The sequence below is a fragment of the Bifidobacterium simiiventris genome (genome assembly GCF_019331715.1).
GTDB lineage: Bacteria > Actinomycetota > Actinomycetes > Actinomycetales > Bifidobacteriaceae > Bifidobacterium > Bifidobacterium simiiventris.
The window spans coordinates 346,030-403,700 of record NZ_JAHBBG010000002.1; the positions used below are offsets into that span (position 1 = coordinate 346,030).

Sequence of the window (57,671 nt, forward strand, 5' to 3'; positions counted from 1 at the left end):
TCAACGAATTCAACGCGACCCGCCGAGCCCGCGAGGCTGAACTGACCAAGACCTATACGGAGCGCGCGGACCGGTAGCCGTAGGCGTTCCGCAGTCTTCCATCCAGCACAGCCCTATCGGACGGCAACGCAAACATCCGGGCGGCTCGCATCGAGGTCCCGTCCAAAAACAAGGAGTTCAAACCACCAATGCGCACTTCAGAAATCGCGAAGCGCTATCTTGACTATTTCGGCAAGCACGACCATCTCATCGTGCCCTCGGCATCCCTGATCTCGCCGAACCCGACGACGCTGTTCACCATCGCCGGCATGGTGCCGTTCATCCCGTACCTCATGGGCGAGCAGACCCCGCCGAAGCACCGTATGGCCTCCAACCAGAAGTGCGTGCGCACGCTCGACATCGACGAGGTCGGCAAGACCACCCGTCACGGCACCTTCTTCCAGATGCTCGGCAACTTCTCCTTCGGCGACTACTTCAAGGAGGAGGCCATCCACTACGCGTGGGAGCTGCTGACCACCCCGCGCGAACAGGGCGGCTACGGCTTCGACCCGGAGAAGCTGTGGATGACCACGTTCACCGACGACGAGGAAGCCCGCTCGATGTGGAAGAACGAGGGCGTCGACCCCGAGCACATCCAGATCATGGGCATGGAAGACAACTTCTGGACCACCGGCGGCCCCGGCCCCGGTGGCCCGTGCTCCGAGATCTACGTCGACCGTGGCCCCGAATACGGCGTCGAGGGCGGCCCGATCGCCGACGAGAACCGCTATATCGAGATCTGGGATCTCGTGTTCGAGAACTACGAGGTCGACAACGTCAAGTCCAAGACCGACCTGCACATCGTCGGCGAGCTCGAGAACAAGAACATCGATACCGGTGCCGGCCTTGAGCGCCTCGCTTACCTGATGCAGGGCAAGCAGAACATCTACGAGACCGATGAGGTCTTCCCGGTCATCGAGGCCGCCGAACGCCTGTCGGGTCGCAAGTATGGCGAGGACGAGAAGGCCGACGTGAAGTTCCGCGTCGTGGCCGACCACGTGCGTTCCGCCCTGATGATCATGTCCGACGGCGTGCGTCCGTCCAACGTCGGTCGCGGCTATGTGCTGCGCCGTCTGCTGCGCCGCACCATCCAGGCCATGCGCGTGCTCGGCGTGACTGATCCGGTCATCCCCGAGCTGCTGCCCGTGTCCAAGGACGCGATGGTCGCCAGCTACCCGGAGCTCAACGACACGTTCCACGACGTGTCCGAAGCCGCCTACGGCGAGGAGGACGCGTTCCGCCGCACGCTCGACAACGGCATCCAGATTCTCGACGTGGCCGTCAAGAAGGCCAAGGAATCCGGCGTCGACGCCACCGTCTCCGGCGCCGACGCGTTCACGCTGCACGACACCTACGGCTTCCCGATCGAGCTGACCCTCGAAATGGCCGCCGACCAGGGCGTCAAGGTCGACGAGGCCAAGTTCCGCGAGCTCATGGCTGAACAGAAGTCCCGCGCCCGCGCCGACGCGCTCAAGAAGCGCCACAACGTGGACCTGTCCGTCTACGACGACTTCAAGAAGACGCTCGTCAAGCCGATCGACTTCCTCGGCTACACCGAATACTCCGCCCGCGGCACCGTGCTCGGCATCATGCAGGAAGGCAAGGGTTCCGTGCCGGTCGTCATGGCCCCGGCGAACGTCGAGGTCATCCTCGACCGCACCCCGTTCTATGCGGAGGCCGGCGGCCAGCTCGCCGACCAGGGCGAGATCCTGACCGACGACGGCGCCGTGCTCGAAGTGGACGACGTGCAGAAGCCGATCAAGGGCCTGACCGTCCACCAGTGCCGCCTGACCGAAGGCACGCTGCGCGTCGGCGCGCCGGTCAGCGCCAGCATCGACCTCGATCGCCGCGGCGCCATCGCCCGCTCGCACACCGCCACGCACATGGTGCACAAGGCGCTGCGCGAGGAGCTCGGCCCGCAGGCCACCCAGCGTGGTTCCGAGGACGCCCCGAACCGTCTGCGCTTCGACTTCCAGTGGTCCAAGGCCCCGTCGAAGTCCGTGATGAATGCCGTCGAGGCCCGCGTCAACGAGAAGTTGCGCGACAACCTCGCCGTCACCACGCGCGAGATGAAGTTTGACGACGCGATCGCGCTCGGCGCGATGCACCTGTTCGGCGAGAAGTACGGTGACATCGTGCGCGTCGTCTCCATCGGCGAGGACGGTTGGAGCCGTGAGCTGTGCGGCGGCACCCACGTCGACCACGTCGGCAAGATCGGCATGGTCAACATCATGTCCGAAGCGTCCATCGGCTCCGGCGTGCGTCGTGTCGACGCGCTCGTGGGCGCTGGAGCGTACGACTTCAACGCTCGCGAGCACGCGCTCGTCTCCCAGCTGAGCGACAAGCTCAACGCCCGTCCCGACGAGCTGGCCGAACGCGTGAACACGCTGCTCGCCAAGCTCAAGGAATCCGATCGCCGTCTCGCGGCCATGTACGAAAGCCAGCTGGCCGCGGCCATGCCGGCGCTCGTCGCCGAAACCCGCGCCTCCGCGGCCCCGATCAAGGTCGCTGCAAAGAACGTCGGCCACTTCGGCTCGTTCGATGCACTGCGCAAGACCGTGCTCGACGTGCGTGCCCAGCTCGGCGACGAGGCCCCGGTCGTGGTGGCCCTCGCCGGCGTGTCCGAAGACGACAAGCCGATGGTCGCCGTGGCCACCAACGAAGCCGCCCGCAAGGCCGGCATCAAGGCCGGTGACCTCGTGCGCGGCGCATCCAAGATCCTCGGCGGCGGTGGCGGCGGCAAGCCGGACTTCGCCCAGGGCGGCGGCGCCGACGCCTCGAAGATCGACGAGGCAGTCGCCGCGCTGAAGAACGAGGCACAGAAGGGCTGAACCGCCTAGTGGTATGGCTCGGTGTTGATCTGGGTGACGCCCGGGTCGGACTTGCATTGTCCGACCCGGAGCTCACCCTCGCGCACCCCGCGGGCAACGTGCGGGTGTATGGAGACTCTTTTCAGGCCCTTGACGAGGTCATCGACGTCATCGAAGACGAATCGGTGGAACACGTCGTGGTAGGGCTGCCGCTGATGCTGGACGGCACGGAAGGCAAAAGCGCGAAAAAGGCCCGACGGTGGGCGGCGAATCTCGCCACCCGCATCCAACGGCTGATTGACGACGGGGAATGTGACATCGAGTCGGTTCCCGAGATAGACCTGCTCGACGAGCGGCTGACCACGGTCAGCGCGCACCGGCAGCTGCAGCAGGCGCAATTGAAAACGAAGAAGCATCGGCCGTTCGTGGACCAGCAGTCGGCCGTGGTGATATTGCAGACGGCGCTGGACAGACGCGCCCAAGCATAGCGAAGACGGTACGGAACACAGGCGGGAGCAGTCCAATGGCTGAGGATTTCGAGAATTTCTTCTCCGATAACACCCAGTGGGTCGACGACAAAGGGGCGTCCATGAGCGCCGCGGCTCCGCCGAAGCCGCCGAAGTCGCGTAAGGAGATGCGCCGTCGCCGCGCGCAGCGTCAGCAGAAGATGGTTGTCGCGGTGATCGCCGCGATCGTCGTCGTGGTCTTGGCGATCAGCGGCTTCGCATTGTGCTATGGCAAGCTCAAGACTTGGAGCGCCACGCGCGATACGACCACGATCATCGAAGACTACAGCGGTCCGGGCACCGGGTCGGTTGCGTTCACGGTCGAACAGGGACAAGGACCCGCCGAGATCGGTGAGAACCTGCTCAGCCAGGACATCGTCAAATCGTCCGCCGCGTTCACTTCCGCAGTGGCGTCGGCCAATGCCACGCTGTATCCGGGAACCTACCAACTCAAGCATCAGATGAAGGCGTCCGACGTAGTGGCCGTGCTGTCCGACCAAAGCAAGGCGGGTGGATTCCTCGAGGTCAAGCCGGGCGAGCGCGTGAGCACCGTGCTGGCCAACGTGGCCGCGATCGACGGGGTCGACGCCGACGATTTCACGTCGGTGCTCACCGGAGACGGTTCCGGCATCCTGCCCGCCGAAGCCGAAGGCAGTTTCGAAGGATGGCTGGAGCCTGGCACCTATACCGTGACGAACCGCAGCGCGTCCGAAGTTGTCAAGGACATGGTCGACGCGCGCATCGCCAAGCTGGATTCGCTCGGTGTCGCGGCAGCCGACCGGCATCGCGTGCTGACGATCGCCTCGATCGCCGAGGCGGAGGTCAACAAGGACGAATACTACGGTAAGGTCACGCGGGTGATCGAGAACCGGCTCGAGCAGGACATGACGCTCGGCATGGATTCGACGGTCGCCTACGGCAACGACGTCGAACCCTCGATGATCACGCAGGACATGCTCGACGACGCCAGCAACCCATACAATACGCGGCAGAACAAAGGACTGCCGCCCACGCCGATCAGCAATCCGGCGGACAAGGCCATCCAGGCCGCGCTGAATCCGGAAGAAGGCGACTGGCTGTACTTCGTCACCGTCAACCTCAAAACCGGCGAAACGAAGTTCACGACAGGCTCGCTGGACGAGCAGAGCAGCCAGTTCGAGCAGTACGTGAACGAGTACAAGACCAATAACGAGAACGCGAACTAGATCAGCGACGCCGCACACGCCGCGAGAAGACCCGCGATCACGATCACCGGAGCGAACGGCACCTTGCCGGCATACGGCGTATCGGATTGCGGGTCGAATCGTATCCATATCGTCATCCATGCCAGTCCGACCAGTCCCATCGCCAGCCACCAGATGACCATCGCGGTCAGCCCGAGCAGTCCCACGCCCAGGCCGACCGCCAGCGTGCAGGTCACGTCGCCGAATCCCAGCGCGCCCGGCTTCGCCAATGCGAGCAAACATTGCAGCACGGCCGCGACAGCCGCGAACAGCAGCGCCTGCACGGCGACGAACAGACTGTTGATCGCCAAAGCATAGACAACGTTTGCCGCCAATTGCGTCAGAACGCCGACCGCGATCCACGCACGCGGCACGCGGCGGTGGCGCACGTCTTCGACACTGACCGCCAGTCCACAGATCAGACTCGGCAACAACGCAAGGTAAGGCATACCGCTACAATAGCCCGCAGTTGACGACGACAAGCAAAAAGGAGAACGGCATGTTGCGCTGGCAGACGGCGGGCGAATCACACGGCGAGGCGCTGGTCGCCATGATCGAAGGACTACCGGCTGGCGTGGAGGTGACCAGCGGCGACGTCGTGGACGCGCTGGCACGCCGCCGCCTCGGATACGGACGTGGCGCGCGCATGAAGTTCGAACAGGACAAGGTGCGTCTGCTCACCGGCGTGCGCCACGGGCTCACGCTCGGCTCGCCGGTCGCGATCGAGATCGCGAACACCGAATGGCCCAAGTGGACCGAGGTGATGAGCTCCGACCCGCTCGATCATGACATTCCGCGCGAAGGTCGCAACGCGCCGCTGAGCCGTCCGCGCCCGGGCCACGCCGATTTGACCGGCATGCGCAAGTACGGATTCGACGACGCGCGTCCGGTGCTCGAGCGTTCCAGCGCCCGCGAGACCGCCTCGCGCGTTGCGCTTGGCGCGGTGGCCGCGAAGTTCCTTGAACAGACGGTCGGCATCCGCACCGTCGCCCATGTGCTGTCCATTGGCGGGGCCGGCGTGGACGAGACGGCCGGCGACCGCGTGCTGCCGACGCCGGACGACGTCGCCGCATTGGACGCGTCGCCCGTGCGCACGCTCGACAAGGATGCCGAGGCCCGCATGATCGCGCGCATCGACGAGATCAAGGCGAACGCCGACACCGTCGGCGGAGTGATCGAGGTGATCGCCTACGGCGTGCCGGCCGGACTCGGCACGTACGTCGAATCCGACCGCCGACTGGACGCGGCGCTGGCCGGTGCGGTCATGGGCATTCAGGCCATCAAGGGTGTGGAGATCGGCGATGGCTTTCTCGAAGCCGTGCGTGCCGGCTCCCAGGCGCACGACGAGATGGTGCCGGGCGAAGACGGCCATATCACGAGGCTCACGAACCGTGCGGGCGGTATCGAAGGCGGTATGTCGAACGGCGAACCGATCCGCGTGCGCGCCGCGATGAAGCCGATCCCGTCCATTCCGCGGGCCCTGCGCACCGTCGACGTCGCATCCGGCGACGCGGCCGCCGCCATCAACCAGCGTTCCGATTCGACCGCCGTGCCGGCCGCGTCCGTCGTGGCCGAAGCGATGGTGCGACTCACGCTGGCGAAGTTCGTGCTTGAGAAGTTCGGTGGCGACAGCGTCGAAGAGATCCGCCGCAACGCGGCCGGCTACCTCGCCTCCTGGCCGGAGCACATGCGATGAGCGATTCCGGTACGCGACATCCCGTCGCCGTCATCATCGGCATGATGGGCGCAGGCAAGACCCGTGTCGGCCGAGAGGTCTCGCAGATGCTCGGTCTGCCGTTCCGCGACGCCGATCTCGAGATCGAACGCGAAGTCGGCATGTCGATCCCCGACTATTTCGCGCAATACGGCGAACCGGCATTCCGAGAGGTCGAAAGCGACTTGATACGCCGCACGCTGACCAATTTTGACGGTCTGTTCGCGCTCGGCGGCGGCGCCCCGATGACCCCGGCCACGCAGGACGCGCTGGCCGGCTACATCGCCGATGGCGGCCGTGTGATCTATCTGCAGGCCGATCCGAAGGAAGCGATGGAACGGGCCAACCGCGGCGGCGGGCGTCCCATGCTCAACGGCGGCGACGCCAACGAACGCTGGATGCGGCTGTATCAGCAGCGCGACCCGGTGTTCACCCGCATCGCCAACATCCACGTACGCACCCACGGATCCACGCCGCAGATGGCAGCGAGAAAGGTGATGAACATGATCGAGGAACGCGTCGTCCACGTCGATGTCGTCGCCGCGGACGACTACAACGTGCGCATCGGCGAAGGGGCGCTCAACCATCTCGCCGGCGTGCTCGGCGACAAGCCGGCACGCATCGCGCTCATCCACACGCAGCCCGTGCAGCGGCACTCCGATCGCGCCCGCGCCCTGCTGCGCCAGGCCGGCTACGAGGTCTCTGACATCGTCATCCCCGACGCCGAGGCCGGCAAGACCATCACCGTGGCGAACGGCATCTGGGAACGTCTCGGCAACGAGGGCTTCACCCGATCCGACGCCGTGGTCGGCGTGGGCGGAGGAGCGGCCACCGATCTGGCCGGCTTCGTCGCCGCCACATGGATGCGCGGCATCCGTTATGTGAACTGCCCGACCTCGCTGCTTGCCATGGTCGATGCGTCCACCGGCGGCAAGACCGGCATCAACACGAAGGTCGGCAAGAACCTCGTCGGCTCGTTCTACACGCCGGCCGGCGTGCTCGCCGATACGACCACGCTCGCCTCCCTGCCGAACGACATCTTCATCGAAGGCCTCGGCGAGGTCGCCAAATCCGGATTCATCTCGGATCCGGAGATCCTGCGCATCCTCGAGGACCACGCGGACGAACTGCGCGCGTTCGACGGCGCGACGCTCATCGGCTCGCCGCTTGAGGACGTGGTCGCCGAACTCATCGAACGCACCGTGAAGGTCAAGGCGCGGCACGTCTCCGCCGACCTCAAGGAGGCGGGCCTGCGCGAGTTCCTCAACTACGGGCACACGCTCGGCCACGCGATCGAGAAGCTTGAGCACTTCCGCTGGCGGCACGGCAACGCGGTCGCCGTCGGTATGGTGTACGCGGCCGAACTGGCCTCGCTGCTCGGCTACATCGACCGTGATCTGGTCGATTACCATCGTTCGTTGCTCGCCTCGCTCGGTCTGCCGACCTCATGGAACGGCGGTTCGTTCGAGGACGTGCTCGCGCTCATGCATCGCGACAAGAAGGCACGCGGCAACAAGCTGCGCTTCGTCGTGCTCGACGGTATCGGACACCCCGTGCATCTCGACGACCCGCCGGCGGACGCGGTCGAAGAGGCGTTCCGCCGCATTCAGCACTAAGCCAAGCCGCCAGCACATCAGCAAAAAGGAGCCATCATGACCACAGTCATCGTCGTCAACGGACCGAACCTCGGCCGTCTCGGTGTCCGTCAGCCCGACGTCTACGGGCGTCAGGATCTTGAGGAGCTGCGCCGCCTGTGCACCGCATGGGGCGCCGAACTCGGTCTCGACGTCGAAGTACGACAGACCGACGACGAGTCCGAAATGGTGCACTGGATGCACCAGGCCGCCGACGAGAAGACGCCAGTCGTCATGAACCCGGCCGCGTTCACACACTACTCGTATGCGCTCTCCGACGCGGCGCACATGGTCGGCGACGCCGGCTTGCCGCTCATGGAGGTGCACATCTCCAACCCGTCCGCCCGCGACGAATTCCGCAAGCGCTCCGTCATCAGCCCGGTGGCCACCGGCACCATCACCGGGCTCGGTTTCTACGGCTACAAGCTCGCCCTCGAAGCCATCGCGCACCTCGTCAACGAGTAGGCGGACCGCGGCCACGCGCACCAGCGTGTCCTGCATGATTCCATTACCGGGCCCGTCCAGGCATGATCCCACGCGAACCGTGGATGCTTGGGCGGGCCTGTTTGCGGTAACACGCCGGGTCATATGTGGATGATAGAGTGAAATTCCATGGTTAGAAGACAACATGGTAATTCCCAAGAACACGTCACCAAGCATATCTTCGTCACCGGCGGCGTGGTTTCCTCCCTCGGCAAGGGCCTGACCGCATCTTCACTTGGCCGCCTGCTGCGCAGTCGCGGCATCCACGTTCTCCAGCAGAAGCTCGATCCGTACATCAACGTGGACCCGGGCACGATGAACCCGTTCCAGCACGGCGAGGTCTACGTGACCGAGGACGGCGCCGAAACCGATCTCGACATCGGCCACTACGAGCGCTTCCTCGACGTCTTCCTGAGCCAGAAGGCCAACGTCACCACCGGCCAGATCTACCAGGAGGTGCTGCGCAAGGAGCGTGCCGGCGAATACCTCGGCCAGTGCGTGCAGGTCATCCCGCACATCACCAACGAGATCAAGTCCCGCATGCGCGCCCAGGCGTCCGACGACGTCGACGTGATCATCACCGAGATCGGCGGCACCGTCGGCGACATCGAATCCCAGCCGTTCCTCGAGGCCGCCCGCGAGGTGCGCCGCGACCTCGGCGCGGAGAACTGCATGTTCGTGCACGTCTCCCTCGTGCCGTACATCTCCGCCGCCCACGAGCTCAAGACCAAGCCGACCCAGCACTCCGTCATGATGCTGCGTCAGCTCGGCATCACCCCGGACGCGCTCGTGCTGCGTTCCGACCGCCCGCTCAACAAGTCCATCAAGGACAAGATCTCCCTGATGTGCGACGTGGACGAGGAGGGCGTGGTCAACTGCGTGGACGCGCCGAGCATCTACGACGTGCCGAAGATCCTGTTCAACGAGGGTCTCGACGCGTACGTCGTGCGCGAGCTCGGTCTGCCGTTCCACGACGTCGACTGGGACGAGTGGGCTGACCTGCTCGAACGCGTGCACCACCCGAAGCACGAGGTCAACATCGCGATCGTCGGCAAGTACATCGACCTGCCGGACGCGTACCTGTCCGTCACCGAGGCCATCAAGGCCGGCGGCTTCGCCAACTGGGCCAAGGTCAACGTCAAGTGGGTCGCGGCCGACAAGTGCGAGACCGAGGAGGGCGCGGCCGCCGCGCTCGACCAGGTCGACGGCATCGTGATCCCCGGCGGCTTCGGCATCCGCGGCATCGACGGCAAGATCGGCGCGCTCAAGTACGCGCGTGAGAACAAGCTGCCGGCGCTCGGCCTGTGCCTCGGCCTGCAGTCGATGGTCATCGAATACGCGCGCCACGTGCTCGGCATCGAGGACGCGAACTCCACCGAATTCGAGCCGGAGTGCGCGAACCCGGTCATCGCCACGATGGAGGAGCAGAAGGACATCGTCGCCGGCCACGGCGACATGGGCCACACCATGCGCCTCGGCTCCTACCCGGCCGTCCTCGAGGAAGGTTCGCTCGTGGCTGAACTGTACGGCACCACGCATGTGACCGAGCGTCACCGTCACCGCTACGAGGTCAACGTGGCGTACAAGGACCGTCTGCGCGAGGCCGGCCTGTGCATCTCCGGCCAGAGCCCGGACGGCGAACTTACCGAGTTCGTCGAGTTGCCGCAGGACGTGCACCCGTTCTACGTGGCCACTCAGGCGCACCCGGAGTTCAAGTCCCGCCCGACCAAGCCGCATCCGCTGTTCGCGGGCATGGTCAAGGCCGCGCTCGACCATCAGGAGGCCGGTCGCCACTGATGTGATGCGCCGTACTGTGAAATGATTCACAGCCTGTGACGATCATGGCCATGAGCTCGTATGAGTTCATGGCCATGATGCATAATGAGGGGCAGTGCACGATATGCCGGTACCATCCGGCAACTGAAGGAAACGAACCGCGATATGAACGAGAACAATATGAGCAAGGCCGGTGCCTCTGCTGACGGCGAGTCCACCGCCGTCTTCGCTCCGCTTGATCTGAGCGCTTTCGCCGCGTCCGCACCGTCGGACGAGGCCCGGTCCTCGATCCGCCCTCGCAAGCGCCATGTGATATGGCCGTGGATCGTACTGGCCGTCCTCGCGGTTCTCGGAGCCGTTGCGGGAGGCGGCATCTGGTTCTTCCAATCCCATGCGCTCCCCGGGGTCACCCTGTGGGGCACGCCGGTCACCGGTCGTTCGTACGAGCAGATCGTCTCCCAGATCGACGATGCCGTGAACGGCACGGCCGTCAACGCCTCCTACAACGGCACCACCGCGAAGGTCACGCTCAAGGATCTCGGCCTGAGCGTCGACTCCGACGCGATCGCGACGCAGGTCATGGACGCCAAGCGCGACGATGCATGGTGGCAGCGCTACGCCTTCTGGAACACCGCGGACGTCAGCACGGAGCCGGCCAATGCGGATGCCGCGGTGCCGGATACGCTGAACGCCAAGCTGTCCATCGAGGAAGTCAAGCCGGTCGATGCCGCAGTGCAACTCAACGCCGACGCCAGTGGATTCGACGTCGTCCCCGGCCAGCAGGGCCAAGGTGCCGACCCGGTTCCCGTGGCGCAGGCGGCGGTGAAGGCCGTTGAGACGCTCGGCGGCGCATCGACCCAGACCGTCGAGGTGAAGCTCGACGCGACCTCGCCGGCGGTGAGCGACGATATCGCCAACCAAGCGAAAGCAACCCTCGACAATCTGGTGCAAAACCCCGTCTCGATCACCATCGACGACCATCAGATCGCCACGATCGATGCCGCGGCACTGGCTGCATCGACGCGCATCGACGCCAATGAGAACGGCAAGCTCGCCGACAGCGAGACGCGCAGCGGATACGTCGTCTTCGACGCGAACAAACTGCAGCAGTACTACGACGACTCCATCAAGACGACACTGCAAACAAACCGCGAGGATCGAGACGTCATCGTCAACAACAACGGCGACGAGATCGACGTGCTCAAGGAAGGCCATGACGGCGTGACCATCGCCGCCGACGGCGACACGAACGTCGGCCACGACGCGGTCGCGGCCCTCGCCAACGGCGGCGGATCCGTCACCGTCGAAGGCACCGTCGACCCGATGCAGACCAAGAAAACCAAGCGCCACGTCATCGTCGACCTGTCCGACAACAAGGTATACGCCTACGAGAACGACAAGCTCATCCGAATGATGAACATGTCCGCCGGCCAGGGCAACGACCGCAAGACCGGCGAATGCACGGGCGGCGACCTGTGCACGCCGACCGGCGACTTCACCATCTGGCTCAAGTACGAGTCGCAGGACATGAGCGGCAACCTCACCCTGTCCGACGGTTCCAAGGAATCATGGGACGTCAAGGGCGTCGGCTACGTCAATTACTTCTCGCACTCCGGCTGCGCGATCCACCGCATCGCCACGCAGACCGCCATGAACGACTCGCAGGTCGCCGCGCTCGGCAACACCTCCCACGGCTGCGTCGGCATCGGCTGGGACCAGGCCGAATGGTTCTACGGCTGGGCCGTCATGGGCACCTCCGTGCACGTTCAGGTCTGACCTTTCCCGGTGAGCCGATACGAACCCCGCCCCAGGGCGGGGTTCGTCCGTTTCGGGCCGTGCCGCGCCGGCGGCGTGCTGTTACGCTCATCACGTTTGCGCTGAGCCAATATTCGACGCGGACGCTTAAGTCGGACCCCGGTATCTGTTAGGTTTACGTAGGAACGTTGTGAAGTCGATTGGAGGGAAGCGTACGGTGAGCGAAAACCAAGCGCCAAACGCCGCGGCTGACGTGGAGATGAGCCAGTATGTGGCCGATCGTGCCCGCGTCAACGAGGAGAAAATCAAACAGGATGACGAGATCATCCAGCAGTTCGGCGACTACAGCTACGGCTGGCATGATTCCGATGCGGCCGGCGAGGCCGCGAAGCGAGGCATTGACGAGAACGTCGTACGAGCCATCAGTGCTGACAAGGGTGAGCCGCAATGGATGCTCGACATGCGTCTGCGTGGCTTCAAGGCATTCCTTGACAAGCCGATGCCTGACTGGGGCGTCGACCTGTCCGGCTTCAACGCCGACGACTTCAAGTACTACGTCAAGCCGATCGACAAGCAGGCCAAGACGTGGGAAGAACTGCCGGACGACATCCGCTCCACGTACGACCGTCTCGGCATTCCGGAGGCCGAGAAGAAGCGTCTCGTCTCCGGCGTCGCCGCGCAGTACGAATCCGAGGTCATCTACAACTCCATTCAGGAGGACCTCAAGAAGCAGGGCGTGATCTTCGTCGACACCGACACCGCCGTGCGCGAATACCCTGATCTCGTGCGCAAGTACTTCGGCACCGTCGTCTCCCCGGAAGACAACAAGTTCGGCGCGCTCAACACCGCCGCATGGTCCGGCGGCTCGTTCGTCTACGTCCCCAAGGGCGTGCACGTCGACATCCCGCTGCAGGCCTATTTCCGCATCAACACGCCGGCCATGGGACAGTTCGAACGCACGCTCATCATCGCCGACGAGGGCTCCTACGTGCACTACGTCGAAGGCTGCACCGCCCCGATCTGGTCCGAGGATTCGCTGCACGCCGCCATCGTCGAGATCATCGTCGAGAAGCATGCCCGCGTGCGCTACACCACCGTGCAGAACTGGTCGAACAACGTGTACAATCTCGTCACCCAGCGTGCCTACGTGCGCGAGGGCGGCACGATGGAATGGGTCGACGGCAACATCGGATCCAAGGCCACTATGAAGTACCCGGCCTGCATCCTCGCCGAACCGTACGCCACCGCGTCCACGATGTCGCTCGGCTTCGCCGGCAAGGGCCAGTACCAGGATACCGGCGCGAAGATGATCCACCTTGCCCCGCACACCAAGTCCACGATCGTTGCCAAGTCGATCTCGCGCGGCGGCGGACGTTCCGCCTACCGCGGCCTCGTCAAGATCGTCGACGGCGCGTATGGTTCCTCGAACTCGACCGTCTGCGACGCGCTGCTCGTCGACGACTTCAGCCGTTCCGACACATACCCGCATGTGGACGTGCGCGAGGATGACGTGACGATGGCGCATGAGGCGACCGTCTCCAAGGTCTCCGAAGACCAGCTGTTCTACCTGATGAGCCGCGGCCTCGAGGAGAAGGAAGCCATGGGCATGATCGTGCGCGGCTTCGTGGAGCCGATCAGCCGCGAGCTGCCGATGGAATACGCGCTCGAACTGAACCGTTTGGTCGAACTGCAGATGGAAGGATCGGTGGGCTGATTCCCATGGCATCGAACACAACTGAACTCAACATTCCCGTCGCTGACCCGAACGACCCGTACGCGATCCCGGCGGCCATGCCGTCGAGCGCCGACAAGGAACCGCGCTCGTTCGACGTGGCCGACTTCCCGCAGCCGACCCGCAAGCAGGAGGACTGGCGCTACACACCGCTCGAACGCATCGAGGAATTCTTCGACGTGTTCAAGCCGAGCGGCGAGACCACGCTGGTCATCTCCAACGTCGACGGCACGCCTGTCGACCCGGATCATGTGACCGTCAGCCAGACCAAGCTCGGCGAAGGCGGCTCCGGCACCGTATCCAAGCCGAACGACCGCGCGTCCGTCGTCGAATGGAACTCCGGTCACACCGCCACCGTCGTCGAGCTGAAGGGCGAGCTCGCCCAGCCCGTGCTCATTCGCGTGATCGGCGGCGGCGAGGATCTCGACGCGCTGCATCTGGTCATCGCCGCGGCCGATGGCACGCACGGCGACGTCGTCGTCGAGCACAACGGCACCGCGCGCCTCGCCGAAGGCATCGAAATCACCACCGGCAAGGACTCCCACGTCTCCGCCACGTTCATCCAGGAATGGGACAAGGGCTCCAAGCACGTCGGCAACCACCGCATCCACGTCGGCGAAAACGCCTCGCTGCGCCACTCCGTCGTCACACTCGGCGGCGACGTCGTGCGCATCCGCATGGACCAGGACTTCGGCGGGCCGCAAGGCGACCTCAACATGCTCGGCATCTACTTCGTCGACCCGGGCGAGCACATCGAACACCGCACGATGGTGGTGCACAACCATCCCGAATGCAAGTCCCGCGTGGTCTACAAGGGCGCGCTCGACGGCAAGGACGCGCACTCCACGTGGGTCGGCAACGCCCTGATCGCGCCCACCGCGCCCGGCACCGACTCCTACGAGCTCAACCGCAACCTCGTGCTCACCCCCGGAGCGATCGCCGACTCCGAGCCGAACCTCGAAATCGAAAACGGCAACATCATCGGCGCCGGCCACGCCAGCTCCATCGGCCGCTTCGACGACGAGGAACTGTTCTACCTGCAGTCGCGCGGCATCCCCGAAACCGAGGCCCGCAAGCTCGTCGTGCGCGGCTTCTTCGGCGAACTCGTCGAGGAGATCGGCGTGCCCTCCGTCGCCCAGCATCTCATGGACGTGATCGACCGCCGCCTCGCCCGCGGCGAGGACGCGGCCATGCAGGCAGTGCTCGAAGACAAGTAACCCAAGACTTTCATTCGTCAATCACAGGAGAATCCAATGTCCACTCTGGAAATCAAGGACCTGTACGCCTCCGTCGAAACCAAGGAAGGCCGCAAGCAGATCCTCAAGGGCGTGAACCTGACCGTCAACTCCGGCGAGACGCACGCCATCATGGGCCCCAACGGCTCCGGCAAGTCCACACTCGCCTACACGCTGGCCGGCCACCCCAAGTACGAGGTCGATTCGGGTGAGGTGCTGCTCGACGGCGTCGACATCTTGAAGCAGACCCCGGACGAGCGTGCCAAGGAAGGCCTGTTCCTCGCCATGCAGTATCCGGTCGAAGTGCCGGGCGTGTCGATGACCAACTTCCTGCGCACCGCCAAGACCGAGGTCGACGGCAAGGCGCCGGCCATCCGCACCTGGACCAAAGAACTGTCCGAAGCCATGAAGCGTCTGCGCATGGATCCGAAGTTCGCCACGCGCTCCGTCAACGAAGGCTTCTCCGGCGGCGAGAAGAAGCGCGCCGAAGTGCTCCAGCTCGAACTGCTCAAGCCCAAGTTCGCGATCCTCGACGAAACCGACTCCGGTCTTGACGTCGACGCGCTGCGCATCGTGTCCGAAGGCGTGAACCGCGCCAAGGAGGCCAACAACTTCGGCATCCTCATGGTCACGCACTACACTCGCATCCTCAAGTACATCAAGCCGGACATCGTGCACGTCTTCGCCGACGGCCACTTCGTCAAGACCGGCGGCCCGGAGCTGGCCGACGAACTCGAAGAGCACGGCTACGACGCGTACCTGCCCGAGGGCGCCGACTCCGAATCCGCGCTGGCGTAAGTCGCTTTCGTTCAGCTAGTTCGCTCAGTTCCAGCGTTGCCGTGTGGAGCGGGGATATGCATATCGTGACACGCTCCGGGCCGCTCGGCCGAGTCTTACGGTCTCGATACGCATATCCCCGCCCCACACTCTCTTGCACTCAGCTGTTACGTTCTGACAACTTGAGTTTGTATTACGTAAGTTGATCAACGACGGAGCGGTAGGGTGGGGGATGTTCTGTTCGCGACCGTAAGACTTGGGCGAGCGCCCCGGAGCGTGTCGAGAATAGAACATCCCAGCCTACCGCGGCCACTGCTGGAACTACAGTGAAGGGCTGTGCCGGACGTATAAATAAGGGGAATATATGGTTGATTTTGCAGCGATTCGGGGGCAGTTCCCGATTTTGGATCAGGAGGTGCATGGGCATCCGCTCGTGTATCTCGATTCGGCGGCGACCTCGCAGAAACCGCAGTGCGTGATCGACGCGGAGGCTGACTTTTACCGTACGATCAACGCCGGTGTGCATCGTGGTGCGCACGAGCTGGCGGCCCGTTCGACCGTCGCGTTTGAGGAGGCGCGTGCCAAGGTCGCGCGTCTGGTCGGCGCGAACGCCGAGGAAGGACAGGAGGAGGTCGTCGTCACCGGTGGCGCGACAGCCGGCCTGAACCTGCTGGCAACGGCATTCGGCAACGCAAGCCTCGGGCGCGGGGGAGCGGCCGCCAAGCGGTTCGCCTTGAAGCCCGGTGACGAGATCGTCGTGTCCAAGGCCGAGCACCATTCGGTGCTGCTGCCGTTCCAGGAACTGGCCTACCGCACTGGCGCGACGCTCAAATGGTTCGACCTGACCGAAGACGGCCGCATCCGCTCCGATATGGCCGACGAGGTCATCACCGAGCGCACCAAGGTCGTGGCGATCACGCACGTGGGCAACACCACCGGCGCGATCACCGACATAGCTCCCATCGTGCGCCGTGCCCATGAGGTCGGTGCCGTGTTCATTCTTGACGCATGCCAGTCGGTGCCGCATCTCAAGGTCGATTTCCATGCGATGGACGTCGACTTCGCCGCGTGGAGCGCGCACAAGATGTACGGTCCGACCGGCGTCGGCTTTCTGTACGGCAAGCGCGAGCTGCTCGAGGCGCTGCCGCCGGCGAACTTCGGCGGGTCGATGGTCGAACTCGCGTGGATGGACAAGCCCGCGCAGTACATGGAACCGCCGGCACGCTTCGAGGCCGGTACGCAGCCGGTCGCGCAGGTCGTGGCCGCCGGTGTGGCCGCCGAATGGATGATGACCATCGGGTTGGAGAACATCGAGGCGCATGAGAAGACCATCGCCGCGGAACTCCTGAAGCTCGGAGACATCGACGGCGTGCGCATCTTGGGACCGCGCGAGAACGTGGATCGCATCGGCACTGTCGCGTTCGACGTGGCCGGCGTGCACCCGCACGATGTCGGCCAGTTCATCGACGCGCAGGGCATCGCCATCCGCGTCGGCCACCACTGCGCCCAGCCGGTGCACCGTCACTTCGGCCTGTACGCGTCCAACCGTGCGTCGAGCGGCGTGTACAACAGCGTCGACGACGCGGCTGCGCTGGTCGAGGCAGTGGCGAAAGTCCGTCCGTTCTTTAAGGTGTGATACATGAACGATTTTGGTATGAGCGGCGATGATCTCGAACAGATGTATCAGGAGGTCATCCTTGAAGCCGCGCGTGATCCGCACGGCAAGGAATCCTTCGCGCCCGATCTCGCGTCGGAAGACAGCGCGTCGGCCGGCGACAGCACGATCCGAGCCAGCCATGAATACTGCACGCCGGGAGAATCCCACCAGTTCAACCCGACCTGCGGCGACGAGGCGACCGTGCACGTCGAAGTCTCCGACGCCGAACCGCATCGCATCGAACGTCTCGTATGGGACGGCCATGGTTGCTCCATCTCGCAGGCGAGCCTGTCGGTGATGGTCGATCTGTGCGCGGGCAAGACCGTGGACGAAGCGATGGACCTGTTCCGCGACTTCCACGAGCTGATGGAATCGCGCGGTGCCGGACTGAACGACGACGCCAAGGAGGAGAAGCTCGAGGACGCGGTCGTGTTCCAAGGCGTGTCCAAATATCCGATGCGCATCAAATGCGCCCTGCTCGGCTGGGAAGGCATGCGCGATTCGGTGGCCAAGGCGCTGGCAGCGAAATGATGGTTCCGGCTCTCCTCGGGAGAGGGGAGCCGGAGTATATTGAATACCAACTGTTTCCCACAATGTCTGGAGTGATATGAGCGACAATCTGGTGCCGGAACCCGAGCCGTCGGTGTTCGATGCGGTGAACAAGGTGCTGGGCGACGAGGAGGCCGCTCGTCGCGTGATGGCCAATCCGAATCTGGCTGCGGGCTTCCCGAACGGACGTCCCGCGCCGGCCAGCTCGGCAGCGAACGGCGACGTCGAAATGTGCGCGTGCGGTCGTCATCCGAAAAGCGAATGCGGCCATGAGGGTGAGCACAGCAGCGAGGATGACATTCCGCTCAAGGCCGTGGACGACATCGGCCGCGCCACCGCTGAGGATGTCAAGGAGGCCCTGCATCAGGTCATCGACCCGGAGCTTGGTATCGACGTGATCGACCTCGGCTTGGTCTACGGTATCGAAATCGACGAACTCGGCCGCGCGATCATCACGATGACACTCACCACCCCTGCCTGCCCGCTCACCGATCTCATCGAGGACGAGTGCGCGAGCACGTTGGCCGGTCTGGTTGAGGAATTCCGCATCGACTGGACGTGGCAGCCGCGTTGGACGATGGACAAGATCACCCCGGAAGGCCGTGATCAGTTGGCCGCGCTCGGATTCAACTTCGACAATCTGCCGAAGTACTAACCGACCAAAATCATCGGTATTCGGTGGCATGACAGGCATACGCTTGTTGCGCCACCGTTTTCTTCGGTACAGCAACGACAAAGCCCCGGCCATATGGTCGGGGCTTTAGGCTATCTGATGAGTTTTGCCGATCAGTCGTCGACGATCGTGCCCTTCGGCACCACCGTGATGCCTTCCGGGGTCACAGTGAAGCCGCGTTCGAGATCATGCTCGGTGTCGATGCCGACGGTCGAGTTCTCGGTGAGCACGACGTTCTTGTCGAGGATCGCCTTGTACACGCGCGCACGACGGTTGATGATGACGCCGTCGAACAGCACGGAATCGACGACCTGCGCCCACGAGTGGATACGCACGTTCGGCGAAAGCACGGAGTGGTGCACTTCGCCGCCGGAGACGATCACACCGGGGGAGACGATCGAATCGGTCGCGTGGCCCAGACGGTCGCGGCCGGCATGCACGAACTTGGCCGGCGGCAGCGTACCGGAATCGGTGTAGATCGGCCACGCCTGGTTGTACAGGTTGAACTCCGGCACATAGGCGATCAGATCCATGTGCGCATCGTAGAACTGCTTGATGGTACCCACGTCGCGCCAGTAGGCGTGATCGGTCTCCGTCGCGCCCGGGATGACGTTCGTGTTGAAGTCGTACACGCCGGCTTCGCCGCGTGCCGCGAAGTACGGGGCGATGTCGCCGCCCATGTCGTGCTTCGTATCCTCGGCCTTCTCGTCCTTGGCAAGCGCGTCGAACAGGGCGTCCGTGTTGGCCACATAGTTGCCCATCGAGGCGAGGAATGAATTCGGATCGTCCGGCAGACCTTCGGTCGTGGCCGGCTTCTCCTGGAACTCGCGGATCTGGTTCGGGTGGTTCGGGTTCACGCTGATCACGCCAAACTGGTTCGACTGTGCGAGCGGCTGACGGATGCCGGCAACCGTGAACTCGGCGCCGGATTCGATGTGCTGCTCGACCATCTGGCCGAAGTCCATGCGGTAGACGTGATCCGCGCCGACGATCACGACGATGTCGGGCTGCACGTCCTCGATGATGTTGATGGTCTGGTAGATCGCGTCGGCCGAACCGAGATACCAATGCTTGCCAAGACGCTGCTGCGCGGGCACAGGGGAGACGTAGTTGCCCAGCAGGGAGGAGAAACGCCACATCTGCGAGATGTGACGGTCGAGGGAATGGGACTTGTACTGCGTGAGCACGATGATGTGACGGTAATCCGAATTCACCAGGTTGCTCAACGGGAAATCGATCAGGCGGAACACGCCTCCGAAGGGGACTGCGGGCTTCGCGCGATCACGGGTCAACGGCATCAGGCGAGTTCCTTCACCGCCAGCCAGGACGATGGACAGGATTTTCTGCTTGTTCTTCGCCATCCGATGCTCCTCTCTTTCGGTCATCCACAGCGTCTTGCGACACCGAACTGCTTGCACCCACGCTTCATCGCAGGGGCGACACTGTCAATACTCGCACAAATTCGGCGACACGCAAGGCAACCACGCTGGCATGTCGCCGTAATTTCGTGACTTTTCAGCGAACTGCGGTCGAATAGAAGGCGACGGCACTCGACGCGGCCACGTTGAGCGAGTCCACGCCGTGGCTCATCGGGATCTTCACCGTCAGATCGGCGTTCGCGATGGTGTGCCGGCTCAACCCGTCGCCCTCGGTGCCGAAGATCAACGCCAGTTTGTCGATATGGTCGGACGCCGCCGCATCGTTGTTCAGCCGGCGCACCAATTCGTCCAGGCTGATCGAGTCGTCGGTCAACGCCATTGCCACGGTGGTGAAGCCGAGATCATGCAGCTCCTTCAGTCCGTCGAACGGCCATGCGTGCTTCGATTCCGTGCCGATGCGGGTCCACGGGATCTGAAAGACGGTGCCCATCGACACCCGGGCGGCGCGCCGGTACAGAGGATCCCCGCATGAGGGGGTCACGAGCACGGCGTCCACGTCGAGGGCCGCAGCCGAACGCATGAGCGCGCCGACGTTCGTATGGTCGACGATGTTCTCCATGACCGCGACGCGACGGGCGTCTCGACACACCTCGGCCACGGACGGCAGCGGCCATCGACGCATCGCGGCCAGCGCGCCGCGGTGCAGACGGTATCCGGTCAGCTGCTTCAGCTGTTCGGGAGAGGCGACATACACGGGAATGTCAGGCCCCCAATGCGCGTCCACGAACGCGAACGTGCTGGCCATGCCTTCGATCCACGGTTCCTCGACCAGCAGCGAAATCGGCTCACGACCAGCCGCGAGCGCCCGGTCGATGACCTTGGGGGATTCTGCGATGAACAGGCCTTTGGCCGGCTCCAAGCGGTTGCGCAGCTGGATTTCGGTCAGGTTCGTGTATGCCGCGACACGTTCGTCGTCGATGGAATCGATGGTGATGAACCGCAAGGAAGCCTCCGCTGATCGTCGATAGTCACGGTAGATACAAGAAAACCCCGTGTTTCCACGGGGTTTCGCTCGTGTCCGAGATGGGACTTGAACCCACACGCCTGTATAAAATAGGCACTAGCACCTCAAGCTAGCGCGTCTACCATTCCGCCACCCGGACGAGTGCGTTGTTCAGACAACAACCGATAACTATACTCACTCGGCACCGATCGTCAAATCGATTCTCTCTTGCGGCGTGTCGTCAATGGCCGCAACGGTTTTCGTTTCGTTGCAGGGATTGTGTAGCCTAGTGCCCATGACGAATCCTCTGTTTCTTCTCGATCCTGCGCATGACGATGTGCCGGTGAACAGCGACGAGCTCAACACCGGATGGAAGCTCACGTTGCCGTCTTCGGTGCGCCGGCACGCCATCCAGGCGATGCGGCTGGCGGACGGCGACGAACTGGATCTGTCCGACGGCGAAGGGCTGCGCATCCACGCCGTGATCGCCGACGCCGCGGCCGGGTTGGCCGAAGTGCGCGAAGTCGGCCGCGAACCCCAGCCGGTCGCCAGACTCGCCTTGATCCAGGCGCTGGCGAAGACCGGCCATGACGAACAGGCCATCGACATGGCCACGCAGATCGGCGTCGATCAGGTGATCCCGTGGCAGGCCGACCGCTCGATCGCCAAATGGAAGGCCGGACGCACCGACCGTAAATGGAGCCAGGTGCTCGCCGCCGCAACCGAGCAGTCTCGTCGCGCATGGATGCCGGAACTGTCCGAATGCGTCACCAGCAAACAGATGCTTGCCATCTGCCGGCGCGCCTGCGTGCACGGCGATCTGGTCGTCGTGCTTCATCAGGACGCGACCGATACCTGGGACGGCATCGAGACGTTGGCGCGGCAGTTGGCTGACCGGTGCTTGGACGACGGCAGGACTCGCACCATCAACGTGATGGTCGGCCCGGAGGGCGGCATCAGCGAGGACGAGGTCTCCGCGTTCCGTGACGCGGGGGCACACGTGTGCGTGCTGGGCGGCAACATCCTCAGGGCGGCAACCGCCGGCCCGGTCGCGCTGACGCTGCTGGCCCGCACGCTTGGCCGCATGTAAGCGGATTCCCCAAGGCGTGGGAAATGCGCGACGCCGGCCGTCGGACCGATCGTCCGCATGCGACCCCATATTCCCGCAGCCAAACGACCACCCTGCGCAATAGCATGGAAGACGGCAACGAAACGCAACAAAGGAGCGATATGAGCGAGTCCACGGACTGCCTGTTCTGCAAGATCATCGCGGGTCAGATCCCCAGCACGAAGGTGTACGAGGACGACACCACCTATGCCTTCAAGGACATCAACCCGAAGGCCAAGGTGCACGTGCTCATCGTGCCGCGCAAGCATTACGCGAACGTGGCGGAGCTCGCCAAGGACGATCCGGCCGAACTCGCCCACATCGTCGAGGTCGCCCAGTCCATCGCCGACCAGGAGTTCCACGGCGCGTACCGCCTGATCTTCAACACCGGCCTTGACGCCGGCCAGACCGTGTTCCACGTGCACGCCCACGTGCTCACCGGCGAGACCCTGGACGAGTAGCCCGTGGCGACGACGACACGAACCATCACCATCCCCGCCGAACTTGACCCGGTCGCCGTGCTCGGTCCCGTCGACGAGGTGCTGCGGGAAGTCGAACGAGCGTTCCCTGAGCTGACCATCATCGTGCGCGGCAACCGCGTCGCGATCATGTCGCACGGCAAGCAGACCGAATCTCAGGCCGCGCAGGCCGAGGACGTGGTCAACACGATCATCCAGGCGGCGTACAGCGCGCCGATGGACGCCGACACCGTGCGCAGGATGATCGACCAGCAGGTGCTGCCCAACCGTGTGCGGCAGGAACGGTTCGCGGGACGTACCGGACAGCCCGGTCGTGCCATGCGATCCGGCCGATCGATGTTCCTCTCGGGCGGCGGCCCGCACGCCTCCGAGACCATGCCCGACATCCATGCGGACGATGCGGCACAACGCAAGCCCCGCGTACCGGGCGTCATCACCTATGCGTTGGGAGTCCCGGTCCGTGCGAAGACCGCCGGCCAGATCGCCTACGTCAACGCGATCGAATCGCATACGATCACGTTCGCCATCGGCCCCGCCGGCACTGGCAAGACGTACCTTGCCGTGGCCAAGGCCGTGCAGGCGTTCCAGGAGAAGAAGATCCGACGCATCATCCTGACGCGTCCGGCCGTCGAGGCGGGGGAGAACCTCGGTTTCCTGCCGGGAACGCTCAACGAGAAGGTCGATCCGTACCTGCGCCCGTTGTACGATGCGCTCTCGGACATGCTTGGCTCTGACCAGATGCGCCGTTACATGGACGACGGCACGATCGAGGTCGCGCCGCTCGCCTATATGCGTGGCCGCACGCTCAACGATGCGTTCGTGATCCTCGACGAGGCACAGAACACGACCGAGCAGCAGATGAAGATGTTCCTGACCAGATTGGGTTTCAACACGACGATGGTCATCACCGGCGACATCACGCAGGTCGATCTGACTGTGCCGAGGTCGGGCCTGGCCACCATCGAGCATATCCTCGGCGGCATTGACGACATCGCGTTCGCGCATCTGGAAGCCGCCGATGTGGTGCGTCACCGGCTCGTCGGCCAGATCGTCGCCGCATACGAACGACATTCGGCCATCGCCGGCGACCACAGCACCAAGGCCCGCCGCGAATACGGCGAGGCCAAACAGCGCGGACTGCATATCGGTGCCGCGAACGGTGCCGCGCCGGCCGATACGACGAGAGACAGCAACGAAGGAAAGGACGAACGGCGATGAGCGTCGATGTCACCAACGAAACCCCTTGGACCATCGATCCGAAGGTGTTCTCCGACCTCGGCGTGTGGGTGATGGACCAGATGCGCGTGAGCACGCAGTCCGATCTGACCATCCTGTTCGTCGACCCCGAACCCATCGCCGAGCTGCACGAGCGTTGGATGAATCTCGAGGGGCCAACCGATGTGATGAGTTTCCCGATGGACGAGCTGCGCCCCGGTGACGGCAAGACCGTGATGGAAGGTGTGCTCGGCGATCTCGTCATCTGCCCGTGGGTGGCCGCCCAGCAGGCCGCTTCGGCAGGCCACAGCACGCTCGAGGAGATGATGCTGCTCACCATTCATGGCATCCTCCATCTGCTCGGCTATGACCATGTCGGACCCGAGCAGGAGCGCCAGATGTTCGGTCTGCAACGTCAGCTGTTGCTCACGTTCATCGCGGTGCGCCAGACCATCGGTGACCCGGTCGTCCTGCCGGCCGGCACCCCCGACGTGCTCGCCGAATACGATCGGGTCCACGGTAACAACCGTCAGCTCGGTCACTGAGTGAGTCCTGTCGGTGCGTCGTCGTGTCGGTCGACTTTCCGGCATGACGACGCATAGTCGCCGCGCATGAGCGTCACCGTCAATCATCAAGCCACCCATCCTTCCAATCCACGAACCGTCCTCAACCTGTAAGGAATCCAGATGCCATCCGACACGTCGGCGATAGTGCTGACCGTTATACTCATCCTCGTGGCCGCCCTGCTGGTGTGGCTTTCGCTCACGCTGGCCGCGGCCGAAGGTGCCGTCTCGCGCGTGACGCGGGCCAGCCTCAACAACCTCATCCTCGAAGTGCAGACCGATGCGGAGACTTCGCAGTTCCTGCGCATGAAGAAGATCGGCCGGATCCACAAGGTGCAGCATCTGATCGCCGACCGGTACGCGACGGCCGGCTCATGCGCGTTCTTCCGCATCACCTGCAACGTGCTCGACGGCGTGCTGGTCGCCTGCATCGCCGCGCTGTTCGAGGCGCCGTTGTGGGCGGAACTGCTCGTCGGATTCGTGTTCGCGATCATCGTGGGCGTCGTGTCGATCCTCGTGCGCCCGCGTTCGGCGGGGGCGCTCAAACCGGTCGACATCATGCTCGGCCGTGCCACGCTCGTATCGATCGCCGCGTGGCTGACCCCGTTCGCCCGCGTCGGCGGCCAGCGCGACCCGAAGAAGCGCGACCGCGATTCCGATCTGTCGGACGACGAGGAACTTGAGAAGATCCAGCTCGAACAGGGGCGCGCCACCATCGACCGTCTCGTCGAGGCGAACGATTTCGATCCGGAAGTCTCCGAAATGCTGCGCAATGTGCTCACGTTGTCGGAGACGCTCACGCGTGAGATCATGGTGCCGCGCACCGACATGATCTGCATTGAGAAAACCGAGACGCTCGAAAGTATGCTCAAATTGTGCTCGCGCTCTGGCTTCTCCCGTGTGCCGGTGATCGGCGACGATGTGGACGATCTGATCGGCGTCGCCTATCTCAAGGACGCGGTGCGGGCCACGGCGTTCAACCCTGCGGCGACTAGCCGTGAGGTCGCGTCGATCATCCGCCAGCCAATGCTCGTGCCCGAATCGAAACCCGTGGACGACCTGTTCCATGAGATGCAGCGCACTCGCCAGCATGTGGCCATCGTCGTGGACGAATATGGCGGTATAGCAGGACTCGTGACCATCGAGGATGCGATCGAGCAGATCGTGGGCGAACTCGAGGACGAGCACGATCGCACACAGCACGCCGAGCCAGAGAAGATCGGGGACCACAAGTGGAGCATGCCGGCGCGTACGCCGATCGCCGACCTGGAGGAGATCTTCGAGATCGACATCGACGAGGACGACGTCGACACGGTGTACGGCCTGCTGACCAAGCTGATAGGTCGGGTGCCGATCGTCGGGGCGTCCGCCGTGACGCGCGGCCTGCGCCTGACCGCCGTGGATTCCGCCGGACGACGCAAGAAGGTATCCACCATCGTTGTGGAACCGGCGCACGTCGAGGGCGTCGGGGAAGATGTCGATTCATCGAGTGAAGCAGACGACAGCGCCGACAATGGTACGCAGACCGCCGAACGCGCGGGCCGTGACGACAGCAGCAAGGAGTGACATGAGCGATATCGAGCAGCAATACGACGAGGACGGTGCCAGCGTGCACGAGACGGCGGCGGATACGGCGAACGACGGTCCGGTGCAGGGCGAACAGCCGTACCGTTCCGGTTTCGTGGCGGTGGTAGGCCGTCCGAACGTCGGCAAATCCACGCTGATCAACGCGCTGATCGGCAAGCAGATCGCCATCGCGTCGTCCCGCCCGGAAACCACGCGTAAGGCCATCCGAGGCATTCTCACCACCGACAACGCGCAGCTTGTGCTGGTCGACACGCCGGGCATCCACCGCCCGCGCACGCTGCTCGGCCAGCGTCTCAACGATATCGTCGAGGAATCGCTGTCCGAAGTCGACGTCGTCGCGTTCCTGCTGCCGGCGGATCAGGAGATCGGTCCCGGCGACAAACGCATCCTGAGCAGGCTCCGCGCCGATTTCGCGACCAAGCGCGACGACGGCACATTCAAGTGGAAGGTGCCGCTGATCGCGATCGTCACCAAGATCGACGAGCTCAACCGCGAACAGCTCATCAACAAGCTCATCGAGATCAACGAATTCGCCGACTTCTCGGACATCGTGCCCGTGAGCGCGCTCGAGCACGACAATCTGAATGAAGTGAAGAATGTGCTCATCGACCACACGCCCGAAGGCCCACAGATGTATCCGGACGACCAGATCAGCGAGGAGCGGCCCGCGGAGACGATCGCCGAGCTGGTGCGCGGCGCGTTCCTCGAGGAGCTGGACGACGAGCTGCCGCATTCGCTGGCCGTGGTCGTCGACTCGATCGAATACCCGCAGGACAATGAGTCCGGCGCGTCCTACGATGGCAAGATTCAGGTGCTCGTCTCCGTGTATGTGGAGCGTGATTCGCAGAAGCCGATCATCATCGGCAAGGGCGCGGAGCATCTCGTACGTGTCAAAAAGAAGCTGCGCACGCCGGTCAACCGCATCGTCGGCGGCAAAGCCAAGCTTGACCTGCACGTCAAGGTTGCCAAGGGTTGGCAGTCCGATCCTAAGCAGCTGGAAAAATTAGGATTCTAATGTTTCCAGCTGCTTAGGATCGCTTCGCGGCTCGCTATCGCGGCCGCTCACTTCGCCTACGGACAGTCCACTGGACTGTCCGTTTAACGGCTCAGCCAAGCAGCTTGAGCGGCTGGGATTCTAATTCTTCCAACTCTTAGGATCGCTTCGCGGCTTGTTGCCGCGGATATGAGTAAGGCTCCCGATTGGGAGCCTTACTTCGTTGTTGGAGCGGATGTTACTTCCGCTTGGTGTACATCTGCGTGTTGAGCAGGGTGGAGTAGCGCTTGATGACCTTCGGACGGATCACCTTGAGAGAGGCGGTCATCAGACCATTCTCCTGGGTGAAGTCCTCGGGCAGGATGATGAACTTGCGCACGGATTCGGCGCGGGAGACGCCCTCGTTCGCCTGATCGACCCACTTCTGCACTTCGGCGCGCACGGCCGCGTTGGCCGCCGCGTCCTCCAGCGACATGTTGCGGTCGAGGCCTTTCGCCTCCAGCCACGGACGCAGTGTCTCCTCGTCCAGCGTGATGAGCGCCGAGATGAACGGACGCTTGTCGCCGAGCACCAACGCGTGCGAGACGAACTCGCAGCGCTGAATCACCTCTTCGATCGGACCGGGCGCCACATTCTTGCCGCCGGCGGTGATGATGAGATCCTTCTTACGGCCGGTGATGTACAGGAATCCATCGTCGTCCAGCCGGCCCAGATCGCCGGTCGCGTGCCAGCCGTCCGGCGTGAACGCGTTCTCGGTCGCCTCGTCGTTCTTGTGATAACGGTGGAACACGACCGGACCGCCGACCTGGATCTCGCCGTCCTCGGCGATGCGGATCTTGAAGCTCGGGAACGGCACGCCGACCGAACCTTCGTGGAACGGCACGCCGAGCGGGTTGAACGCGCACGGAGCGGTCGTCTCCGTCAGGCCGTAGCCCTCGTAGACCGGGATGTTCGCGCCGCGGAAGAAGTTCATCAGCTCCGGGTCGAGCGGGGCGCCGCCCGAGACGATCCACTTGGCACGTCCACCGAGCGCCTCGCGCAGCGACTGGTAGACGATCGGATCGAACGAGGCGCGACGCATGGCGGTCAGCGTCTTGGCCTTGCCGAATTCGCTGACCTCCTTCATGTACTGCTGCGCGGCGGTGACGGCGGCTGCGAACACGACGCCCTTCGCGCCATGGCCGGCCTTCTGCGAGGCCGCATTATACACCTTTTCAAGCACACGCGGCACCACGATCATTACGGTCGGGCGGGCCACCTGCAGGTCGGCGAGCAGCGTCTTGATGCCGGTCGCGATGTAGATGCGCATGTTGGAGGCCACGCAGATGTAGTTGATCGCGCGTGCGAACGTATGCGCCTGCGGCAGGAACAGCAGGATGGATCCGGACTTGTCGTGCTGGAGCAGATCGGGCATGTAGTCGCGCAGGTTGAACGCGTCCGTGCAGTAGTTCTCGTGCGTCATCTCGACGCCCTTCGGCGCGGACGTGGAACCGGACGTGTAGATGATCGAGCACAGGTCGGTCTTCTTGAGCGAGGCGATGCGCTCGTCGAGCTGCTCGTCGCTCACCGAGCTGCCGTACGCGGCGATCTCGTCCAAGCCGCCCGTCTCGATGCAGATGATGTGCTCGAGCGACGGGCATTCCTCGATCGCGCCGTCCGCCTTCTCGCGCATGGCGGTGTCCTGCACGATCAGCAGACGTGCGTCGGAGTTGTTCACGATGTTGCGGATCTGCTCTGCCGAATCGGTGTCGTAGATCGACGCGAGCACGCCGCCGCACGACATGATCGCCGCGTCGGCCAGATCCCACTCGTACGACGTGCGGCACATGAACGCGACCGCATCACCCTTCTTCAAACCGTAGTGAAGCAGGCCCTTGGCCACCTTGCGCACTTCGGCAAGGAACTCGTTGGCCGTCTTGGTCACCCATTCACCGTTCGACTTGAACGTGTACAGAGGCTCATCACCCATGCGCTGGGCGCGGTCCTCGTACACACTGTAAATGGTCGTATGCTCGTCCAACGGCGGATTGCCGGCCGTTTCCGCGGTCAACAGACCGGTCTGCGGGTCGATGAACGTGGTGGTCGGGTATCCCGGGCCCCATTCGTCGGTGTGCGGCAGGGCGCGGTTGTCGTCGACGATGCTCTCGGGGGAGATGTAATCGGGTGCGTCCGACGAGTCGTCGCTGATCGGGTGAACGAAATCACCCCCCAGCCGCAGTGCCTTCTGCACAAGACCGGCCGCTTGCTTGTTCAATGAGGTGATGACGGACACGTGACTCTCCTTGACGTTCTCAAAACCACTTCGATGGTCAATCAATCTTCACATCTTAATCGCTCTTTACCGCGCCGTCACCTTACGGTAGCGTAAGGAAAGGCGGCATATGGCCGTTTCGGGTGGAGGCGGATGGGTCTGAACGACGGCGATGTGCGATTGACAGCGGTTGCATACGTATTCACTACGTGGGATGCTCGCGCCGAAATTCCGCAGACTCGCTACACTGAGGCCATGTAAGCAATGGTTGCTTAGGAAAGAAAGGGCTCTCATGGCTGAAACCCAGGAAGCCGTCGTGACGTTTGGTGTTCTTAACGAAACATCTGAGCACGAGTCGCGCGTCGCATTGACGCCCGACATCGTCACACGGTTGCGCAAGGCTGGCGTATCCTGCCTGTTGGAAAGCGGCGCCGGACTGGCCGCGCAATACACGGACGATGACTATGTGAAGGCGGGGGCGCAAGTGCTGGCCGCCGACGAGGTGATCGACAAGGCCGACGTGCTCGGATTCGTCGACCGGCCGTCCACGGAACTGATCGGACGGCTCAGGCCGGGCACATGGGTGATCGGCATGCTCGGCTCGTTCACCGACGCCGAATATGTGGCCGCGCTCGACAAGGCCGGACTGGTCGGCGTGGCAATGGAGAAACTGCCCCGCCAGCTCAGCTCCGCGCAGTCGATGGACGAAATGACCTCGCAGAACTCCGTGATGGGCTACAAGGCCGCACTCGTCGCCGCCAACGCCTACGGATCGTTCTTCCCGATGATGACCACGGCCGCCGGCACCATCCGCCCGGCCAAGGTGCTCATCCTCGGCGCCGGCATCGCCGGCCTGCAGGCCATCGGCACGGCACGCCGGCTCGGCGCGGTCGTCACCGCATACGACGTGCGTCCGGCCTCGCGCGGTGAAGTCGAATCGCTCGGCGCGAAGTTCCTCGACCTCGGTCTCGACTTCTCCGCCGGACAGGGCGAAGGCGGCTACGCGCGAGCCCTCACCCCGGAGGAACAGGCCGCCCAGCAGGCGGCCGTCGACCAGAAGGCCACCGGCTTTGATGTCATCATCACCACCGCGAAGGTGCCCGGCCGTAAGCCCCCGGTACTGCTCACCAAGGCCGGCGTGGACGGCCTCAAGCGCGGCGCGGTGATCGTCGACTGCGCGGCCAGCGATCTCGGCGGCAACGTCGAAGGTTCCACGGTCGGCACGAGTGTCACCGACGGCGGCGTCACCATCATCGGCGCGCCGTATCTGGCCAGCGACGTCTCCAACACCGCGACGAACCTGCTCGCCCGCAACGTCGGCGACGTGCTCGCGCACTTCGCCAAGGACGGCAGACTGGTCATCGACCTGAACGAGGAACTCGACGACGCGCTCATCGTCGCCGGCCGGCCCGCAGCGGCCCCGGCACAGGCGTAGGGGAAGAAAGGGGAGAACCATCATGGATATCGTCGTAGCGATCACCCTGTTCGTATTGGCGCTGCTCATCGGCGTCGAGGTCATCGGCAAGGTGCCGGCGACCCTGCACACGCCGCTCATGTCCGGCGCGAACTCCATCCACGGCATCGTCATCGTCGGCGTCGTCATCGTCGCCGCGCACGCCACCAGCCCGCTCGCATGGGTGTTCATCTTCCTGGCCGCGGTGCTGGGCACGATGAACGTCGTCGGCGGCTACGTGGTCACCGACCGCATGCTCGAGATGTTCAAGTCCGACAAGACCAAGAAGCAGGACGCCGACAAGAACGAGGAGGCCAAGTAAATGGGTACGCTGGAACAGACGCTGGGCACGCCGCTCGGTGTCGTCGAATGGTTCGTCTACCTGCTGGCCGCCGTCATGTTCGTCATCGGCCTGCACCTCATGAACTCGCCGAAGACCGCACGTCGCGGCAACCTGATCTCCGCGGCCGGTATGGTCATGGCCTGCGTCATGGCGTTCATCGTGCTGTTCGTCGGTGAGATCGGCAACGGCTTCCAGCACGGCGTGGCCGTCGTGCTGCTCATCGCCGGCATCGCGATTGGCGCGATCGCGGGCGTGTGGAGCGCCAAAAAGGTCAAGATGACCGACATGCCGCAGCTCGTGTCCGTGTTCAACACGGTCGGCGGCGGCGCGGCCGCGCTCGTCGCGCTCAATGACATCCTCAACTCTGAGGACGCGGCCGGTCCCGGCCTCGTCGTGCTCATCACCGCGGGACTCGGCATCATGATCGGTTCGGTCACGTTCACCGGATCGCTCGTCGCCGCAGGCAAGCTGCAGGGCGTCAAGTTCCTCAGGAAGCTCACCCTGCCGGCCAAGGGCGTGTGGAACATCGCGTTCATCGCACTTACCGTCATCGCGTTCGTCATGCTGTGCGTGCAGCCGTCCAACGCGGTGCTCTGGTGCATCCTGACCACCGTGTTCGCGCTCGGTTACGGCCTCGTGTTCGTCATCCCGATCGGCGGCGCCGACATGCCGGTCGTCATCTCCGTGCTCAACGCGTGCACCGGCACCGCCGTCGCCATGAGCGGCCTCGCGATCAACAACATCGCGCTCATCGTCGCCGGCGCCCTCGTCGGCGCGGCCGGCGTGACCCTGTCGCTCGCCATGAGCAAGGCCATGAACCGTCCGCTCATGAGCGTGCTCGCCGGCGGATTCGGCGGTGGCTCCGATGCGGCCGGCGGCGCGGAAGGCCCCGAAGGCACCATGAAGGAGACCTCCTCCGACGATGTGGCCGTGCAGCTCGTCTACGCCGACAAGGTCATCTTCGTGCCCGGCTTCGGCCTTGCGCAGGCGCAGGCGCAGCGCGAGCTCGCCGACCTGGGCGAGCTGCTCAAGGGCCACGGCGTCGAGGTCGAATATGCGATCCACCCGGTCGCCGGCCGCATGCCCGGCCATATGAACGTGCTGCTCGCCGAAGCAAACGTGCCTTACGAGGAGCTCGTCGACCTCGACGACATCAACCCGCAGTTCCCGAGCGCCAACGTCGCGCTCGTCGTCGGCGCGAACGACGTCACCAACCCGGCCGCACGCCGCCCCGGCACCCCGGTCTCGGGCATGCCGATCCTCGACGTCGACAAGGCACAGAACGTCGTCGTCATGAAGCGCGGCCGCGGCAAGGGCTACGCCGGCATCGAAAACGAGCTGTACTTCAAGGACAACACGCAGATGCTGTTCGGCGACGCGAAGGCGGGACTGCAGGCCGTCATCGCAGCCGTCAAGGAGCTCATCGCGTAACACGCCCAACAAGAAAGGGCGGTCTTCCTCCAATAAGGAAACCGCCCTTTCTTCGTATCTACAGCTCTTCGTATCTACAACCCGAACACGCCGCGCACGAAGCCGGTGACCTTGCGCCAGTACATATCCGGGGCCGTGCTCGCGCTCATCGCATGTCCGGCGCCGGTGATGAGCAACCGATCCCGGTGCAGGCTCGCACACGCCTGATAATTGCGATCGAGGAACGACGGGTCGACGAAGGTGTCGGCCGCGCCGTGGATAAACAGCATCGGCACCGTAGCGTGCCTGAGCGACGCCACGCTCGACGCCTCCGTGAAGCCGTATCCCGCGGTCCGGCGGCATGCGGCGCTCATCGCCCTGACCACCGGTACGGCAAGCCATTTGTTCGGCAGCCGGTACAGTCCCTTCGCGTTGAACAGGAACTGGTCCCATACGGACGTATACCCGCAGTCCTCGATCGCCGCGACCACGTTGCGCGGCAGGTCGGGCTCGCCAACCGTCATCATCACGCACGCCGCGCCCATCGACAGGCCGTCCAGCAGAATCCGCGCGTCGGGATCGCTGTCGACGATCAGCCGTATCCACGTCATCAGATCACGCCGCTCCAGCCAGCCCATACCGGTATACCGCCCCTCGCTCAGCTCATGGCCTCGCATCGCGGGAGCAAGCGTCGTGAATCCGAGGCGTGCGAACCGGTGCGCGTATTTCGCCATTTCGGCCGGCGTCCCTGTGTAGCCGTGCATGCAGATCGCGTACAGATGCGGTTGCGGAGAAACGCAATCGGGATCAAGCAGCCATCCGTGCAGCCTCAGCTCGTCCTCGCTGAACGCGACCACCGGCTGTTTCGATTCGTCGAACCATCGTGCGGCCTCGGCCTCCTCGTCGGCGTCCCGGTGCGGCCCTTCCAGATCCGCGCCTCTGACCTTGCCGGTCCTGACGAGTTTCATCATCGACCAGGGGAATCGCGTGTCGATTGTGAACCGGAACATGGCCTCGCCCACCCCGTACAGCATGCCGGCAGCCGCGGCGACGGCCCCGGCGCCGATCAGAACATTGCGTGTAACCCGCCTCATCGCATCCTCGATTCCCTATGGCAATACGCTATCTTCCATTGTATGTCCGGCGGCTGCGTATACTGGTGAGCTGTTGCTTTGGCAGGCCGAGCCGTTAAGCAAACAGTCCGGTGGACTGTTTGTAGGCGAGGGGAGCGCGGCATCCGCGCGACCCAACCGAGCCGAAGCATGTTGCTTTGGCGAGGGAAGATACCGTCTCGTAAGAGTCCCCAAGTCTTCCGTAATCGACTCGGCGTATGGCTCACCTCCTTGGTGCGTTCTGCGACGCGTCGTGGCGTCAAACAGACAGAACGACAAGTAACAAACCAAGGAGACCAATCATGGCTACCACCATCAAGCTCGAGGGCGAAGTCCGCGACGAGTTCGGCAAGGGCGCTGCCCGCCGTATGCGCGTCGCCAAGCAGATCCCGGCGACCATCTACGCCGGCGGTGAGGCCCCGGTGTTCGTCAAGCTCCCGATGAAGGAGACCACCCTGTCCCTGCGTCACACCAACGCGCTGTTCTCCATCGCGTTCGGTGACCAGACCAAGCTGGCCGTCGTCAAGGACGTGCAGCGCAACCCCGTCAAGCGCATCGTCGAGCACGTTGACTTCTACGAGGTCAAGGCCGGCGAGAAGATCGACGTCGAGGTCCCGGTGTTCGTCGAGGGCACCCCGAAGGGCGTCGCCGTCGCGTTCGTCGACGTGCAGGAGCTCAAGGTCCGCGCCGATGTCGCCAACCTGCCGGAGAAGATCGTCGTGAACGTCGACGGCCTGACCGACGGCACCAAGGTCCTGCTCAAGGACATCGTCCTGCCGGAGGGCGTCGAGCTCGATATGGATGACCTCGAGGAGTCTGTCGTCACCGTCGAGGTGCCGGAGGATGCCACCGAGTCCACCGCCGCTCCGGAGGCCGCCGACGCCGCCGCCCCGGCTGACGCCGCTGCCGCTCCGGCCGCGGACGCCAAGTGATCCGACTAGGCGATCATCTGACGCTCGGTAATCCGAGATAATCGATACCGTATCGACGCTGCATCGATACCGCGAAGGTCCGTACGAGACGAACTTGTACGGACCTTCGTGCGTTCATGTGGCCCGTATCATGCCTTGCGCAATCCATATTCATAATGTGAAATCCAGCATGCCCACCGGTGTGGGTGTGTGAGAGAGTAACAACCAGAACCGGTGCCACAAGCGCCGATTGCATACACCATCACATGCCGGCCGTGGCAGACGCTGCATAACGAGCGCTGCGGCGGGCATCGTATAAAAAGAAGTAAGCAATGACTGAACAATCCCATCACGATTCCGCGGCCCTCGACAAGCTCGCCGAGCCGTTCACCGTCCTGCCGAACGACAACCCGGCCTCCGATGCAAAGCGCAACGAACTCATCGACAAGCCGGCTTTCGGGCAGGTCTTCTCCGACAACATGGCCCACATGACCTGGACCAAGGGCGAAGGCTGGGGCGACCGTCGTATCGAGCCATATGCGCCGCTCAAGATGGACCCGGGCGCATCCGTGCTGCACTATGCGCAGGAATGCTTCGAAGGCCTCAAGGCCTACCGCCACGCCGACGGTTCCACCTGGCTGTTCCGTCCGGACGCGAACGCCGAGCGTTTCCAGAACTCCGCCAAGCGTCTGTACCTGCCGGAACTGCCGATCGACGATTTCCTCGGCTCCGTGGCCGCGCTCGTCAAGCGTGACGTGAACTGGGTGCCGTCCCGTCGTGAGTACACGCTGTACATGCGTCCGTTCATGTTCGCCTCCGAGCCGTTCCTCGGCGTGCGCGCCCCGCAGGAAGTCGACTACTGCGTGATCGCGTCCCCGTCCGGCCCGTACTTCCCGGGCGGCGTCAAGCCGGTGAGCATCTGGGTTGAGGACAAGTGGTTCCGCACCGGCCCCGGCGGCACCGGTTTCGCCAAGTGCGGCGGCAACTATGCGGCCTCCCTGCTCGGCGAGTACACGGGCATCGCCAACGGCTGCCAGCAGGTGTGCTTCGTGGATGCGGCCACCAAGACCTATCTTGAGGAACTTGGCGGCATGAACATGATGGTCGTGCACAAGGACGGCCATGTTGAGACTCCGTCGCTGACCGGCAACATCCTGCCGGGCGTGACCCGCCGCTCGCTGATCCAGCTGCTGCAGGACAAGGGCCATGACGTTGTCGAGACGATGATCGCGCTCGACCAGCTGCTCGAGGACATCAAGTCCGGCGAGGTCACCGAGGTGTTCGCTTGCGGCACCGCCGCCATCATCACCCCGATCGGTCGCTTCAAGTCCGAGAAGTTCGATGTGACCGTCGCCGACGGCGGCTCCGGTGAGCTGACCGTCGCGCTGCGCAACGAACTGCTCGGCATCCAGCTCGGCGAGATCGACGATCCGCACAACTGGATGTGGAAGGTTTGCTGAGACCGATTCTCGGTATTGATTAACTGAAGATCCCCGCGAACGGCATTGTTCGCGGGGATCTTGTCGTATTGAGAATGACGACTGTTCTCACGATGACGGTTGGTCGTAATTTTTTTAACGTTGACTTTCTATGCTGTCCTACTGTGTTTGAGAACAAGAGTGAGAAGAAGGATCAGGTCGGCCGGCTGAGGCCGTTTCGTGACGCGATGGTGACGTCGTGGCGTACGAGCGCGTATGCGTTGCGCAAGCGTCCGGTACGTACGGTGGTGATGTGGCTGTCGATGCTGGTAATGATGGCGATGCCGTCGTTGCAGGTGTGGATGATCGGCTGGGCGTGCGGCCCGGACGGTCTCGGCATGGGGTCGGCGCTTGGCGCGGGCCGGTTCGCGTTGATTCTGGTGGTGTTGACGGTGGGCGCGGTGCTCATGTCGGTATCGTCGTCGTTGGCGCAGGACATGCGCGACCTGTTGCAGGAGCCGTTGATGGCCGAATACCAGTCCGATCTGACCGATGCGCTGGCCAACCTGACGCCGGCACAGACCTTGGACGACGAGGTGACCGCACAAGTGCGTGCGGCGCGTGACGCCATCCCGTACAATGTGGCCTCGCAGGCCGCGGACGCCACGTCGGTAGTGGGCGCGTTGATATCGATGATCATGCTGGCCGGATCTCTGTGGCACATGCATCCGTTGGCGGCGGTCATGATCGCGGTGGCGATGATCCCCGAATTGCTGGCACAGTTCGGCGTGGAAAAACTGGCGAACGAACTATGGCCGAAGCGCGGCAAGGAGTCACGTCGTGCGAACTACTTCGAACGGTTGCTGGATTATCCGCCGTCGAGTACGGAAATCGCGGCCACGGCCGGCTCGTTCGGCATTCCGGCGCAAGCACGAGTCAGGTATTTCACCATGGCCGGCATGTGGGAACGCGTCTCATGGCGCAGGGTGCAGCTGACCGTGGCGAGCTCGTTGGCGTTCGCGCTGTTGACCGGCGGCGCGTTCTGGCTGATCCTGACATCCGGCCATGCGGCGGCCACGAGCATTCCGGCGGCCCTGGTCGGCATCATGACGGGACTGTCGGTGACGCGCACCACGGGCGAGGCGTTCGGCAACCTGATGGCGTCCACGCCGATGATCCTTGCCTACGACCGGCTCATGGATCTGCTTCACGCGAATCCCGCGATCCCCGAGACGGAGGGGCCGGTTGGCGTGCGTGTGGAGCACCTGACATACGCATATCCGACCGTCGCGAAGAGCGACGACGAATCGGGCGGTAACGGCGATGTGGAAAGTGAGAAGACTAAGCCGACCTCGGCCGCCCAGACTCCGGCGTTGAACGATGTATCGCTGGACGTCGCACCGGGATCGATCGTCGCGCTGGTGGGCGAGAACGGGTCCGGCAAAACCACGCTCGTCAAGCTCATCGCCGGCATACTCGACGCGCCGGATGGCACCGTTGGCTTGACCTCGGAGGAGCCTGGTGGCGAGCGTTCCCTAGATGCATGGACGGAACGACTGGGCGCATCGAGCATGGTGTTCCAGGACTTCACGCACATCGAAGTGACCGTGCGCGAGTTCATCGACCCCGCAGGCCGCCACATGGATAGCGAACTGCGCGACGGCCTGCATCGCGCCCGCGCGCTCGACATCGTGGATGCGCTGCCGAACGGGCTCGACGCGCAGCTCGGTCAGGAATGGGGCGGCGTGGGCCTGTCGGGCGGCCAATGGCAGCGCCTTGCGTTGGCGCGCACGTTCCTGTCCGGCAAGCCGCTATGGGTATTGGACGAGCCGACCGCCGCGGTCGACGCGACCGCCGAGGCTGCGATCTACCACGACCTGATCGCCAACCGTCCTGCCGGTGTCACCGTGATCGTCATCAGCCACCGGCCGCGCGTTCTGACCAACATGGACCAGATCGTCGTCCTCGATCACGGCCGCATCAGCGAAACCGGCACTTACCAGCAGCTGCTCGACCGCAACGGCGCCTTTGCCACACTCGTCACCGACAGTCTTGAATGACCGCGGCATGTTGTGTGAGCCGTACATGTCCGTATTCGTCCCTCTTTCGCCCGTTTGCACGTGGAAAGTGGGTAAATACGGACACGAAAATCCGTAAGTGGGTATTTGGATACCAAAAAGCTCCGATTTGAGGGGCATAATGGTTGAGAAATACCCACTTACGGGTTCTCGCATCCGTATTTGCCCACTTGTGAAAGTTCTCTCTATCCCTGAACGGGACTGCGCAAGTCGGACCGGCCATCGTGCCTATACTTGGCTGCATTCGCAGCAAGGAGGTTCGATGATGGACGATTCAATGACGAACGACATGGCCGGAGACACTCCGACGGGAGGACGATTCGCCGGCAAGTATGCAGTGGTGACGGGCGGCGCGCGCGGCATCAGCTACGCGGCGGCCGAACGGATGGCCGCGGAAGGATTAGCCGGCGTGATCCTGGCCGACCTCAACGGTGAACAGGCGGAGAGAAGTGCCGCGGTGCTCGCCGAACGTTACGGCTGCGAGGCGTACGGCATCAAGGTCGACGTGTCCAAGCCGCACAGCATCGAGGCGCTGTTCGCACGCGTCGGCGAACTGTTTCCGAGACTGGACATCCTGGTCAACGGCGCCGGCATCTGCCCGACCACGCCGATCGAGGATCTCGACGCCGACCAATGGGACTGGTGCATGAACATCAACCTGCGTGGCGCCCACCTGTGCGTGCGCGAGGCGATCAAAACCATGAAGCCGCAGCGCTCTGGAGCGATCGTGAACATCGCCTCTCTGGCCGCGCGCGTCGGCGGCATCGCCTCGTCGGTCAGCTACGCCGCATCCAAGGGAGGACTGCTGACGGCCACGCGCAGCTATGCGAAGATCCTCGGCCAATACGGCATCCGCGCGAACGCCGTCTGCCCGGGCGTGATCAACACGGCGATGACCGCCGGCACCGGCTACACGGCGGCCGGCATCCCGCTCGGCCGGCTCGGCGAAACAGACGATGTCGCCGGCGTGATCGCGTTCCTCGCCAGCGACGACGCGCGCTACATCACCGGTCAGGGCATCGACGTCAACGGCGGCGCGTACATGAGCTGAGCCGGGGGATGATGCTGTTTGGAATAATGGCAAAACTCAAATACTCAGCTGGTTTCCGCGAGCTTCGTTAGTTGCGTTTTCGTTGCAATGATGCCGGTTCCGTTACCCTCGCCAGATTCGTTGATTGCCACTGATTTCGCTGATTGCTGCTGATTTCGTTGTTTTCCGCGGTCGCTGTGTCCCGGTGGTGTCCGCATCGGTTCCAGTGCTCCCCAGTCGAATGCGACATAATGACTGAGGAGCACTAGAACCGGCGACGAGGCGTTCATTCGGACCGCTCATGCGAAACGCAGCCGGTGCGAGGCTCTCCATCGCTGCCCGGTTCGCTCTACGTGTAACGGGACGCCGAACATCGATTCGAGACGTTTGTCGGTAAGTCCTTCGTCAAGTGGTCCGGTGAATGTGATGGTTCCCGGTGTCGTGTTGCCGTCAAGTGTGGCGTAGATGCGCGGATGCGTGTCGAGGTATGTCATGCACTCGTGTTCCGTCATTCGGCCCATCATCGCGATATGGTCGAATCCGGCGGGGATGTCCTCCACTTGATGCGTGACGAGCAGCATCGTGCGCTCGTCCCCTCGCGAGGCCAGCGCCGATAGTTCTCGCAATACCGTTTCACGGCCACCCAGATCAAGGCCGGTGGTCGGTTCATCGAAGATTAGGAGATCCGCCGGCGAGACGAGCGCGCGGGAGATCATCACCCTCGTGCGTTCGCCTTCGGACAGGTTGCGCCACTGTTTGCCGATCAGATATGCGATGCCGAGCCGGCGCATCATCTCGTACGCCTTCTCGTATGCCTCGTCAGCCGAATCCTTCGTTCCTCTTGGAATCCCCGAGGCGACGACCGTGAGCGGGTTCATTCCCGACCCGATGTTGTGCCCGAACGCCGCCGAGACGATGGCCACGCGGGTGCGACGGCGCTCCGGATCCGAGCCCGCGACTGTTCGGTCCCCGAAGACGCGCAGTTCGCCGACGTTGGGGTAGGTGCGCATCGCGATCATTTCCAGCAGTGTGGATTTTCCCACTCCGTTCGGTCCGAACAGCACCCATCGTCCGCCGGTGGCAATGGTGAGGTTTACGTCGGCAAGGATCAGCCGCCGATTGCGATAGTAGCCCACCGACCTGGCTAGTACCATTGCTTCGTAGGGTGTTTCGCCGAGCATGGTCATCGCCCCGCTTCCTTATTCCGTCCGATGATGATGCCGATGGCGGTCTGTGCGACGGCTAGTATGGCCAGCATGATGAGCACCGTCCGCCATCCCGAGGTGATGTCGTAGATCGTTCCGGCCAATGTGGGACCGACTGCGGCGAGCAGGTATCCGACGCATTGAGCCATGCCCGACAGTTGCGTCGTCTCCTCGGTGGTCGAGGTCTTCAATCCGATCAATGAGAGTGCCACGACCAGAGAGCATCCCGAGCCGATGCTGGCGACAATGATCCACAGCAGATCGAGCCGCGGTGCGAATGCCAGTCCGAGCGTACCGATGGCCAATGGCACGCTGGCGACGACAACGGCGGCGACCTGGCTGTCGCCCTTCAGCAGCACGGGGATGAGCAGTCCCATGACGATACCGACGAGCTGGAAGACCGCCAGATGCCAGCCGGTCCGGTCGGCGGGCACGCCGAAGGAGACCTCGATGGTGGGCAGCCAAGTGACGCACACGTAATAGTTCACAGATTGCAGCCCCATGAACAGGGTGACGGCCCATGCCTCCGGCCTTTTCCACATGGAGACGCGGAGTCGGGTCTCCGATGCCGTACTCTGTCGGCTGCGGGGCTGCGCATCGGCGGCGGTCTTCGCAGCCGGGGTCGTCCTTTGCGCATTCGCCCGTGAACGCCATAGCCACAGCAGCGTGACGATTCCGGCGGGAATGGCCCAGATGCCGAGCGTGCCCTGCCACCCGATTGCATCGGACAGGGGCAATGTCACGGCCGAGGCGAACGCGGCCATGCCGGTCATGCATGCGGAGTATATGCCGGTGGCCAGTGATGTGTGGCCGGGGTAGTCGCGTTTGACTATGGCCGGCACCAGAACGTTGCCCACCGCGATCGAGCAGCCGATGACGAGCGTGCCGGCCCACAGTCCGATGGTGCCGCACGTCGAACGGATCACGATGCCGAGCGTCAGAAACGCCATCGCGGCCAGCACGGTGCGTTCGATGCCGAGGCGTTCGGCCGCATGGTGCACCATAGGGGAGACGAGGGCGAACGCGAGGATGGGCAACGAGCCGAGCAGTCCTTGCATCGTCGCGTTGAGATGTTCGGACGCTCCTATTCGAGGCAGCAGCGGGCCGACGGATGTGAGCGGAGCACGCAGGTTCAGCGCGACGACGAAGACCAGCGCAGTCAGTATCGATGCGGCGAATCGCGATGCCGACGATGGGATGGGATGATGATGTTCTGTTATCTGTTCCATGATGATTGACTAGATGATTGAGAGTATCCGTGTGATGATGCTGTTGATTCGTATAGGGGTTGTTCGTTATCGTCCGTCGGGGATCCGAGCGGCGATGGCGTTGAGGTTCTCGGCGACCGCCGCGATGATCTCGTCGTCGCTTTGCCCGCCCTCCAGCTTGAGTAGTCCGAGTGAGTGGAGCGCACCGGCTATGGAGAAGACGGCGGCGATGCGCTCGTGCTCGTTCGCCGCTTGGGCGGAATACCGTTCGACGAGCGTCGCTTCGATTTTGCGGAACATGGCTTCGGGACGGTCTGCGAACAGGATGCGCAGATCGTCGATCTGGCTGTCGATGGCCGGCCTCCAGCCGTTGAGGAACGCGAGCGGATCGGACAGGATCTTGTCCTTGGCGGGGTAATGCTCCAGCATTGCGTCGATGGTCTCGTCCTCGAGTTTGTCGTTCAGGTCGTAGACGTCGAGGTAATGCTTGTAGAACGTGCTCGGGTTGACGAGAGCAAGGTCGCAGATGTCCTTGACTTTGACCTTCGAGACCGGAACTCCCGATGCCCGCAGGCGTAGGAACGCCTCGCGGATCGCCTTGCGGGTCTTGACGATGCGCAGATCGGTCACCATGTCCCCTTTCGTTTGTCGGCGGCGTCATTCCCGCATCGGCTTGTAAGTCGCGTGTTATGCGACGATTCAGGCGAATCGTCGCATAAGCGAAGAATGTCGCATATCGGTGGTTGCCATCCGTTGTGTTTCGATAATAATTGATGCTCGTCGAATAATCAACAACTATTGTTTATCGGAGTGTTATTGTGAAACTTGGCATCAACAGAAAACAATGGATCATGGTCATCGTGCTGCTCATGGGCACATTGCTGGCCGTGCTCAACATGTCGGTGGTCACGCCGGCGCTGCCTTCCATCATGAAGGACCTCGGGGTGGATTCCACCACCGTTCAGTGGCTGTCCAGCGGCTATTCTCTGGTCGAGGCGATGGTCATCCCGCTCGCAGCGTTTCTCATGGGGCGCTTCTCCACCCGCAGACTGTTCATCGGCTGCATCTCGTTGTTCGCGGCCGGCAGCCTCGTCGCCGCATTCGCGCCGACATTCCCTCTGCTCATGGTCGGCCGGGTGCTTCAGGCCCTGTGCACCGGCGCGATCATGCCGATGGTCACCGCGGTGATCCTGCTCGTGTTCCCCAAGGAAAGCCGAGGCACGGCAATGGGCATCACCGGACTGGTCGTCGGCTTCGCGCCGGCGCTCGGCCCGTCCGTCTCCGGCGTGATCATCGATTCGTTCGGCTGGCGCACGCTGTTCGTCATCATGGCGGTCGTCTCGCTGATCGTCATCGCGTTGGCCGCCGTCTACCTGCGCAACTTCGACGGCTTCCAGCCGGGCGCGTTCGACCCCGTCTCCGTGCTGCTTTCCTCGATCGGTCTGGCATGCCTGCTGTACGGTCTGTCCACGTTCACGTCCACCGGCAACATGGTGCTCACCGTCCTGCTGATCGTCATCGGCGTGCTGCTCGTCGCCGTGTTCGTGCGTCGACAGCTCAAGGCGAAGGAGCCGATGCTGCGCGTCGGCATCCTCGCCAACCGCACCTATGCGCATTCGGTGATCATCGTGGCGTGCATGCAGGCCGCCCTCATGGGCTGCAACGTCATGGTGCCGATGTTCATCCAGACCGTGCTCGGTGCATCCGCTACCGCCAGCGGGCTCGCCATGCTTCCCGGCGCCCTCATCGGCGCATGCTGCGGTATCGTCTCGGGCCGCCTGTTCGACAAATACGGCATCCGCAAGGTCGCCCTGCCCGGCCTGACGGTCATGACCATCGGCGGCGTGCTCATGGCTCTGCTCGGCGCGGACGCCTCGGTCATCCTCACGGCATGCGCCTATACAGTGCTCTACGCGGGACTCATGTTCGCCATGACCCCGGTGAACACTTGGGGCATCAACGCACTCGACAACGAAAACATCGGGCACGCGCAAAGCGTGACCAACACCGTCGGACAGATCGCCTCCTCGATGGGCACAGCCCTCATCGTATCCATCTCCGCGCTGTCCACCACCCTCGCGCCCACCGCCACCGAACACGCGCAATCCATACTCGGCTCGACGCTGGCATTCGCCACCATCGCGGTCATCCTCGCGGCCGCCCTCGTCACAGCGCTTCTGGCGACTCGAACGCGCCGAGGCACGACGAAACGGACTCTCGTCGGGCAGTGACCAAAACGACAACGTATCAACAGACACGGAACCAAAACGAAACGAGACATGATGAACACCACGAATAACTCGCTGACCCACAACATCCGTACCTTCCACCACGGCACCGAACCGCTGGTGGATCCCATCCAAGACACATTCATACGCACCGACAAAGTCGGCAACTCATGGTTCTGGGTCGGTCATTTCGAGACGGGCGGCCACACCCTTGACTTCATGTACCATGTCAGCGTCCTGCAGTTCTCCAAATACCTGCCGGTGCGCATGATCAACAGCGTGCTGTCCATCACCGATGAGACCGGACGCATCTACCGTCACGAAGACCGCTTTTACAAGGTCAGGCGAGGACAGGTCGCAGGCCAGGGACTGCACATCCACACCGACAAGGACGTCATCGAAGGCGACCTCGACAACATGCGCATCGCATCGGCCATGCCGGACGGATCCATCTATCTCGACCTGCACGGCACCGGATACCCGCTCTACAGTCTCGGTACCGGCTACTTCCAGATCGCCGGAGTGGCCAACTACCAATACTCGTTCCCGCACATGGCTGCCAAAGGCGTCATCACTCTCGACGGCCAGCGCCACGAGGTGGAGGGGATGGTATGGATGGACCGTCAGTTCGCCGGCATGCCCAAAGGCAGAAGCCTCAAGGACGGCTACAACTGCAAATGGCTGTGGATGAACCTCTGCTTCGATAACGATCCCGACGTGATCAGCCTATGGAGTGTAACCGAACTGGCCACGGGCAGCGAACATTGCTGGGCCAGCGTCCTGCATGAGGACGGCACCCAATCTTCCGCCGGCGTGGATCCGATGGTCGGCAACTCCTTCAACGTGTGGGAAAGTCCTGTGACCGGCATGAAATACCCAACCGGATGGACCATCTCCATCCCTGAATGGGAAGCGAAACTCACCGTCACATCCATCATGGACGAACAGGAAATCGCTTCGCCGAACCCCTCAGGGCGCAAATACGAAGGCGCAAGCCAAGTGGTCGGCACCTACCGAGGACACTCGGTAACGGGCCACTGCTGCCTCGAACTCGTCGGAGGATGGAACTAACAACACCGGCCCATTTTCCGAAAAACACCGGCATCGGTCCAATTCCGCCAACCCGCCGAAGAAAGCCACAACCCGACGAACCGGTGAACAAGGGATTTGAAATGGGCGCTGAATAGCCTTTCGGGGGCTCTCGCACAAGTTAAGCCCGTCTCGCGCACAACACGAGACGGGCTTAACTCCTTGTTTTTATTTGGCTTCACTGTCTTTGCTGAGCTTGCCGCTGAACGCTTGGTTCACCAAGGTGTAGACGGCTTGCGCGACGCCGATGACGCCGGTGAGGACGATGCCCCAGCCGTAGCTGTGGAAGCCGTTGGTGGCGGCGATAGCGATGACGCCGAGCAGGATGCTCACGCCGAGGCTGGTCAGGCCCACGTAGTCGGCGGGGATGTACTTTTTGAACGCCTGTACCAAGGCGGGCGCGATGAGGACAGTTGTCGCGAAATGTCCATAGGAGGCGCCGATCCTAGACGAATGCTGTTATGAGGGCATCACTTCATATAAATGCGCCGCATGATGAGCTCGACCGCGCGGTCGGGGAGGAGGCGCTTGAGCTGCATGAGCGCCTAGTATGTGCCGCCGACGGCGAGGCGGACCGGGGATTGCGGCGGGCGATCGTCGAAGCGATGGCTTGGGCGACGGCAACGTGATCTCGTTGACCCGTACTATGCCGAAGTAATTGACCTCGAACTGTCGGCGTACCAACTCCATCGGCGTGCATTCCGCCGAACCCGCGATATCGAAACCGGCGCAGTGCACGATCGCATCCAATCGAAGCAACGCGCCCACGATCGCACGTTCGTATTCTCGCCCATATTGCACGGTGCTGCGCGATATCTTCGATACCGTCGTGCAATCCTGCCGCAAGAGTTCACCGCGGGTTCATGTTGAATTCGTGTGCCGGCGCGGTCGCGCTGGGATAATCGAACCATGATCGAAACGGTTGGCGCTGGTGCGGCCGTGGTGGCCGCGATGTTCGGGATAACGGTGTCCGAGGGGGTCGATGCGGCTCGTACGGTCCATGTGGTCGCGGAATCGGATAGTTCCGTTTCGTTGGGGGATCCGATCATGCTGATCCCCGCGCTCGCTCCGATAATCGTCGGGCTGCTCATCCTGATCCCCTGCATCAGGGCGTTTCGTGAAAGGGACGACCACCACGAGCGCTGCACCGCCAAAGTCGACGGCGTTGTGAGCGAAGTGCTCGAAACCTCCGACAATGACGGCACGTTATGGTCGCCGGTGTTCTCCTACACGGTCGCCGGCCGCGAATACAGCATCGAATCCGGCACGTGGTCACGTCCGTGCAGTCTGCATGAGGGCGATCGTGTGACTGTGCTCTACGATCCGTTCGACCCGTCCGACGCATGGGTGAAGGAGGACCGCGGCGCTCCGATCCTACTCATCGCCTTCGCCGGGGCCGCGGTGGTGGACATCCTCGCCGGCGGTGCCCTCTTGGTGGCGTGGATCCTCAACCAGCAGTGACGATCCGACAGTCGGCGGGAGAGCGGATCGCGGGACAAGACCGTGGTGTACCCTCGTTACGGCACCGATGGGTTGCCGAACGCGTGACGTTACGAGGGGAGCGGCTCATGGAAGTGGCGTTGGAGAGCAATGCGTTCTTCATGGGGATCGAATATCTGGCGATCTTCTGCTCCGGACTCATGGGTGGTCTGTGCGCGGTCAAGAAGAACTACGACCTGTTCGCGATGGTGATCACCGCATGGCTGACCGCGCTCGGCGGCGGCATCATCCGCGACGTGATGCTTGGCTCGCTGCCTCCGGTCGGCATCGCGGACCGGGGATTCGTGCTCACCGCACTGGCCTCCGGTCTGGCCGTGGCCGTCTTCCATCCCGAAGTCGACAAGCTCAAATGGTCGATGCTCACCCTCGATGCGCTTTCTGTCGGCCTGTTCGCCGTCAACGGCACATCCAAGGCGATGCTCATGGGCACATCCGGCATGACCGCCGCGTTCCTGGGCATGTTTACTGCGCTCGGCGGTGGCCTCGTGCGCGACATGCTGCTCAACGACATTCCGCTCGTCATCCGCGACAAGCACTGGTATGCGATCCCTTCCGCGGTCGGATGCATCCTGACCGTGCTCGTCATGAAGGGCGCGCAGAGCGGGATCGTCGATTTCACCGGTGAAGTCATTCTCGACAGCGCGATCGTGGTGATTGTCGTGGCGTTGCGACTGCTGTCGGTCAAGTTCGACATCACGTTCCCCGGGGCGATGAAGCGGCGCGAACTGTTCCTGCCGAGCCAGTCGAAGTATCTGCCGCGTCCGGTGATCCACCCGGAGGCGGGGGAGCGCGACTCGGAACGTGAGGATCGGGACGAGCGGCGGTAAGCGGATTGCAATGATCGTTCGGCAGATACGAAAAATCCCCGCGAACCATGATGGTGCACGGGGATTGTTCGAACCCTAACGGGTTATGATCACATCGCGTTGATCGCGACAGCCAGACCGGACTTGCGGTTCGCGGCCTGGTTCTTGTGGATCACGCCAGCGCCGGCAGCCTTGTCGAGCTTCTGGGCAGCGACCTTGTAGGCGGCTTCCGCAGCGGCCTTGTCACCGGAGGCGATGGCCTCGCGGGTAGCGCGGATGGCGGTCTTCAGGGCCGACTTGACGGCCACGTTGCGGATGTGCGCCTTCTCATTGGTGAGCACGCGCTTCTTCTGCGACTTAATGTTTGCCACATTTACTCCAAACGACGTTTGCTATAAGGACATACAAACGGTCATGATAACACGCCGTGCGGATAAAACATACGCCGCACTAGGAGTGTCGCCGGGAAAATGCCGATAGGCACCGGTAGACTAGAATATTTGGCGAATACAACCGTGAACGACGACCGTAAGGAGACGGATCAGGTGATCGAACCGAAGAACAAGCCCGGATATACCGACCAGTCGCTGATCCGCAACTTCTGCATCATCGCGCACATCGACCACGGCAAGTCCACCGTGGCCGACCGCATCCTCCAGCTGAGCGGCATCGTGCCCGAACGCGAGATGCGCGACCGCTTCCTCGACCGCATGGACATCGAGCAGGAGCGCGGCATCACCATCAAATCGCAGGCCGTGCGCGTGCCGTGGACGTTCGACGGCACCGAATACACGCTCGGCATGATCGACACCCCCGGCCACGTCGACTTCACATACGAGGTCTCCCGCGCGCTCGCCGCATGCGAGGGCGCGGTGCTGCTCGTCGACGCCACGCAGGGCATCGAGGCGCAGACCCTGTCGAACCTGTACATGGCCATCGACCACGACCTGACCATCATCCCCGTGCTCAACAAGATCGACCTGCCGAGCGCCGAACCGGACAAGCACGCCGAGGAGATCGCCGGCCTGATCGGCTGCGAGCCGAGCGACGTGCTGCGCGTGTCCGGCAAGACCGGCGAAGGCGTGGCCGAACTGCTCGACCGCATCGTCATGGAGATCCCCGCGCCGCACGGCGACCCGAAGGCCCCGGCCCGCGCGCTCATCTTCGACTCCGTGTACGACTCGTACCGCGGCATCGTCACCTACATCCGTATGGAGGACGGCGAACTGCACGCCCGCGAGAAGGTGCACATGATGGGCATCGGCATGACCCACGACCCGATCGAGATCGGCGTGATCAGCCCCGACATGATGCCCACCAAGGCGCTCGGCGCGGGCGAAGTCGGCTACATCATCACCGGCGCGAAGGACGTGAGCCAGTCGAAGGTCGGCGACACGCTGACCTCCGCCGTGCGCCCCGCCACCGAGCCGCTGCCCGGCTACCGCGACCCGCAGCCGATGGTCTACGCCGGCCTGTTCCCGATCGACAACGCCCAGTTCCCCGAACTGCGCGACGCGCTCGACAAGCTCAAGCTCAATGACGCCGCGCTCATCTACGAGCCGGAGACGTCCGTCGCGCTCGGCTTCGGCTTCCGTTGCGGCTTCCTGGGCCTGCTGCACATGGAGATCGTCTCCGAGCGACTCGATCGCGAGTTCGGCCTCGACCTGATCTCCACCGCGCCGAACGTGCCGTACGACGTGACTGCCGAGGACGGCAGCGAACACCACGTGACCAATCCGAGCGAGTTCCCGGACGGCAAGATCAAGAAGATCGTCGAGCCGATGGTCGCCGCCGACATCATCACGCCGAAGGAGTTCATCGGCGCGGTCATGGATCTGTGTCAGGATCACCGCGGCATCATGGGCACGATGGAATACATCTCCGCCGACCGTGTGGAGATGCACTACCGCATCCCGCTCGCGGAGATCGTGTTCGACTTCTTCGACCAGCTGAAGTCGCGCACCAAGGGTTATGCGTCGCTTGACTACCATGAGGACGGCGAGCAGGCCGCCGACCTGGTCAAGGTCGATATTCTCATCCAGGGCGAGAAGGTCGATGCGTTCAGCGCGATCGTGCACCGCGACAAGGCGTACAGCTACGGCGTGATGATGACGAAGAAGCTGCGCGAACTGATCCCGCGCCAGCAGTTCGAGATCCCGATCCAGGCGGCGATCGGCTCGCGCATCATCGCACGCGAGAACATCCGTGCACTGCGCAAGGACGTGCTCGCCAAGTGCTACGGCGGCGACATCTCCCGCAAGCGCAAGCTGCTTGAAAAGCAGAAGGCCGGCAAGAAGCGCATGAAGATGCTCGGCCATGTCGAGGTGCCGCAGGAGGCGTTCATCGCCGCGCTGTCCACCGGCGACGGCGGCAACGACCGCGACACCAAGGACAAGATCCGCGCCGCCCAGAAGACGGAAGGCTGATTATCCTTTTCTTGGCCCCCTCGGCTGAGGGGGCTGTCAGCGCAGCTGACTGGGGGAGCGTCGAGGGCTGACGTGCAGAAGCCGCTGACTGCTCTTCAACGTTCGTGTCTGATTGTTCCAAGTAGGTTGGCTCTCCGTTCCACGGAGATCCGTTTGGGTGACCGAGGAGAGTTCTGCAGGATGACCTACGAAATCTATATCCACGTTCCGTTTTGTCTCCGTCGCTGTGGGTACTGCGATTTCAACACATACACCGCGGTCGATCTCGGCGCGGGAGCCTCGCGCGGCAACTATGCGAATATGGTCGTCCGCGAGATGGAGCTGACCAGGCGGTGGCAGCTCGACCACGGTATCGAGGAGCCGGCGGCCGACACCGTGTTCTTCGGCGGCGGCACGCCCACGATCCTCTCCGCGGACGACCTCGTGGCCATGCTGGACGCGATCCGTAAGACGTGGGGCATCGCGCCGGGTGCGGAGATTACGACCGAAGCCAATCCGGACACTGTCAACGAGTATTACATCAACCGTCTCGCCGAAGGCGGCTTCACGCGCATCTCCTTCGGCATGCAGTCCGCCGTGCCGCACGTACTGCGCACACTCGACCGCACGCACACGCCCGCGAACGTGGCCGCCGGCGTCGAAGCGGCGAACAAGGCCGGTCTGCGATCCAGCGTCGATCTGATCTACGGTGCACCGGGGGAGAGCTTGGATGACTGGCGCACCTCCGTGTGCACGGCCATCGACCTCGGCGTGAACCATATTTCCGCGTACGCGCTCACCGTCGAACCGACCACGAAAATGGGCCGTCAGATCGCCGCCGGCACCTTGCCTAAGCCGGATGACGACGATGAGGCGGCGAAATACGAGATCGCCGACGATATGCTCACAGCCGCCGGCCTCGAATGGTATGAGGTGTCCAACTGGGCGAGACCCGGCTACGAGAGCCGGCACAATCTCGGCTACTGGCGCAATGTCGACTGGGCCGGACTTGGGCCGGGCGCGCACTCGCACTACAACCGTGCAACCGGCAACGGTAATGCGGACAGTGACGCTACCGCGCACGGCCTGCGCAGCTGGGACATCGCCCACCCGCGCTTATGGGGCACCGCCATCAACGAACATCGCATCCCGTGGGACGGCAGCGAAACCATCACACCGGGCGAAAACCTCGAGGAACTCATCATGCTCGGTCTGCGACTGCGCGAAGGACTCGACCTGAACCTCATCAACCGGGCCGTCGCCGCATCCGAATCCAACGGCGAAACCGCGCCGTTCCGGCATATCGACCCGGCCGAACTTCGTCCGATGGTCAACGACGGCCTCATCATCATCGACTCCGCGACCGACCGCGTCATCCCCACCCGCAAAGGCCGTCTGCTCAACGACGCCGTCATCGAACGCTTCTTCGACCTTGCCGGCATCTGACCGGTCACCACAGCACGTCGATCGGCGCGGTGGTCTTGTTCTTTTCGATGATCAGGCATATCTCGTCCGGTGACTCCTTGCAGCCGCGGCGCAGCCACAGCCAGATGATCGAGGCGACGGCCGAGACGAGGATCTCCATCGCGTAGTCGGCGGGGATACCGTTATATGACGGCTGCGGCTGCGCGCCGAAGCGTTTGGCCTGCGCGACGATGAGTCTCTTGAGCACGGCCTTGACCCGGTCGTACAGCTGGAAGTCGTTGCCGGACCGCGACACCGCGTCGAAAAACGCGAAATCGGCCTTGATGTAGCGCAACGCCTCGGCGATGGCGCGGGTCTGGAACGCGTCGCAGATCGCCTTGCCGGTGCGAGTCGTGATCTGCGTGTCCGTTTCGGCGTTGGCGATGAGGATCTCGGTCAGATCGTCGATGGTGTCGTCGATGAGCTGACGGCGCAGGTCGAACTTGTCGACGTAATGCATGTAGAACGTGCCGCGGTTGATGCCGGCCGTACGCGCGATGTCGCTGACGGTCATCGCGTCGAAGCCCTTCGACTTGACGAGCGTGGTGAACGCGGCCTTGATTTTGGCCTCGGTTTTCGTGTTGCGTTTGGTTGGTGTGGCGGTTGCGTCCGTCGTTGCGATTGCCATGATGAACTCTCCTTGACTGATGTGTCCGGATGATCCGATGCGGGATGATGCTGACCGATATTCTATCAACACGTTGTCTGTTTAGTGACTGAATCAACAATATTTTTCGATCTGTTTAATCTGAACAGATCGGCGAAAATCGTTGATTGACTTGGGTTTACGGCTGTTCTTACCATTGCGGCAGTTAAATCAACATGTTGTTCAAACAAGATGCTGATGAATGACTGCGCAAAACGTATGACTACCCCTCAGTCGGCTACGCCGACAGCTCTCCTAGCAAGGGGAGCCAAGGTAAGGGTGAAAGGAACATAAGCCATGGCCTATATCGAGATGGTGCACAGCTTCAAGCGCTACCGCATGGGAGACACGACCATCACCGCCAACAACGACGTGAGCTTCGGCATCGAGAAAGGCGAGCTCGCGATCATTCTCGGCTCGTCCGGCGCCGGCAAGTCGACCGTGCTCAACATCCTCGGCGGCATGGACACCAACAGCGAAGGACAGGTCATCATCGACGGCAAGGACATCTCGAACTACACCGCCCACCAGCTCACCGACTACCGCCGCTACGACATCGGCTTCGTATTCCAGTTCTACAACCTCGTCGCCAACCTCACCGCCAAGGAGAACGTCGAACTTGCCTCCGAAATCGTGAAAGATGCGCAGGACCCGGTGCGCGCGCTCATCGACGTCGGATTGAAGGATCGCATCAACAACTTCCCGGCACAGCTGTCCGGCGGCGAACAGCAGCGCGTCGCCATCGCGCGAGCGGTTGCCAAGAACCCGAAGATCCTGCTGTGCGACGAGCCGACCGGCGCGCTCGACTACAACACCGGCAAGCAGGTGCTTCAGATCCTGCAGGACCAAAGCCGTAAGAAGGGCGCGACCGTCGTCATCGTCACCCATAACTCGGCCATCGCGCCGATCGCCGACCGCGTCATCCACATGCACGACGCACGCGTCAAATCAATCGACGTCAACGAACATCCGATGGACATCAAGGACCTGGAGTGGTAACCATGACCGAACTCACTGACTTCATCGAACCGGACGATGCACAGTGCTCGACCGTCGCCGCGCACCGCCGCATCTCCACGCGCAAACAGCGCGGCGACGGCGGACTCGTCCGTAAGCACATGCTGTGGAAGGACATCCGCGTCACCCTCGCCAAATCGAAGGGCCGGTTCATCTCGATCGTCAGTCTCATGATGCTCGGCTCGTTCGCACTCGTCGGCCTGTTCGTCACAGGCCCTGATATGCAGGCGACCGGCACCACCTTCTACGGTGAGCACAATCTCGCCGACGTGACCGTCATCAGCGACTACGGACTGAGCAAAGACGATGAGAAGATCATTCGCGACACCGCGGGCGTGCGTCAGGCCGAATTCGGCTACTTCAAGGACGTGACCATCAAGGGCAGCAACCACAGCCTGCGCATCTACTCCAAGCCGAACACCGTCTCCGGATACCGCGTCATCGAAGGACGACTGCCGAAGAAAACCGGCGAGATCGCGCTCGATTCGGCCGAACGCGACCGGTATGCGATCGACAGCACCGTGCAGGTCACCGAACTGCCCGACATCGCCGGCGACACCATCCTCAAGCAGACCAAGTACACCGTGGTCGGCTTCGTCGACGCCAGCGAAATCGTCTCCAACCTCAACATGGGACAATCCACGGCCGGCACCGGCGAACTCGACGGCTACGGCGTGGTCGTACCGGATACGTTCGATTCGGACGTGACGATGATCGGCCGCGTCACCTTCGACGACACGCAGCACGTCGACTATTGGACCGGCGAATACCGCGACCGCGTGCAGGCGCACAAGGACACGCTTACCAAGCGTCTCGCCGGCCAGCCCAAAGCACGTGAGGCCTCGATCCGCGAAGACCGACGCAAGCAGATCGACAAGGCGCAAGCCAAGGTCGACGACGCGAAACAGCAGCTCGCCGACGCCGAACAGCAGCTCGCGGACGCCAAAACGCAGATCGAATCGGCCAAAGATCAGATGACCCAAGGCGAGATCACTGCCGTCGACCAAGGCTCCGCCGCAGCCGCCGAACTGTCCGGTGCTCTTGCACAGATCGCTGCGGCCGGCTCGCAGATCACCTCCGGACAGACCCAGCTTGCGGCCGCCGCCCAACAGCTCACCCAAGGCCAGGCGCAGCTTGACTCGTCATGGCAACAGCTCACGCAAGCCAAAACGCAGCTCGACGCCGCGCGCACCGTCCTCGAATCGGTCAAACCCGTCCTCGACAACACCGGCACGATACTGGCCGGCTGGGCGAACAGCGGCCTGACCGGCAGCGTGTACGACACCGTCAAGGCGCAGTACGACAAAGCGCTCGCCGCCTACAACGACGCCGTCTCGCAATACAACGCCCAGCTCAACGCCTACAACACCGCGCTTCAACAATGGAACGACGGAGCGAGACAGCTCAAGGAGGGCAGCGAGGAATACCGCAACAACGCGGTCGCGCTCGCCGACGCGTCCCGGCAGCTCGCCGACAAGCAGACCGAACTCGGCCAGGCCATTTCCACCGCACCGGCCAGCACGTCGGGCGACGGCAATGCTTCGGCCGGCAGTATTTCGTCCGGCGCCATGCAGCTCATCCAAGGCCAGCGCGACATCGAAAAGGCCGAAGACCAGTACGCCGAAAAACTCCAGGAATTCAACGACGCGAAACCCGCCGCCGAAGCGAAGATCAAGACTGCTGAACATGACATCGCGCTCGCCCGCGAGAAGATCGACACGCTCGAAGTGCCCGCCTATTCGATCGACGGCCGACGCGAAGGGCTCACGTCCAATGGCTACCGCGTGTACGAGATCATCGCGAACATCGTCGGCAAACTCGCCATGATCTTCCCCGTGTTCCTCTACTTCGTTGCCGCGCTCGTCACGTTCTCCACGATGGGCCGCATGGTCGACGAGGAACGCGTCAACTCCGGCACCTTGAAGGCGCTCGGCTACGGCAACGCGGACATCCTCAAGAAGTTCGTCGTCTACGGGTTCGCCGCATCCACCGTCGGTACCATCCTCGGCGTCGCGGCCGGTCACACGATCCTGCCGCTTATCGTCTACCGCGCGTACAGCGACGGGTTCACCATGCCGGTCATCGAACTGAGGTTCCATCCGGCCGTCACCGTGGCCGCGTTCCTGCTCGCCTGGACGAGCGCCGTCGTGCCGGCCATGCTCGCCGCCGCACGCGAGCTCAGGGACAAGCCGGCCGCGCTCCTGCTGCCCAAACCGCCGGCGAACGGGTCGAAGATCTTCCTCGAACGGCTCGGCTTCATCTGGAACCGGCTCAGCTTCACGCGCAAGGTCACCGCGCGCAACCTGTTGCGCTACAAGACGCGCGGCTTCATGACGATCTTCGGCGTGATGGGCGCCGTATCGCTGCTCGTCGCCGGACTCGGCGTGCAGGGGTCGATCAACCAGATCAGCGAACGCCAGTTCGACGAGGTGATCCACTACGACATGATCGTCGCCGAAAAATCCGACAACAACGACGAACAGCGCGACGCTGTCGCCAAGGACATGACTGATAAGGCCGTGGACGAGGCGATGCCGATCCGCTACGAGGAACTCACCAAAACCGCCGGCAAGCAGGGCGACAAGCAGTCGATCACACTGCTCGTCACCGACGACGCATACAACTTCAACGGCTACGTGACCCTGCGCTCGCGGGTCAGCCACCAACCGCAGATCCTCACCGACCGCGGCGCGGTCATCTCCGAACGCATGGCCTCGATGCTCGACGCGAAAACCGGCGACACGATCCGCGTCACCGGAGAGGACGGCACCGAGCGTTCCGTGCGCGTGGACGGCGTGAGCGAAATGTACATCGGGCATCTCATGGTCATGACGTCCGGCGGTTACGAACACGTGTTCGGCGAAGACTACCAGTCGAACGCGTATCTGGTGCGGCTCAAGGACAGCTCCATCGAGAACGCCGAGAAGCAGGGTGCGCGATTCATGAAGAACGACGGCGTGCGCGGCGTGGTGCAGAACACCACGATGAAGAACCAAACCACCACGATCGTCGACTCCCTGAACCAGATCATGGAGGTGCTTGTGCTCGTGGCCGGCATGCTTGCCGTGGTGATCCTGTACAACCTCACCAACCTGAACGTGTCCGAACGCATCCGCGAACTGTCGACCATCAAGGTGCTCGGCTTCCACTCGAACGAGACGACCATGTACATCTACCGCGAAACCATCGTACTGTCCGTGCTCGGCATCCTCGCCGGCTACGGGTTCGGCGCGGGGCTTCACCGGTACATCATCGACGAGGTGCCGCCGGACGAGGTCATGTTCGACCCTGCGCTCGGATGGCCCGCGTTCGTGGTGCCCGCGCTGCTCGTCGCCGCGGTGCTGTCCGCGCTCGGCGTGGTCGTCTACCGGCAGCTCAAGAACGTGGACATGCTCGCCGCCCTCAAATCAGTGGAATAAAGGCCGGTGGCGGAAGGCCTGTCGTGCTGTTTGCGAGCATGACGCGGCGTCAGGAAGATTGAGTCTCCCTGACGCCGCGACGTGTTTCGCATTCGGATCTGGCCGATGTGCGGCAGCCCGCCATCGTTGCGTATCGGCAGTGCGGCGAAGTCTGCAAACGTTGGGTTGCTAAACGCGATTGACGTGCACTCGTTGGCGTGTGGTTGGTGACGCCGATTTGCATTTTGCCAGGTACCTTGTATTATTTGCAAGGTACCTAGCAATTTTCGTGTTATCGGGAGGAAGGCGGCGAACCATGACGATGAGCGACCGGGAACTGGTGGAGCTATTCCATGACGTGGCGCGCATCAGCCACCAGCGGGAAGTACGCAGCAGCGACGCGCTCTCGCACGGCAGTGGGCAGACGCGCTGTCTGCTCACCCTGAGCGGCCTCGGTCCGGTCAGTCAGCGCCGGCTTGCTGCGATCCTGGGCATCCGGTCGGCGTCGCTGAGCGAACTGCTCGGCAAGATGGAGGCGCGCGGCTGGATCACGCGCACCCCGCATCCCGAGGACGGGCGCACGTACATGGTCGCGCTCACCGAGGAGGGAAAGGCCGAGGCGATGCGCCGGCGGTCGGCCGGCAACGGTGCCTCCGGCGAGCTGCTCGCGGCGCTCGACGAAGACCAGCGTGAACGGTTCGGCGAGATCCTCATTGTGATCAAACGTCACTACCAAGAACTCAATCGCCACGAACGTTAGTCCTTCGTCCTCGCACGCATCGTCATCACATACCATCGGCCATACGAAGCAACAACCATGTCCAATACTGAACAGATCTCATTAAGCAACCGCCGACGCGCGCTCATCTTCGCCAACATCATGCTCTCGTGCATCGCCACCACCATCATGGCCACGGCTCTCACCACGGCACTGCCGCCCATCGTCGCCGACCTCGGCGTCACCATGCAGATCGGCCAATGGCTCACCAGCGGCTACTCGCTCGCCATTGGCATCGTCATGCCGCTGACCGCCTTCCTCATCACCCGGTTCCCGACCAAACCGCTGTACCTCGCCGGCGCGGCGTTGTTCATCGTCGGTTCGCTGGTCTGCGTGGCGCCGGTGCCGTTCGCCGTCATCATGATCGGACGCGTGATTCAGGCGTGCGGCAACGGACTGCTCATGTCGATGGCACAGGTCGTGCTCATGACCATCTATCCGGACAACCGCGGCACGATCATGGGCTGGTACGGTCTCGCCGTCGGCGTCACGCCGGTGATCGCGCCGACCTTGTCCGGCCTGATGGTCGACACGTTCGGCTGGCGGTCGATCTTCTACCTGGTGATCGCGGTGATGGCGGTGTCGCTGATCGCGGCATGCTTCGTGTTCTGCGACGTGCTGAAGACCTCGCGGCGATCGTTCGACATGCTGTCCTTCGCGGTGAGCGTCGTCGCGTTCGGCGGCGTGACGCTCGGCATCGGCAATATCGGCTCCATGCCGTTCGTGAGCACGACGGTGCTGCTGCCGCTGGTGTTGGGCGTCGCGGCCTCTGTATGGTTCGTGATGCTGCAGCTCAAGCGCGAGCGCCCGTTCCTCGACGTGCGCATATTGCGCAACCGCGGCTTCGCGTTGAGCGTGATCGGCAGCATGCTGCTGTACTTCGCGATGATGGGTTCGTCGGTCATGCTGCCGCTCTACGTGCAGACCATCAAAGGCGGTTCCGCATCGATGGCCGGCCTGGTGGGTCTGCCCGGCTCGCTCGCCATGGCGGTCATCAGCCCGATGGCCGGCAGGCTGTATGACCGGTTCG

At 63.2% G+C, this 57,671-nt stretch carries 49 protein-coding genes and 1 tRNA gene (2 of these 50 only partly in view); 38 read left to right on the plus strand and 12 right to left on the minus strand.

What is annotated here, in order from left to right; genetic code table 11:
• The 4 genes from KIH76_RS03905 to mltG form a co-directional block, all read left to right on the plus strand.
• Positions 1–77, plus strand: partial view of a hypothetical protein gene (locus tag KIH76_RS03905; protein WP_214373486.1) — the end only. The gene continues 163 nt to the left of window position 1, outside the view; only the last 77 of its 240 coding nucleotides appear in the window; its start codon lies beyond the left edge, outside the window; it ends in the stop codon at positions 75–77.
• 111 nt (positions 78–188) lie between these two features.
• On the plus strand, positions 189–2,870 hold the full coding sequence (gene alaS, locus KIH76_RS03910; protein ID WP_214373487.1) for an alanine--tRNA ligase: 2,682 nt from the start codon (positions 189–191) through the stop codon (positions 2,868–2,870).
• Positions 2,871–2,878: 8 nt separating this feature from the next.
• Positions 2,879–3,337 (plus strand): Holliday junction resolvase RuvX, encoded by a 459-nt coding sequence (gene ruvX / locus KIH76_RS03915; protein WP_214373488.1) that lies wholly within the window; start codon positions 2,879–2,881, stop codon positions 3,335–3,337.
• Positions 3,338–3,372: 35 nt separating this feature from the next.
• A complete protein-coding gene (gene mltG / locus KIH76_RS03920) occupies positions 3,373–4,560 on the plus strand; it encodes an endolytic transglycosylase MltG (protein WP_214373489.1) in 1,188 nt (395 codons plus the stop codon).
• On the opposite strand, the gene KIH76_RS03925 is transcribed toward mltG, so the two are convergent.
• Positions 4,557–5,027: a prepilin peptidase gene (locus KIH76_RS03925; RefSeq protein ID WP_214373490.1), complete on the minus strand. Its 471-nt coding sequence runs from the start codon at positions 5,025–5,027 to the stop codon at positions 4,557–4,559. The genes mltG and KIH76_RS03925 overlap by 4 nt on opposite strands.
• Before the next feature lie 50 nt (positions 5,028–5,077).
• On the opposite strand from KIH76_RS03925, the gene aroC reads away from it, so the two are divergent.
• The 11 genes from aroC to KIH76_RS03980 all read left to right on the plus strand — a co-directional run bounded on the left by aroC (position 5,078) and on the right by KIH76_RS03980 (position 18,545).
• Positions 5,078–6,274 carry a chorismate synthase gene (aroC, locus tag KIH76_RS03930; RefSeq protein ID WP_214373491.1) on the plus strand — a complete coding sequence of 399 codons (1,197 nt, stop codon included), beginning with the start codon at positions 5,078–5,080 and terminating at the stop codon, positions 6,272–6,274.
• The gene (locus KIH76_RS03935) at positions 6,271–7,908 is read left to right on the plus strand and encodes a bifunctional shikimate kinase/3-dehydroquinate synthase (RefSeq protein ID WP_214373492.1); all 1,638 of its coding nucleotides are present in this window, start codon (positions 6,271–6,273) and stop codon (positions 7,906–7,908) included. Before aroC ends, KIH76_RS03935 begins: the two co-directional genes overlap by 4 nt.
• A 36-nt stretch (positions 7,909–7,944) precedes the next feature.
• A complete protein-coding gene (gene aroQ, locus KIH76_RS03940; protein WP_214373493.1) occupies positions 7,945–8,391 on the plus strand; it encodes a type II 3-dehydroquinate dehydratase in 447 nt (148 codons plus the stop codon).
• 147 nt (positions 8,392–8,538) lie between these two features.
• Positions 8,539–10,206: a CTP synthase gene (locus KIH76_RS03945; RefSeq protein ID WP_219069374.1), complete on the plus strand. Its 1,668-nt coding sequence runs from the start codon at positions 8,539–8,541 to the stop codon at positions 10,204–10,206.
• Between the two features lie 144 nt (positions 10,207–10,350).
• The gene (locus tag KIH76_RS03950; RefSeq protein WP_219069376.1) at positions 10,351–11,961 is read left to right on the plus strand and encodes a L,D-transpeptidase; all 1,611 of its coding nucleotides are present in this window, start codon (positions 10,351–10,353) and stop codon (positions 11,959–11,961) included.
• 238 nt (positions 11,962–12,199) lie between these two features.
• Positions 12,200–13,654, plus strand: a complete 1,455-nt coding sequence (gene sufB, locus KIH76_RS03955; protein ID WP_051923850.1) for a Fe-S cluster assembly protein SufB — start codon at positions 12,200–12,202, stop codon at positions 13,652–13,654.
• A gap of 5 nt (positions 13,655–13,659) precedes the next feature.
• Complete coding sequence (gene sufD / locus KIH76_RS03960; protein ID WP_219069378.1) at positions 13,660–14,889, plus strand: Fe-S cluster assembly protein SufD; 1,230 nt, start codon at positions 13,660–13,662, stop codon at positions 14,887–14,889.
• 36 nt (positions 14,890–14,925) lie between these two features.
• The gene (gene sufC / locus KIH76_RS03965) at positions 14,926–15,705 is read left to right on the plus strand and encodes a Fe-S cluster assembly ATPase SufC (RefSeq protein WP_152358532.1); all 780 of its coding nucleotides are present in this window, start codon (positions 14,926–14,928) and stop codon (positions 15,703–15,705) included.
• Positions 15,706–16,048: 343 nt separating this feature from the next.
• Entirely contained in the window at positions 16,049–17,320 is a 1,272-nt protein-coding gene (locus KIH76_RS03970) for a cysteine desulfurase (RefSeq protein WP_214373497.1), read from the plus strand.
• A gap of 3 nt (positions 17,321–17,323) precedes the next feature.
• The gene (sufU, locus tag KIH76_RS03975; RefSeq protein WP_214373498.1) at positions 17,324–17,872 is read left to right on the plus strand and encodes a Fe-S cluster assembly sulfur transfer protein SufU; all 549 of its coding nucleotides are present in this window, start codon (positions 17,324–17,326) and stop codon (positions 17,870–17,872) included.
• Between the two features lie 76 nt (positions 17,873–17,948).
• Positions 17,949–18,545, plus strand: a complete 597-nt coding sequence (locus KIH76_RS03980; protein ID WP_214373499.1) for a metal-sulfur cluster assembly factor — start codon at positions 17,949–17,951, stop codon at positions 18,543–18,545.
• A 131-nt stretch (positions 18,546–18,676) separates the two neighbouring features.
• Here the strand turns inward: KIH76_RS03980 and glgC are convergent, their stop codons facing one another.
• The 3 genes from glgC to KIH76_RS03995 form a co-directional block, all read right to left on the minus strand.
• The gene (gene glgC / locus KIH76_RS03985; RefSeq protein ID WP_214373500.1) at positions 18,677–19,924 is read right to left on the minus strand and encodes a glucose-1-phosphate adenylyltransferase; all 1,248 of its coding nucleotides are present in this window, start codon (positions 19,922–19,924) and stop codon (positions 18,677–18,679) included.
• A 154-nt stretch (positions 19,925–20,078) separates the two neighbouring features.
• Complete coding sequence (locus tag KIH76_RS03990; RefSeq protein ID WP_214373501.1) at positions 20,079–20,945, minus strand: TrmH family RNA methyltransferase; 867 nt, start codon at positions 20,943–20,945, stop codon at positions 20,079–20,081.
• Positions 20,946–21,017: 72 nt separating this feature from the next.
• Positions 21,018–21,105 (minus strand) — tRNA-Leu (locus KIH76_RS03995).
• Between the two features lie 135 nt (positions 21,106–21,240).
• On the opposite strand from KIH76_RS03995, the gene KIH76_RS04000 reads away from it, so the two are divergent.
• The 6 genes from KIH76_RS04000 to era all read left to right on the plus strand — a co-directional run bounded on the left by KIH76_RS04000 (position 21,241) and on the right by era (position 26,912).
• Entirely contained in the window at positions 21,241–22,035 is a 795-nt protein-coding gene (locus tag KIH76_RS04000; protein ID WP_214373502.1) for a 16S rRNA (uracil(1498)-N(3))-methyltransferase, read from the plus strand.
• Between the two features lie 140 nt (positions 22,036–22,175).
• On the plus strand, positions 22,176–22,514 hold the full coding sequence (locus tag KIH76_RS04005) for a histidine triad nucleotide-binding protein (protein ID WP_214373503.1): 339 nt from the start codon (positions 22,176–22,178) through the stop codon (positions 22,512–22,514).
• A 3-nt stretch (positions 22,515–22,517) separates the two neighbouring features.
• Positions 22,518–23,750, plus strand: coding sequence for a PhoH family protein (locus tag KIH76_RS04010; protein ID WP_214373504.1), 1,233 nt, complete (start codon positions 22,518–22,520; stop codon positions 23,748–23,750).
• The gene (gene ybeY / locus KIH76_RS04015; RefSeq protein ID WP_214373505.1) at positions 23,747–24,292 is read left to right on the plus strand and encodes an rRNA maturation RNase YbeY; all 546 of its coding nucleotides are present in this window, start codon (positions 23,747–23,749) and stop codon (positions 24,290–24,292) included. The genes KIH76_RS04010 and ybeY overlap by 4 nt, the downstream gene beginning before the upstream one ends.
• Before the next feature lie 141 nt (positions 24,293–24,433).
• Entirely contained in the window at positions 24,434–25,876 is a 1,443-nt protein-coding gene (locus tag KIH76_RS04020) for a hemolysin family protein (protein ID WP_214373506.1), read from the plus strand.
• A gap of 1 nt (position 25,877) precedes the next feature.
• Positions 25,878–26,912, plus strand: coding sequence for a GTPase Era (era, locus tag KIH76_RS04025; RefSeq protein ID WP_214373507.1), 1,035 nt, complete (start codon positions 25,878–25,880; stop codon positions 26,910–26,912).
• 217 nt (positions 26,913–27,129) lie between these two features.
• Here era and KIH76_RS04030 read toward each other — a convergent pair whose 3' ends face one another.
• Positions 27,130–29,163, minus strand: a complete 2,034-nt coding sequence (locus tag KIH76_RS04030) for an AMP-dependent synthetase/ligase (protein WP_214373508.1) — start codon at positions 29,161–29,163, stop codon at positions 27,130–27,132.
• Positions 29,164–29,434: 271 nt separating this feature from the next.
• Between KIH76_RS04030 and KIH76_RS04035 the strand changes: the two genes are divergently transcribed.
• From KIH76_RS04035 to KIH76_RS04045, 3 genes are read left to right on the plus strand one after another with little or no spacing between them, the layout of a single operon-like run.
• Positions 29,435–30,577, plus strand: a complete 1,143-nt coding sequence (locus KIH76_RS04035) for an NAD(P) transhydrogenase subunit alpha (RefSeq protein ID WP_214373509.1) — start codon at positions 29,435–29,437, stop codon at positions 30,575–30,577.
• Between the two features lie 22 nt (positions 30,578–30,599).
• On the plus strand, positions 30,600–30,917 hold the full coding sequence (locus KIH76_RS04040) for an NAD(P) transhydrogenase subunit alpha part 2 (RefSeq protein WP_152359064.1): 318 nt from the start codon (positions 30,600–30,602) through the stop codon (positions 30,915–30,917).
• Complete coding sequence (locus KIH76_RS04045; protein ID WP_214373510.1) at positions 30,918–32,369, plus strand: NAD(P)(+) transhydrogenase (Re/Si-specific) subunit beta; 1,452 nt, start codon at positions 30,918–30,920, stop codon at positions 32,367–32,369.
• 74 nt (positions 32,370–32,443) lie between these two features.
• On the opposite strand, the gene KIH76_RS04050 is transcribed toward KIH76_RS04045, so the two are convergent.
• The gene (locus KIH76_RS04050) at positions 32,444–33,442 is read right to left on the minus strand and encodes an alpha/beta hydrolase (protein WP_219069380.1); all 999 of its coding nucleotides are present in this window, start codon (positions 33,440–33,442) and stop codon (positions 32,444–32,446) included.
• Between the two features lie 320 nt (positions 33,443–33,762).
• Here KIH76_RS04050 and KIH76_RS04055 point away from each other — a divergent pair, with 320 nt between their 5' ends.
• The 4 genes from KIH76_RS04055 (at position 33,763) to KIH76_RS04070 (ending at position 38,918) form a co-directional block, all read left to right on the plus strand.
• Positions 33,763–34,392 carry a 50S ribosomal protein L25/general stress protein Ctc gene (locus tag KIH76_RS04055; RefSeq protein ID WP_219069382.1) on the plus strand — a complete coding sequence of 210 codons (630 nt, stop codon included), beginning with the start codon at positions 33,763–33,765 and terminating at the stop codon, positions 34,390–34,392.
• Between the two features lie 311 nt (positions 34,393–34,703).
• Positions 34,704–35,831, plus strand: a complete 1,128-nt coding sequence (locus KIH76_RS04060) for a branched-chain amino acid aminotransferase (protein ID WP_219069384.1) — start codon at positions 34,704–34,706, stop codon at positions 35,829–35,831.
• Positions 35,832–35,974: 143 nt separating this feature from the next.
• The gene (locus tag KIH76_RS04065) at positions 35,975–37,849 is read left to right on the plus strand and encodes an ATP-binding cassette domain-containing protein (protein WP_338023561.1); all 1,875 of its coding nucleotides are present in this window, start codon (positions 35,975–35,977) and stop codon (positions 37,847–37,849) included.
• A gap of 280 nt (positions 37,850–38,129) precedes the next feature.
• Positions 38,130–38,918, plus strand: coding sequence for an SDR family NAD(P)-dependent oxidoreductase (locus tag KIH76_RS04070; protein WP_214373514.1), 789 nt, complete (start codon positions 38,130–38,132; stop codon positions 38,916–38,918).
• A gap of 278 nt (positions 38,919–39,196) precedes the next feature.
• On the opposite strand, the gene KIH76_RS04075 is transcribed toward KIH76_RS04070, so the two are convergent.
• From KIH76_RS04075 to KIH76_RS04085, 3 genes are all read right to left on the minus strand, one after another.
• The gene (locus KIH76_RS04075; protein WP_236036807.1) at positions 39,197–40,084 is read right to left on the minus strand and encodes an ABC transporter ATP-binding protein; all 888 of its coding nucleotides are present in this window, start codon (positions 40,082–40,084) and stop codon (positions 39,197–39,199) included.
• Entirely contained in the window at positions 40,081–41,331 is a 1,251-nt protein-coding gene (locus tag KIH76_RS04080; protein ID WP_219069386.1) for a CynX/NimT family MFS transporter, read from the minus strand. The genes KIH76_RS04075 and KIH76_RS04080 overlap by 4 nt, the downstream gene beginning before the upstream one ends.
• A 66-nt stretch (positions 41,332–41,397) precedes the next feature.
• Positions 41,398–41,943 (minus strand): hypothetical protein, encoded by a 546-nt coding sequence (locus tag KIH76_RS04085; protein ID WP_214373517.1) that lies wholly within the window; start codon positions 41,941–41,943, stop codon positions 41,398–41,400.
• A gap of 185 nt (positions 41,944–42,128) precedes the next feature.
• Between KIH76_RS04085 and KIH76_RS04090 the strand changes: the two genes are divergently transcribed.
• Entirely contained in the window at positions 42,129–43,541 is a 1,413-nt protein-coding gene (locus KIH76_RS04090; protein ID WP_219069388.1) for a DHA2 family efflux MFS transporter permease subunit, read from the plus strand.
• Positions 43,542–43,589: 48 nt separating this feature from the next.
• Positions 43,590–44,609 (plus strand): lipocalin family protein, encoded by a 1,020-nt coding sequence (locus tag KIH76_RS04095; protein ID WP_219069390.1) that lies wholly within the window; start codon positions 43,590–43,592, stop codon positions 44,607–44,609.
• Positions 44,610–44,795: 186 nt separating this feature from the next.
• On the opposite strand, the gene KIH76_RS04100 is transcribed toward KIH76_RS04095, so the two are convergent.
• Complete coding sequence (locus tag KIH76_RS04100) at positions 44,796–45,020, minus strand: hypothetical protein (protein ID WP_217625341.1); 225 nt, start codon at positions 45,018–45,020, stop codon at positions 44,796–44,798.
• Between the two features lie 516 nt (positions 45,021–45,536).
• Between KIH76_RS04100 and KIH76_RS04105 the strand changes: the two genes are divergently transcribed.
• Together KIH76_RS04105 and KIH76_RS04110 are read left to right on the plus strand one after the other, a co-directional pair.
• Positions 45,537–46,088, plus strand: coding sequence for a DUF3592 domain-containing protein (locus tag KIH76_RS04105; protein ID WP_219069392.1), 552 nt, complete (start codon positions 45,537–45,539; stop codon positions 46,086–46,088).
• A 107-nt stretch (positions 46,089–46,195) separates the two neighbouring features.
• Entirely contained in the window at positions 46,196–46,954 is a 759-nt protein-coding gene (locus KIH76_RS04110; RefSeq protein ID WP_214373521.1) for a trimeric intracellular cation channel family protein, read from the plus strand.
• Positions 46,955–47,043: 89 nt separating this feature from the next.
• Here KIH76_RS04110 and rpsT read toward each other — a convergent pair whose 3' ends face one another.
• Positions 47,044–47,304 carry a 30S ribosomal protein S20 gene (rpsT, locus tag KIH76_RS04115; protein WP_214373522.1) on the minus strand — a complete coding sequence of 87 codons (261 nt, stop codon included), beginning with the start codon at positions 47,302–47,304 and terminating at the stop codon, positions 47,044–47,046.
• Between the two features lie 174 nt (positions 47,305–47,478).
• Between rpsT and lepA the strand changes: the two genes are divergently transcribed.
• Both lepA and hemW read left to right on the plus strand, forming a co-directional pair.
• The gene (lepA, locus tag KIH76_RS04120; protein ID WP_214374614.1) at positions 47,479–49,359 is read left to right on the plus strand and encodes a translation elongation factor 4; all 1,881 of its coding nucleotides are present in this window, start codon (positions 47,479–47,481) and stop codon (positions 49,357–49,359) included.
• Between the two features lie 180 nt (positions 49,360–49,539).
• Positions 49,540–50,784: a radical SAM family heme chaperone HemW gene (gene hemW / locus KIH76_RS04125; RefSeq protein WP_219069394.1), complete on the plus strand. Its 1,245-nt coding sequence runs from the start codon at positions 49,540–49,542 to the stop codon at positions 50,782–50,784.
• Between the two features lie 4 nt (positions 50,785–50,788).
• On the opposite strand, the gene KIH76_RS04130 is transcribed toward hemW, so the two are convergent.
• Positions 50,789–51,430: a TetR/AcrR family transcriptional regulator gene (locus KIH76_RS04130; protein WP_219069396.1), complete on the minus strand. Its 642-nt coding sequence runs from the start codon at positions 51,428–51,430 to the stop codon at positions 50,789–50,791.
• A 315-nt stretch (positions 51,431–51,745) separates the two neighbouring features.
• Between KIH76_RS04130 and KIH76_RS04135 the strand changes: the two genes are divergently transcribed.
• The 4 genes from KIH76_RS04135 to KIH76_RS04150 all read left to right on the plus strand — a co-directional run.
• Positions 51,746–52,447: an ABC transporter ATP-binding protein gene (locus KIH76_RS04135; protein WP_219069397.1), complete on the plus strand. Its 702-nt coding sequence runs from the start codon at positions 51,746–51,748 to the stop codon at positions 52,445–52,447.
• 2 nt (positions 52,448–52,449) lie between these two features.
• Complete coding sequence (locus KIH76_RS04140; protein ID WP_236036808.1) at positions 52,450–55,884, plus strand: FtsX-like permease family protein; 3,435 nt, start codon at positions 52,450–52,452, stop codon at positions 55,882–55,884.
• Positions 55,885–56,179: 295 nt separating this feature from the next.
• Positions 56,180–56,623 carry a MarR family winged helix-turn-helix transcriptional regulator gene (locus KIH76_RS04145; protein WP_236036809.1) on the plus strand — a complete coding sequence of 148 codons (444 nt, stop codon included), beginning with the start codon at positions 56,180–56,182 and terminating at the stop codon, positions 56,621–56,623.
• 57 nt (positions 56,624–56,680) lie between these two features.
• A protein-coding gene (locus KIH76_RS04150) for a DHA2 family efflux MFS transporter permease subunit (protein ID WP_219069399.1) crosses the window boundary here: on the plus strand, positions 56,681–57,671 show its 5' portion. 431 nt of this gene lie beyond the right edge of the window; 991 of the gene's 1,422 nt are visible here — the first part of the coding sequence; the start codon lies at positions 56,681–56,683; its stop codon lies off the right edge, out of view.

Bases quoted from the DNA above. Each gene is read 5' to 3' on its own strand.
- alaS (WP_214373487.1), top strand. From the start codon at position 189: ATGCGCACTTCAGAAATCGCGAAGCGCTATCTTGACTATTTCGGCAAG.
- KIH76_RS04075 (WP_236036807.1), bottom strand. From the start codon at position 40,084: ATGACCATGCTCGGCGAAACACCCTACGAAGCAATGGTACTAGCCAGG.
- KIH76_RS04060 (WP_219069384.1), top strand. From the start codon at position 34,704: ATGACTGAACAATCCCATCACGATTCCGCGGCCCTCGACAAGCTCGCC.
- sufB (WP_051923850.1), top strand. From the start codon at position 12,200: ATGAGCCAGTATGTGGCCGATCGTGCCCGCGTCAACGAGGAGAAAATC.
- sufU (WP_214373498.1), top strand. From the start codon at position 17,324: ATGAACGATTTTGGTATGAGCGGCGATGATCTCGAACAGATGTATCAG.
- KIH76_RS03945 (WP_219069374.1), top strand. From the start codon at position 8,539: ATGGTTAGAAGACAACATGGTAATTCCCAAGAACACGTCACCAAGCAT.
- KIH76_RS04040 (WP_152359064.1), top strand. From the start codon at position 30,600: ATGGATATCGTCGTAGCGATCACCCTGTTCGTATTGGCGCTGCTCATC.
- KIH76_RS04055 (WP_219069382.1), top strand. From the start codon at position 33,763: ATGGCTACCACCATCAAGCTCGAGGGCGAAGTCCGCGACGAGTTCGGC.
- era (WP_214373507.1), top strand. From the start codon at position 25,878: ATGAGCGATATCGAGCAGCAATACGACGAGGACGGTGCCAGCGTGCAC.
- KIH76_RS04130 (WP_219069396.1), bottom strand. From the start codon at position 51,430: ATGGCAATCGCAACGACGGACGCAACCGCCACACCAACCAAACGCAAC.
- KIH76_RS04050 (WP_219069380.1), bottom strand. From the start codon at position 33,442: ATGAGGCGGGTTACACGCAATGTTCTGATCGGCGCCGGGGCCGTCGCC.
- KIH76_RS04000 (WP_214373502.1), top strand. From the start codon at position 21,241: ATGACGAATCCTCTGTTTCTTCTCGATCCTGCGCATGACGATGTGCCG.
- KIH76_RS04070 (WP_214373514.1), top strand. From the start codon at position 38,130: ATGATGGACGATTCAATGACGAACGACATGGCCGGAGACACTCCGACG.
- KIH76_RS04110 (WP_214373521.1), top strand. From the start codon at position 46,196: ATGGAAGTGGCGTTGGAGAGCAATGCGTTCTTCATGGGGATCGAATAT.
- KIH76_RS04085 (WP_214373517.1), bottom strand. From the start codon at position 41,943: ATGGTGACCGATCTGCGCATCGTCAAGACCCGCAAGGCGATCCGCGAG.
- KIH76_RS03970 (WP_214373497.1), top strand. From the start codon at position 16,049: ATGGTTGATTTTGCAGCGATTCGGGGGCAGTTCCCGATTTTGGATCAG.
- KIH76_RS04020 (WP_214373506.1), top strand. From the start codon at position 24,434: ATGCCATCCGACACGTCGGCGATAGTGCTGACCGTTATACTCATCCTC.
- KIH76_RS04095 (WP_219069390.1), top strand. From the start codon at position 43,590: ATGATGAACACCACGAATAACTCGCTGACCCACAACATCCGTACCTTC.
- KIH76_RS04105 (WP_219069392.1), top strand. From the start codon at position 45,537: ATGATCGAAACGGTTGGCGCTGGTGCGGCCGTGGTGGCCGCGATGTTC.
- hemW (WP_219069394.1), top strand. From the start codon at position 49,540: ATGACCTACGAAATCTATATCCACGTTCCGTTTTGTCTCCGTCGCTGT.
- KIH76_RS04140 (WP_236036808.1), top strand. From the start codon at position 52,450: ATGACCGAACTCACTGACTTCATCGAACCGGACGATGCACAGTGCTCG.
- KIH76_RS03935 (WP_214373492.1), top strand. From the start codon at position 6,271: ATGAGCGATTCCGGTACGCGACATCCCGTCGCCGTCATCATCGGCATG.
- KIH76_RS04045 (WP_214373510.1), top strand. From the start codon at position 30,918: ATGGGTACGCTGGAACAGACGCTGGGCACGCCGCTCGGTGTCGTCGAA.
- aroC (WP_214373491.1), top strand. From the start codon at position 5,078: ATGTTGCGCTGGCAGACGGCGGGCGAATCACACGGCGAGGCGCTGGTC.
- aroQ (WP_214373493.1), top strand. From the start codon at position 7,945: ATGACCACAGTCATCGTCGTCAACGGACCGAACCTCGGCCGTCTCGGT.
- sufD (WP_219069378.1), top strand. From the start codon at position 13,660: ATGGCATCGAACACAACTGAACTCAACATTCCCGTCGCTGACCCGAAC.
- KIH76_RS03950 (WP_219069376.1), top strand. From the start codon at position 10,351: ATGAACGAGAACAATATGAGCAAGGCCGGTGCCTCTGCTGACGGCGAG.
- KIH76_RS04135 (WP_219069397.1), top strand. From the start codon at position 51,746: ATGGCCTATATCGAGATGGTGCACAGCTTCAAGCGCTACCGCATGGGA.
- KIH76_RS03980 (WP_214373499.1), top strand. From the start codon at position 17,949: ATGAGCGACAATCTGGTGCCGGAACCCGAGCCGTCGGTGTTCGATGCG.
- glgC (WP_214373500.1), bottom strand. From the start codon at position 19,924: ATGGCGAAGAACAAGCAGAAAATCCTGTCCATCGTCCTGGCTGGCGGT.
- KIH76_RS04035 (WP_214373509.1), top strand. From the start codon at position 29,435: ATGGCTGAAACCCAGGAAGCCGTCGTGACGTTTGGTGTTCTTAACGAA.
- KIH76_RS03925 (WP_214373490.1), bottom strand. From the start codon at position 5,027: ATGCCTTACCTTGCGTTGTTGCCGAGTCTGATCTGTGGACTGGCGGTC.
- mltG (WP_214373489.1), top strand. From the start codon at position 3,373: ATGGCTGAGGATTTCGAGAATTTCTTCTCCGATAACACCCAGTGGGTC.
- KIH76_RS04005 (WP_214373503.1), top strand. From the start codon at position 22,176: ATGAGCGAGTCCACGGACTGCCTGTTCTGCAAGATCATCGCGGGTCAG.
- ybeY (WP_214373505.1), top strand. From the start codon at position 23,747: ATGAGCGTCGATGTCACCAACGAAACCCCTTGGACCATCGATCCGAAG.
- sufC (WP_152358532.1), top strand. From the start codon at position 14,926: ATGTCCACTCTGGAAATCAAGGACCTGTACGCCTCCGTCGAAACCAAG.
- KIH76_RS04080 (WP_219069386.1), bottom strand. From the start codon at position 41,331: ATGGAACAGATAACAGAACATCATCATCCCATCCCATCGTCGGCATCG.
- KIH76_RS04145 (WP_236036809.1), top strand. From the start codon at position 56,180: ATGACGATGAGCGACCGGGAACTGGTGGAGCTATTCCATGACGTGGCG.